General features: G+C 64.2%; 56 protein-coding genes (2 of these 56 cut by a window edge). 32 read left to right on the forward strand and 24 right to left on the reverse strand.

Features of this window, described 5'->3' with window-relative positions:
* Nucleotides 1-234 carry the 3' portion of a mechanosensitive ion channel family protein gene (locus AC2FL1_RS02300; RefSeq protein ID WP_496875853.1) on the forward strand. Its footprint begins 1,101 nt before the window's first position, so only the last 234 of its 1,335 coding nucleotides appear in the window; its start codon lies off the left edge, out of view; its stop codon occupies nt 232-234.
* A complete protein-coding gene (locus tag AC2FL1_RS02305; protein ID WP_496875854.1) occupies nt 231-1,430 on the forward strand; it encodes a TIGR03862 family flavoprotein in 1,200 nt (399 codons plus the stop codon). The genes AC2FL1_RS02300 and AC2FL1_RS02305 overlap by 4 nt, the downstream gene beginning before the upstream one ends.
* Here the strand turns inward: AC2FL1_RS02305 and AC2FL1_RS02310 are convergent.
* The 5 genes from AC2FL1_RS02310 to AC2FL1_RS02330 all read right to left on the reverse strand — a co-directional run bounded on the left by AC2FL1_RS02310 (nt 1,400) and on the right by AC2FL1_RS02330 (nt 6,719).
* Nucleotides 1,400-1,993, reverse strand: coding sequence for a glutathione S-transferase family protein (locus AC2FL1_RS02310; protein ID WP_496826654.1), 594 nt, complete (start codon nt 1,991-1,993; stop codon nt 1,400-1,402). The genes AC2FL1_RS02305 and AC2FL1_RS02310 overlap by 31 nt on opposite strands.
* An 81-nt stretch (nt 1,994-2,074) precedes the next feature.
* On the reverse strand, nt 2,075-3,103 hold the full coding sequence (holA, locus tag AC2FL1_RS02315) for a DNA polymerase III subunit delta (protein ID WP_496875855.1): 1,029 nt from the start codon (nt 3,101-3,103) through the stop codon (nt 2,075-2,077).
* A complete protein-coding gene (lptE, locus tag AC2FL1_RS02320) occupies nt 3,100-3,591 on the reverse strand; it encodes an LPS assembly lipoprotein LptE (RefSeq protein WP_234138389.1) in 492 nt (163 codons plus the stop codon). The genes holA and lptE overlap by 4 nt, the downstream gene beginning before the upstream one ends.
* Entirely contained in the window at nt 3,578-6,136 is a 2,559-nt protein-coding gene (gene leuS, locus AC2FL1_RS02325) for a leucine--tRNA ligase (protein WP_496875856.1), read from the reverse strand. The genes lptE and leuS overlap by 14 nt, the downstream gene beginning before the upstream one ends.
* A gap of 76 nt (nt 6,137-6,212) precedes the next feature.
* Nucleotides 6,213-6,719, reverse strand: a complete 507-nt coding sequence (locus AC2FL1_RS02330; RefSeq protein WP_496802546.1) for a DUF3576 domain-containing protein — start codon at nt 6,717-6,719, stop codon at nt 6,213-6,215.
* A 298-nt stretch (nt 6,720-7,017) separates the two neighbouring features.
* Between AC2FL1_RS02330 and AC2FL1_RS02335 the strand changes: the two genes are divergently transcribed.
* Together AC2FL1_RS02335 and AC2FL1_RS02340 are read left to right on the forward strand one after the other, a co-directional pair.
* On the forward strand, nt 7,018-8,010 hold the full coding sequence (locus AC2FL1_RS02335) for a porin (protein ID WP_496826648.1): 993 nt from the start codon (nt 7,018-7,020) through the stop codon (nt 8,008-8,010).
* Between the two features lie 106 nt (nt 8,011-8,116).
* Complete coding sequence (locus AC2FL1_RS02340; protein WP_496875857.1) at nt 8,117-8,776, forward strand: YggS family pyridoxal phosphate-dependent enzyme; 660 nt, start codon at nt 8,117-8,119, stop codon at nt 8,774-8,776.
* Here AC2FL1_RS02340 and AC2FL1_RS02345 read toward each other — a convergent pair.
* Nucleotides 8,760-9,260 carry a L,D-transpeptidase family protein gene (locus AC2FL1_RS02345; protein WP_496875858.1) on the reverse strand — a complete coding sequence of 167 codons (501 nt, stop codon included), beginning with the start codon at nt 9,258-9,260 and terminating at the stop codon, nt 8,760-8,762. The two genes, AC2FL1_RS02340 and AC2FL1_RS02345, sit on opposite strands and share 17 nt — an antisense overlap.
* Complete coding sequence (ribA, locus tag AC2FL1_RS02350; RefSeq protein ID WP_496875859.1) at nt 9,257-10,348, reverse strand: GTP cyclohydrolase II; 1,092 nt, start codon at nt 10,346-10,348, stop codon at nt 9,257-9,259. The genes AC2FL1_RS02345 and ribA overlap by 4 nt, the downstream gene beginning before the upstream one ends.
* 166 nt (nt 10,349-10,514) lie before the next feature.
* Between ribA and AC2FL1_RS02355 the strand changes: the two genes are divergently transcribed.
* The 6 genes from AC2FL1_RS02355 (at nt 10,515) to AC2FL1_RS02380 (ending at nt 14,820) form a co-directional block, all read left to right on the forward strand.
* The gene (locus AC2FL1_RS02355; RefSeq protein ID WP_496826640.1) at nt 10,515-11,201 is read left to right on the forward strand and encodes a response regulator transcription factor; all 687 of its coding nucleotides are present in this window, start codon (nt 10,515-10,517) and stop codon (nt 11,199-11,201) included.
* 199 nt (nt 11,202-11,400) lie between these two features.
* Nucleotides 11,401-12,189, forward strand: a complete 789-nt coding sequence (locus tag AC2FL1_RS02360; RefSeq protein ID WP_496826638.1) for an exodeoxyribonuclease III — start codon at nt 11,401-11,403, stop codon at nt 12,187-12,189.
* Nucleotides 12,190-12,285: 96 nt separating this feature from the next.
* The gene (gene trxA, locus AC2FL1_RS02365; RefSeq protein ID WP_496875860.1) at nt 12,286-13,203 is read left to right on the forward strand and encodes a thioredoxin; all 918 of its coding nucleotides are present in this window, start codon (nt 12,286-12,288) and stop codon (nt 13,201-13,203) included.
* Nucleotides 13,204-13,230: 27 nt separating this feature from the next.
* Entirely contained in the window at nt 13,231-13,875 is a 645-nt protein-coding gene (locus tag AC2FL1_RS02370; protein WP_496826634.1) for an LON peptidase substrate-binding domain-containing protein, read from the forward strand.
* A complete protein-coding gene (locus AC2FL1_RS02375; RefSeq protein WP_496826632.1) occupies nt 13,872-14,060 on the forward strand; it encodes a Trm112 family protein in 189 nt (62 codons plus the stop codon). Before AC2FL1_RS02370 ends, AC2FL1_RS02375 begins: the two co-directional genes overlap by 4 nt.
* On the forward strand, nt 14,053-14,820 hold the full coding sequence (locus AC2FL1_RS02380) for a Stf0 sulfotransferase family protein (protein ID WP_496875861.1): 768 nt from the start codon (nt 14,053-14,055) through the stop codon (nt 14,818-14,820). The genes AC2FL1_RS02375 and AC2FL1_RS02380 overlap by 8 nt, the downstream gene beginning before the upstream one ends.
* A gap of 34 nt (nt 14,821-14,854) precedes the next feature.
* On the opposite strand, the gene AC2FL1_RS02385 is transcribed toward AC2FL1_RS02380, so the two are convergent.
* Complete coding sequence (locus tag AC2FL1_RS02385; protein WP_496826628.1) at nt 14,855-16,117, reverse strand: FAD-dependent monooxygenase; 1,263 nt, start codon at nt 16,115-16,117, stop codon at nt 14,855-14,857.
* Between the two features lie 48 nt (nt 16,118-16,165).
* Between AC2FL1_RS02385 and AC2FL1_RS02390 the strand changes: the two genes are divergently transcribed.
* From AC2FL1_RS02390 to AC2FL1_RS02405, 4 genes are all read left to right on the forward strand, one after another.
* Nucleotides 16,166-17,494: an amidase gene (locus AC2FL1_RS02390; RefSeq protein ID WP_496875862.1), complete on the forward strand. Its 1,329-nt coding sequence runs from the start codon at nt 16,166-16,168 to the stop codon at nt 17,492-17,494.
* A gap of 108 nt (nt 17,495-17,602) precedes the next feature.
* On the forward strand, nt 17,603-18,784 hold the full coding sequence (locus AC2FL1_RS02395; protein ID WP_496875863.1) for an aminotransferase class I/II-fold pyridoxal phosphate-dependent enzyme: 1,182 nt from the start codon (nt 17,603-17,605) through the stop codon (nt 18,782-18,784).
* Between the two features lie 14 nt (nt 18,785-18,798).
* Nucleotides 18,799-21,819 carry a DNA translocase FtsK gene (locus tag AC2FL1_RS02400; RefSeq protein WP_496826622.1) on the forward strand — a complete coding sequence of 1,007 codons (3,021 nt, stop codon included), beginning with the start codon at nt 18,799-18,801 and terminating at the stop codon, nt 21,817-21,819.
* Nucleotides 21,820-21,857: 38 nt separating this feature from the next.
* Complete coding sequence (locus AC2FL1_RS02405; protein WP_496875864.1) at nt 21,858-22,454, forward strand: LolA family protein; 597 nt, start codon at nt 21,858-21,860, stop codon at nt 22,452-22,454.
* Between the two features lie 21 nt (nt 22,455-22,475).
* On the opposite strand, the gene AC2FL1_RS02410 is transcribed toward AC2FL1_RS02405, so the two are convergent.
* Together AC2FL1_RS02410 and AC2FL1_RS02415 are read right to left on the reverse strand one after the other, a co-directional pair.
* The gene (locus AC2FL1_RS02410; RefSeq protein WP_496826618.1) at nt 22,476-23,066 is read right to left on the reverse strand and encodes a transglycosylase SLT domain-containing protein; all 591 of its coding nucleotides are present in this window, start codon (nt 23,064-23,066) and stop codon (nt 22,476-22,478) included.
* 61 nt (nt 23,067-23,127) lie between these two features.
* Nucleotides 23,128-24,009: an AEC family transporter gene (locus AC2FL1_RS02415; protein ID WP_496875865.1), complete on the reverse strand. Its 882-nt coding sequence runs from the start codon at nt 24,007-24,009 to the stop codon at nt 23,128-23,130.
* Between the two features lie 84 nt (nt 24,010-24,093).
* Between AC2FL1_RS02415 and hspQ the strand changes: the two genes are divergently transcribed.
* Nucleotides 24,094-24,420 carry a heat shock protein HspQ gene (gene hspQ, locus AC2FL1_RS02420; protein ID WP_234144660.1) on the forward strand — a complete coding sequence of 109 codons (327 nt, stop codon included), beginning with the start codon at nt 24,094-24,096 and terminating at the stop codon, nt 24,418-24,420.
* 33 nt (nt 24,421-24,453) lie between these two features.
* Here the strand turns inward: hspQ and AC2FL1_RS02425 are convergent, their stop codons facing one another.
* The 3 genes from AC2FL1_RS02425 to AC2FL1_RS02435 all read right to left on the reverse strand — a co-directional run bounded on the left by AC2FL1_RS02425 (nt 24,454) and on the right by AC2FL1_RS02435 (nt 27,100).
* Nucleotides 24,454-26,031, reverse strand: coding sequence for a gamma-glutamyltransferase family protein (locus AC2FL1_RS02425; RefSeq protein WP_496875866.1), 1,578 nt, complete (start codon nt 26,029-26,031; stop codon nt 24,454-24,456).
* Nucleotides 26,032-26,290: 259 nt separating this feature from the next.
* On the reverse strand, nt 26,291-26,740 hold the full coding sequence (locus AC2FL1_RS02430) for an ATP-binding protein (RefSeq protein WP_496875867.1): 450 nt from the start codon (nt 26,738-26,740) through the stop codon (nt 26,291-26,293).
* Between the two features lie 21 nt (nt 26,741-26,761).
* Nucleotides 26,762-27,100, reverse strand: a complete 339-nt coding sequence (locus AC2FL1_RS02435; RefSeq protein ID WP_496875868.1) for an STAS domain-containing protein — start codon at nt 27,098-27,100, stop codon at nt 26,762-26,764.
* Between the two features lie 98 nt (nt 27,101-27,198).
* Between AC2FL1_RS02435 and AC2FL1_RS02440 the strand changes: the two genes are divergently transcribed.
* Entirely contained in the window at nt 27,199-28,371 is a 1,173-nt protein-coding gene (locus AC2FL1_RS02440; protein WP_496826609.1) for an acetyl-CoA C-acyltransferase, read from the forward strand.
* 42 nt (nt 28,372-28,413) lie between these two features.
* On the opposite strand, the gene AC2FL1_RS02445 is transcribed toward AC2FL1_RS02440, so the two are convergent.
* The gene (locus AC2FL1_RS02445; protein ID WP_496875869.1) at nt 28,414-29,034 is read right to left on the reverse strand and encodes a LysE family translocator; all 621 of its coding nucleotides are present in this window, start codon (nt 29,032-29,034) and stop codon (nt 28,414-28,416) included.
* Between the two features lie 4 nt (nt 29,035-29,038).
* Complete coding sequence (locus AC2FL1_RS02450) at nt 29,039-29,404, reverse strand: hypothetical protein (RefSeq protein ID WP_496826605.1); 366 nt, start codon at nt 29,402-29,404, stop codon at nt 29,039-29,041.
* Between the two features lie 102 nt (nt 29,405-29,506).
* Here AC2FL1_RS02450 and AC2FL1_RS02455 point away from each other — a divergent pair, with 102 nt between their 5' ends.
* Together AC2FL1_RS02455 and AC2FL1_RS02460 are read left to right on the forward strand one after the other, a co-directional pair.
* Complete coding sequence (locus AC2FL1_RS02455; protein ID WP_496826603.1) at nt 29,507-30,103, forward strand: TetR/AcrR family transcriptional regulator; 597 nt, start codon at nt 29,507-29,509, stop codon at nt 30,101-30,103.
* A gap of 70 nt (nt 30,104-30,173) precedes the next feature.
* A complete protein-coding gene (locus AC2FL1_RS02460) occupies nt 30,174-30,626 on the forward strand; it encodes a GAF domain-containing protein (protein ID WP_496875870.1) in 453 nt (150 codons plus the stop codon).
* On the opposite strand, the gene AC2FL1_RS02465 is transcribed toward AC2FL1_RS02460, so the two are convergent.
* Nucleotides 30,603-30,875, reverse strand: coding sequence for a DUF1294 domain-containing protein (locus AC2FL1_RS02465; protein WP_496875871.1), 273 nt, complete (start codon nt 30,873-30,875; stop codon nt 30,603-30,605). The two genes, AC2FL1_RS02460 and AC2FL1_RS02465, sit on opposite strands and share 24 nt — an antisense overlap.
* A gap of 180 nt (nt 30,876-31,055) precedes the next feature.
* On the opposite strand from AC2FL1_RS02465, the gene AC2FL1_RS02470 reads away from it, so the two are divergent.
* The 8 genes from AC2FL1_RS02470 to rarD all read left to right on the forward strand — a co-directional run bounded on the left by AC2FL1_RS02470 (nt 31,056) and on the right by rarD (nt 41,150).
* Nucleotides 31,056-31,658, forward strand: a complete 603-nt coding sequence (locus tag AC2FL1_RS02470; protein WP_496875872.1) for a helix-turn-helix domain-containing protein — start codon at nt 31,056-31,058, stop codon at nt 31,656-31,658.
* A gap of 10 nt (nt 31,659-31,668) precedes the next feature.
* A complete protein-coding gene (locus tag AC2FL1_RS02475; RefSeq protein WP_496875873.1) occupies nt 31,669-32,040 on the forward strand; it encodes a GFA family protein in 372 nt (123 codons plus the stop codon).
* 9 nt (nt 32,041-32,049) lie between these two features.
* Nucleotides 32,050-34,497, forward strand: a complete 2,448-nt coding sequence (locus AC2FL1_RS02480) for a GcvT family protein (protein WP_496875874.1) — start codon at nt 32,050-32,052, stop codon at nt 34,495-34,497.
* Entirely contained in the window at nt 34,494-35,561 is a 1,068-nt protein-coding gene (locus AC2FL1_RS02485) for an alcohol dehydrogenase family protein (protein WP_496875875.1), read from the forward strand. The genes AC2FL1_RS02480 and AC2FL1_RS02485 overlap by 4 nt, the downstream gene beginning before the upstream one ends.
* Nucleotides 35,558-36,454 carry a homocysteine S-methyltransferase family protein gene (locus AC2FL1_RS02490; RefSeq protein WP_496875876.1) on the forward strand — a complete coding sequence of 299 codons (897 nt, stop codon included), beginning with the start codon at nt 35,558-35,560 and terminating at the stop codon, nt 36,452-36,454. Before AC2FL1_RS02485 ends, AC2FL1_RS02490 begins: the two co-directional genes overlap by 4 nt.
* A gap of 11 nt (nt 36,455-36,465) precedes the next feature.
* Nucleotides 36,466-37,449, forward strand: coding sequence for a GlxA family transcriptional regulator (locus tag AC2FL1_RS02495; RefSeq protein WP_496826587.1), 984 nt, complete (start codon nt 36,466-36,468; stop codon nt 37,447-37,449).
* A gap of 87 nt (nt 37,450-37,536) precedes the next feature.
* Nucleotides 37,537-39,987: a GcvT family protein gene (locus AC2FL1_RS02500; protein ID WP_496875877.1), complete on the forward strand. Its 2,451-nt coding sequence runs from the start codon at nt 37,537-37,539 to the stop codon at nt 39,985-39,987.
* 269 nt (nt 39,988-40,256) lie between these two features.
* A complete protein-coding gene (gene rarD, locus AC2FL1_RS02505; RefSeq protein ID WP_496875878.1) occupies nt 40,257-41,150 on the forward strand; it encodes an EamA family transporter RarD in 894 nt (297 codons plus the stop codon).
* Here the strand turns inward: rarD and AC2FL1_RS02510 are convergent.
* Nucleotides 41,108-41,809 carry an SGNH/GDSL hydrolase family protein gene (locus tag AC2FL1_RS02510; protein ID WP_496875879.1) on the reverse strand — a complete coding sequence of 234 codons (702 nt, stop codon included), beginning with the start codon at nt 41,807-41,809 and terminating at the stop codon, nt 41,108-41,110. The two genes, rarD and AC2FL1_RS02510, sit on opposite strands and share 43 nt — an antisense overlap.
* Before the next feature lie 32 nt (nt 41,810-41,841).
* Nucleotides 41,842-42,252: a nuclear transport factor 2 family protein gene (locus tag AC2FL1_RS02515; protein WP_496826579.1), complete on the reverse strand. Its 411-nt coding sequence runs from the start codon at nt 42,250-42,252 to the stop codon at nt 41,842-41,844.
* A gap of 103 nt (nt 42,253-42,355) precedes the next feature.
* On the opposite strand from AC2FL1_RS02515, the gene AC2FL1_RS02520 reads away from it, so the two are divergent.
* The gene (locus AC2FL1_RS02520; protein WP_496875880.1) at nt 42,356-43,003 is read left to right on the forward strand and encodes an RluA family pseudouridine synthase; all 648 of its coding nucleotides are present in this window, start codon (nt 42,356-42,358) and stop codon (nt 43,001-43,003) included.
* Between the two features lie 82 nt (nt 43,004-43,085).
* Here the strand turns inward: AC2FL1_RS02520 and AC2FL1_RS02525 are convergent, their stop codons facing one another.
* Nucleotides 43,086-43,931, reverse strand: coding sequence for an alpha-1,2-fucosyltransferase (locus AC2FL1_RS02525; protein ID WP_496875881.1), 846 nt, complete (start codon nt 43,929-43,931; stop codon nt 43,086-43,088).
* A 257-nt stretch (nt 43,932-44,188) separates the two neighbouring features.
* On the opposite strand from AC2FL1_RS02525, the gene AC2FL1_RS02530 reads away from it, so the two are divergent.
* From AC2FL1_RS02530 to AC2FL1_RS02540, 3 genes are all read left to right on the forward strand, one after another.
* Nucleotides 44,189-44,623, forward strand: a complete 435-nt coding sequence (locus AC2FL1_RS02530) for a glyoxalase superfamily protein (protein WP_234169128.1) — start codon at nt 44,189-44,191, stop codon at nt 44,621-44,623.
* A 214-nt stretch (nt 44,624-44,837) separates the two neighbouring features.
* Nucleotides 44,838-46,982, forward strand: a complete 2,145-nt coding sequence (gene pnp / locus AC2FL1_RS02535; protein ID WP_238904620.1) for a polyribonucleotide nucleotidyltransferase — start codon at nt 44,838-44,840, stop codon at nt 46,980-46,982.
* A 97-nt stretch (nt 46,983-47,079) separates the two neighbouring features.
* Nucleotides 47,080-47,790: a glycosyltransferase family 25 protein gene (locus AC2FL1_RS02540; RefSeq protein WP_496826572.1), complete on the forward strand. Its 711-nt coding sequence runs from the start codon at nt 47,080-47,082 to the stop codon at nt 47,788-47,790.
* A 7-nt stretch (nt 47,791-47,797) separates the two neighbouring features.
* Here AC2FL1_RS02540 and AC2FL1_RS02545 read toward each other — a convergent pair whose 3' ends face one another.
* Both AC2FL1_RS02545 and AC2FL1_RS02550 read right to left on the reverse strand, forming a co-directional pair.
* A complete protein-coding gene (locus AC2FL1_RS02545; protein WP_496875882.1) occupies nt 47,798-48,454 on the reverse strand; it encodes an FkbM family methyltransferase in 657 nt (218 codons plus the stop codon).
* Between the two features lie 55 nt (nt 48,455-48,509).
* Entirely contained in the window at nt 48,510-49,163 is a 654-nt protein-coding gene (locus AC2FL1_RS02550; protein WP_496826568.1) for a peroxiredoxin, read from the reverse strand.
* A gap of 221 nt (nt 49,164-49,384) precedes the next feature.
* On the opposite strand from AC2FL1_RS02550, the gene AC2FL1_RS02555 reads away from it, so the two are divergent.
* Complete coding sequence (locus tag AC2FL1_RS02555) at nt 49,385-50,824, forward strand: aldehyde dehydrogenase family protein (RefSeq protein ID WP_496875883.1); 1,440 nt, start codon at nt 49,385-49,387, stop codon at nt 50,822-50,824.
* A 156-nt stretch (nt 50,825-50,980) separates the two neighbouring features.
* On the opposite strand, the gene tmpB is transcribed toward AC2FL1_RS02555, so the two are convergent.
* Both tmpB and tmpA read right to left on the reverse strand, forming a co-directional pair.
* The gene (tmpB, locus tag AC2FL1_RS02560) at nt 50,981-51,571 is read right to left on the reverse strand and encodes a (R)-1-hydroxy-2-trimethylaminoethylphosphonate oxygenase (protein ID WP_496875884.1); all 591 of its coding nucleotides are present in this window, start codon (nt 51,569-51,571) and stop codon (nt 50,981-50,983) included.
* Nucleotides 51,568-52,704, reverse strand: coding sequence for a 2-trimethylaminoethylphosphonate dioxygenase (tmpA, locus tag AC2FL1_RS02565; RefSeq protein WP_496875885.1), 1,137 nt, complete (start codon nt 52,702-52,704; stop codon nt 51,568-51,570). The genes tmpB and tmpA overlap by 4 nt, the downstream gene beginning before the upstream one ends.
* A 100-nt stretch (nt 52,705-52,804) precedes the next feature.
* Here tmpA and AC2FL1_RS02570 point away from each other — a divergent pair, with 100 nt between their 5' ends.
* Complete coding sequence (locus tag AC2FL1_RS02570; RefSeq protein ID WP_496875886.1) at nt 52,805-53,668, forward strand: LysR family transcriptional regulator; 864 nt, start codon at nt 52,805-52,807, stop codon at nt 53,666-53,668.
* Here the strand turns inward: AC2FL1_RS02570 and AC2FL1_RS02575 are convergent.
* Nucleotides 53,665-54,752: the 3' portion of a benzoate/H(+) symporter BenE family transporter gene (locus AC2FL1_RS02575; protein WP_496826558.1), read on the reverse strand. The gene runs 85 nt beyond the window's last position; 1,088 of the gene's 1,173 nt are visible here — the last part of the coding sequence; the start codon falls outside the window, past its right edge; the stop codon is at nt 53,665-53,667. The genes AC2FL1_RS02570 and AC2FL1_RS02575 overlap by 4 nt on opposite strands.

The following is a 54,752-nucleotide window of genomic DNA, read 5'->3' on the forward strand; positions in this document are numbered from 1 at the left end:
CCCGGCGTGCTGACAAACCCCTTTCCACCCGACTGCGAGCTGCGCGGTTTCGGCGATAGCGGGGTCGATTTCGCGGTCGAATTCTGGGTCGAAGGGATCGATGACGGCAAGAACAAGTTCATGTCAGATGTGCTTTTCCTGATCTGGAACGCACTCAAGGAGAACGGCATCGAAATCCCCTATCCGCATCGGGTGGTGGAACTTTCCGGCAGTATCGAGACGCGGCAGGCATGAAACCGGCGGTCGTGATAGGGGCAGGACCGGCGGGTCTGATGGCCGCGGGCGAGTTGGCCCGCGCCGGCCTGCCGGTGCTGGTGGCCGAGGCCAAGCCCTCGGTTGCGCGCAAGTTCCTGATGGCGGGCAAGTCGGGTCTGAACCTGACCAAGGACGAACCTCTTGAGCGGCTGCTTGCCGCCTATGGCGATGCGGCCGACTGGCTGCGCCCGATGCTGGCGGCCTTTGATGCCCATGCGGTTCAGGATTGGGCGCGCGACCTGGGGCAGGACCTGTTTACCGGTTCGACGGGGCGGGTGTTTCCGACCGCGATGAAGGCCTCTCCGCTGTTGCGGGCCTGGTTGGCGGAACTGGCGGGACACGGGGTCGAGATTCGTACCCGCTGGCGCTGGACCGGTTGGCAGGGTGGTGCGCTCCGCTTCGACACGCCCGAGGGGGCGCAACGGATCGAACCTTTGGTCACCGTGCTTGCGCTGGGCGGGGCCAGCTGGGCCCGGCTCGGCTCGGACGGGGCGTGGGCTGGGTTGCTCAAGGCGCGCGGGGTCGAGCTGACACCCTTTGCGCCTGCCAATGCCGGGCTGCTGGTCGACTGGTCCGCACATATGGCGCCGCTGGCCGGACACCCGGTCAAGGGTGTGGCCTGGCAGGCAGGCGCGCTCAACAGCCGGGGCGAGGCGGTGATTTCGACACGGGGGCTTGAGGGCGGCGGCATTTATGCGGTTTCGGCGGCGGTCCGGCAGGGCGCTCCCCTCTTTCTCGATCTGTTGCCCGACCTGCCGCTGGAAGAGGTGGCCGCTCGATTGGCGCGTCCGCGGGGTAAGGCCAGCCTGTCGTCGCATCTGCGCAAGATTTTGAAATTGAACCCTGAAAGCCGCTCACTGTTGATGGAGTTCGGCCGCCCGTTGCCGCAGGTGCCAGAGGGATTGGCGGCGCTACTCAAGCAACTGCCCGTCCAGCATGCGGGCCTGCGCCCGATGGACGAGGCGATTTCTACGGCGGGCGGAGTGGCGCGCGCGGCACTGAACGACGGGCTGATGCTCAATGAGATTCCCGGCACATTCTGTGCGGGCGAGATGCTGGATTGGGAGGCGCCGACCGGCGGCTACCTCCTGACCGGTTGCCTGGCGACCGGCCGCTGGGCCGGTCGCAGGGCGGTGGCCTGGGCTCAGGCAGGGGTCAATGCACCCATGCGCTGAAACGCGGGGCGCGCGCGTACCTTCTTGCCATAGGCCTTGATCCGGTCCGAGGTGATCGGGAAACCGGCACCAAAGGCCCAGTTGAGGCAATGCACCAACAGGATGTCGACGATCGTCATCTTGTCTCCCATTGCGAACGGGTCGCCCAGACGGGATTCCAGACGCGCCAGATTGCGCTCGAACTCCCATTTGGCACAGTCGATGACGGCGGGCACGCGCTTGTCCTCGGGCAGGATGAACCCGTGGCGGGCGGCGACCCATAGCACCCCGTCGATCTCGTCAAGGATCGTGTGGAACAGCGCGTCCTGCTTGGCGCGCTCGGGCGTTCCGGCGGGATAGGTCAGATCGCCATGCTTGTCGGTAAGATAGGTCATGATGGCAGAGCTGTCGGTGATCACGTGCTCTCCATCGACCAGCACCGGGATCTTGCCGCTGCCGTTCAGGGCCGCGACCTGCGGGTCATGCGGGCCGACATCGACGAATTCGTAGGGTTGCCCCAACTCTTCGAGCAGCCACAACACACGCGAAGCACGGCTTTTGACCCGCCCATAGACCTTGTACATGATCGTCTCCCATTCTGGTGATCCCGATGCAGGATGGGGCCGGCGGGCGCGGGGTCAAGCCCTGCGTGCGAGGCCGTAACGTCACCGTGACCGGGACAGCCACGCCAACCGGATCATCGCCCGCTCGACCAGCGCCATCTGGGGCGCCGATTGCCCGGCCGAGCGCAGGGCGAGGTCGGTATCGGTCAGCACCGTCAAAGCGGCCTCCAGCCGCCTTGCGCCCCATCGCTGCGCCTGGTTCAGAATGCGGTCACGGCGCGGACCAAAGACCGGCGGTCGCAATGTACCGATGCCCTGCGCCGGGCCACCGGGCGCCGACGCACAGGCATAGAGCGTGCGGAAATGTCGGGTTGCCCCGATACACAGGCTGACCGGCGTCGTGCCCTGGGCCTGTAGACGACGGATCAATGGTCCTATCTCACCCTCCTTGCCCTCGGCTACCACGTTCAGAACGTCATCCAGCGCCGCCTCGGTCGAGCGGGGGGCACAGGCCGCGATGTCCTCGAGCCCCAAAGGTGCCTCGTCCCCCAGCTTGTAAAGCGCAAGCTTTTCCATCGTCTGCGCGAAATCGCCGGGCCCCAGATCGCGCGCCAGATCGGACAGGACTGTCATCGGCTCGGGCGGGACGTCGCGGATGCCGGCGGCGGTCAGCATCCGTTCGATCTCGGCCCGCGAGGGCGGGTCGTCATAGATGCCGGCGGCATAGGCGTTGGGATGGGTTTCGAAGGCCTTGCGGATCTTGGAACTGGGCTTCAACTGACCGGCGGTCACCACGATCTGCGCATCGCCCGGCTGCCAGTCCTCAAGCGCCGCCAGAACTGCGGGGGCCGAGGTTTCGGGGCAATCCTCGACAAAGACAACGCGCGGGCCGGGAAAGAAACCGGCCGCTTTGACCGCGTCCAAGAGTTGTGCCGCGTCCTTGCGCAACTCGGCCCCGGGCATCCGGGTCAGGCGCATCTCTTCCTCGCCATTTGGGCCGAGGAGAGCCGCGATGATCTGCTGGCGTTTCAGGGCGATGCGCATAGCATCGGCCCCGTGGATCAGGATACCGGTCTTTCCCGCGTCGGGGCGGGCGAAATAGCCATCCGCCTCGCGCGGGGACAGCTTCATGCCGGCTGATCCAGCGTTGCGTAAAGCTGGGTGACCAGTTGATCCGAGAGAATCACCATCAGACGCTGGCGCGCGTCCCGTTCCCCTGCCAGCGTGTCGACGGTCGAGCCGGTGGCGGAATAGCCGGTGAAATTGCGGACCTCGCCCGAGGCCATCACCGCGCCGCTTTCCTTGTCGGTCAAGGTATAGGCGGCGGTGCCGACGATGGAATAGCGGGTTGTGTCGTTCGAGGCGGTGATTGCCTGCCCCTGCGAGGCGGTGCGCACCTTGACGTCCAGCAGATAGTCGGTGCCGGCGGCAGCGGTCCGGCCCAGGCTCTGTTCCAGATTCTGCACCAGCCAATAGCTTTCGACATCATCGGGGGCCGAAACCTCGACTCGGCCGCGCAGCGCATCGCCCGCGCCGCCAGGGCCATAGACCGGCTGAAAGCCGCAGGCGGCCAGCGCAAGCGGCAGCATCAGCAGGGTTCTGCGATTAAACGACCACATTGACGATCCGGCCCGGCACGACGATCACCTTTTTCGGTGCGGCGCCATTCAGCGCCTTTTGCACAGCATCGGTGGAGAGCGCCAGTTTTTCAACCTGCGTCTTGTCCATATCGGCGGGCACGCTGATTTCCGCGCGGCGCTTGCCGTTGATCTGCACCGGCAGGGTAACCAGCGCATCGACCAGCATCGCCTCGTCCGCGACCGGCCAGGGCGCCGCCGCGATCAGACCCTCGCCGCCCTGATGAGCCCAGATGTCCTCGGCCAGGTGCGGGGTCATCGGCGACATCAGTTGCGCCAGCGTCATGATTGCCTGCCTCTGCGCTGTTGCACCGGCCTTGGATTTCGCCAGGGTGTTAGTGAAGGCATAGAGCTTGGCAATCGAGGCGTTGAAGCCAAAGCTTTCGATCCCGTTGGTCACGTCGCGGATGCATTTGTGCATTTCGCGCAACAGGTCGTCGTCACCTTCACCGGGCGCGGTGGTGTCCATCGCGGCGATCCTGTCGCACAGGTTCCAGACCCGGTTCAGGTGCTTGTGCGCGGCCTCGGCACCGGCATCGGTCCATTCAACGTCGCGTTCCGGCGGGCTGTCGGACAGAACGAACCAGCGCGCGGTGTCGGCGCCGAAGCGGTCGATGATGGCCACCGGGTCGACCACGTTGTTCTTGGATTTCGACATCTTGGCCGAGGGGATGATCTCGACCTCGGTACCATCTTCCAGATAGCCCTTGCCACCTTCGAGACGCACAGCCTCGGGGTAGTGATAGACCGGGCGGCCATCGGCGCCGGTGGTCTTGAAAATCGCGTGAGTCACCATGCCTTGGGTAAAGAGCGCGTTGAACGGTTCTTTCGATTTCTCGGGCAGATGGCCGCAGATATGCATCGCGCGGGCGAAGAAACGCGAATAGAGCAGGTGCAGGATCGCGTGTTCGATGCCGCCAATATACTGGTCGACATTCATCCAGTACTCGGCCTCGGCCATATCGGTGGGCGTTTCGGCGCGCGGCGCGGTGAAACGCGCGAAATACCACGAGCTGTCAACAAACGTGTCCATCGTGTCGGTTTCGCGCCGGGCGGGCTGACCGCAGGACGGGCAGGCGCAGTCGCGCCAGGTCGGGTGCCGGTCCAGCGGGTTGCCGGGCACGTCAAAGGTGACATCGTCGGGCAGCCGAACGGGGAGGTTTTCCTTTTTCTCGGGCACCACGCCGCAGGCATCGCAATGCACAACGGGAATCGGGCAGCCCCAATAGCGCTGGCGCGACAGGCCCCAGTCACGCAGGCGGAACTTGGTCACGCCAGTGCCCAGCCCCTTGGCCTCCATCCAGTCGATGGTGGCGTCGATGGCCTCTTGTCCCGTGGCCACATCCAGCCCGGCGAAATGGTCGATCCATTTCACCTTTTCGGTCTTCAGGGGCACAAAGGCCTCGGTCTCGACCGGCCTTGGATCATCAAGCGCCACAAAGGTGTCGATCACTGGCAGGTCATATTTGCGGCAGAAATCGAGGTCGCGCTGGTCATGTGCCGGGCAGGCAAAGATGGCGCCGGTGCCGTAATCCATCAGGATGAAGTTTGCGACCCAGACCGGCAGCTCCCAGTCGGGGTTCAGCGGATGGCGCACGCGCAACCCGGTATCGGCCCCCAGCTTCTCGGCCTTTTCAATGGCTTCCTCGGTGGTGCCGCCCTTGCGCATCTCGGCTACCTTGGCGGCGAGGTCAGGGTTCTCGGCCTCCAGCGCCTTGGTCAGTGGGTGGTCGGGCGAGATGCCGAGGAACGAGGCCCCCATCAGCGTATCGGGACGAGTGGTATAGACGTCGAGCGTGTCAATGCCATGAGTGGATTCGGTCAGCGCCCACGAGAATTGCAGCCCGCGCGATTTACCGATCCAGTTGGCCTGCATCAGCTTCACCTTGGCGGGCCAGTCATCCAGCGTGTCGAGCGCGTCCAACAACTCGCCCGACATATCCGAGATCTTGAAGAACCATTGCGTCAGTTCGCGCCGTTCCACCAGCGCGCCCGAGCGCCAGCCGCGCCCGTCCTCGACCTGTTCATTGGCCAGAACGGTCATGTCGACCGGATCCCAGTTCACCACCGCGTTCTTGCGATAAACCAATCCCTTTTCGAGGAAATCGAGGAACAGCGCCTGTTGCTGACCGTAATATTCCGGGTCACAGGTGGCGAACATCCGCGACCAATCGAGGCCAAAGCCCAGTGGCTTCATCTGCGCGACCATCGTGTCGATGTTGGTGTAGGTCCAGTCCTTGGGATGGCCGCCGCTGGCCATGGCCGCGTTTTCGGCCGGCATGCCAAAGGCGTCGAACCCCATCGGGTGCAGCACATTGAACCCGTTCGACAGTTTGTAACGCGCGATCACGTCACCCATCGTGTAGTTGCGCACATGGCCGATATGGATGCGCCCCGACGGATAGGGAAACATCTCAAGCACGTAGTATTTCGGCTTGTCCGCGGTGCGCACGGCCTTGAAGATACCGGCCTTGTCCCAGGCCTCTTGCCATTTGGCTTCGATTTCGGTGGCGGAATAGCGCGACATGGCGGTTCTGGTCCTTGATGAATGCAAACGCCGGGCGTGAACCCGGCGTGGTGATAAAGCGAATTGGCGCGAGGTTCTAGAGTTTGTCGTCGCCGATGCGCAGCTGACGCGCGCGCGATAGAATCGCGTCCTCGACCGCGCGGGCGGTCGCAGCATTGACCGGAGCACCGCCACTGGTTTGCAGCGACACTTTCAGCGCGCGGGCTTCAAGCGCCGGATCCTTGATGTGCACGGTGGCCCTATAAGAGCGTCCGCCGCCCGGCGGCGTGCCATAGCCGGTGACGATCACGCCGGTGAACGGATCGACTGACTGAATCGGCAGAAAGCTGAGCACATCCAGCGATGCCGCCCAGAGATAGCGGTTCACCTGGACAGTCTGTTCAGCCTTGGACGGGCCGAAAACGTCCCAGATCGAGGATTTCTCGTAGTTGGTAGGCGCGCTTTCGCGGTTGTTGGTGATATAGGAATCGTCCGCTGGAGGCGCGTCGGCGATCCGCACGCCACCACCACGGTTGCCGCAAGCGGCCAGGCCCAGGCCCAAGGCAAGCACGAGGGTGGTTTTGAACGCGTTCTGCAAGGTCATTGGACGGTCCCACTGCTTTCTGTTGGGAAATGTCCTACCCAAGCCGCGTAAGGGGGGCAAGCCTCTATAGGGGGAACGCGCGCGTACGAGGCGGATTTGTCCGCTTTCTGATGGGCCGTGAGGGGGAAAATCCGCTGCCGGGTCACCGGACTGTGGCAAAGCTGCACCATCCGTGACGACTTTGCGCCGGGCTTGCCGCCAAGACTTGCAAACAGGGGGGCGAAAGAGCGAAACCCCTGTCCATACCCACGCCGGATTCACTGGTTTGGGCGTATGAATGAAAACCGAGGGAAACACGATGAAAAAAGTTCTCTTCGCAACGACTGCGCTGATCGCTACCGCAAGCGTCGCAGCAGCAGACGTTCGTCTCAGCGGTTACGGCCGCTTCGGTCTGGACTACAACGACGCCAACGACCGCGCCGTGAACGGTGTCTCGAAGACCACCATCACCAGCCGTCTGCGTCTGCAGTTCGACATGTCGGCAGAAACCGACGCCGGTGTTGCGTTCGACGCTCGCTTCCGTGCACAGGCCGAAAGCCGTGACAACACCCCCGGCGGTGCAATGTTCAACGGCGCTCGCTTTGGTGTGTCGTACCAGGGCTTCCGCGTGAACGTCGGCAACATCATCGGCGCGATTGAAAACATGCCCGGCACCTACCTCGAGACCCGTACCGCAGGTATCGGTATCGACGGCGCCAGCTTCTACTCGCACGTTGGTAACGTGAACAACGAGTTCTTCAACTGGGATGCATACTCGTCGGCAGGTACCGGTGTGAACGGCATCGAAGCTCTGTACTCGACCGGCGGCTTCACCGGCCACCTGTCGTACTCGACCCGTAACGGCGCCGTTGCTTCGGACCGTATCGGCGTGATGCTGGCCTACAACTTCGGTGACTGGACTGTCGCAGCTGCGCACCAGTCGTCGGACGCCATGTGGGAAGACAAGACCCTGGTGTCGGTCGCATGGGACGGTGGCCAGTTCGGCGCACGCGTCGCATATGCTGACAACGACGGCATCTCGAAGTTCGGCATCTATGGCAACATGGACATCGGCTCGGCTTCGAACCTGCTGGTCTTCTACACCGACGAAGACGCAGTCAGCGCAGCTGACGTTCTGGCCGGTCGTGGCGACAACCGCGACAACATCGCCGGTTCGAACCAGAACGAAGGTGGTTCCTATGGTATCCACTACTCGTACGACCTGGGCGGCGGCGCTTCCTTCGAAGCAGGCTACCGTCGTGCGTCGAACGACAACGACACCTTCCAGGCCGGTGTGTACTTCAGCTTCTAAGCTGTACACCGCTTGACGGTATCGAATGGGGGCAGGTCTTCGGACCTGCCCTTTTCTTTTGCGCCGACATGGTGTTTTTCTGCGGCAAGCCAGATCGGGGGACGACATGTCACTGCAAGAGATAACGAACCGCATCGCCAGGGCCGAACAGGCCGCGAACCGGCCAGAGGGGTCGGTCAAGCTGATCGCGGTGTCCAAGGTGCAACCCAACGAGCGCGTCGAGGCGGTGCTGGAGCAGGGGCATCGCATCTTCGGCGAGAATCGCGTGCAGGAGGCGGCAGGAAAATGGCCTGCCTTCATGGAGCGGTACGAGGGTGTGGAACTGCATTTGATCGGCCCGTTGCAGACCAACAAGGCACGTCAGGCGATGGAACTGGTGCACGCCATCCATTCGGTCGATCGCCCCAAGCTGGCCACGACACTTGCCCGGCTGGCGCAGGAAATGGGCAAATGTCCCGACCTGTTCATTCAGGTCAACACCGGCGAAGAGGATCAGAAGGCGGGTGTCCTGCCAATGGAAGCGGACGGGTTCATCGCCGAATGCCGCGCGCTTGACCTGCCGGTACACGGGTTGATGTGCATCCCCCCGGTCGAAGAGGAACCTGCTCTGCATTTCGCGTTGCTGGCCAAGATCGCGGCGCGCAATGGGTTGAGCGGTCTCAGCATGGGGATGAGCGGCGATTTCGAAAGCGCCATCGCGCTGGGGGCAACCCATGTCCGGGTTGGCTCTGCCATTTTCGGCGACCGGGTCAAAGCGGCGGGATGATCAACCGCGTTCCGGGCCGCACCCGCCGTGCAAGCCAGTGCAGATTGGGGCGCCTGAAGGCCACGCAGCCCTCGGTCGGATAGCCGGGCCGCCGCCATTGGTGGACAAAAATGGCTGAGCCGCGCCCAGGTTCCGCTTCGGGCCAGTTCCAGTCGGTCACCAGCACCAGATCATAAAGCGGATCCGCGCGGCGCAGCCGTTCGTGGCTGTGCCCGTAGGGCTTGCCTACAAGGTGGTTATAGGCCGCATCGCCCATATCATCCGACCACAGATCGCCCGGACCGATGGGCCGTGCCCATGGGGCAGGCGGCGCGATTCGGTCAGCGCGATACAGCATGCCGACGATGCGATGGATACCGACGGGGGTCGCCCCGTCGCCCTCGCGCTTGTCGGCCCGGATGCCGCCCTTGCCGATGGAGCAGGGAAGATAGCGGCCCCAGAACCGCACCCCGCGCGGAGTCAGGACCAAATCCTGCGGGTTCACAACATATGGCCCGATTTGGCCGCCTTGGTCGCCAGATAGCCCCGGTTATGCGCGGTCTCGCCTACCTTGAGTGGCACCCGTTCCGTCACCGCGATGCCGGTACGTTCCATCATGGCGATCTTGGCGGGGTTGTTGGTGAGCAGGCGAACCGATTTGAAGCCCAGCGACTTCAGGATGTCCGAGCCCAGCCGGAAATCGCGCTCGTCATCCTCGAACCCCAGCCTGTGGTTGGCTTCGACCGTATCAAATCCTTGATCTTGCAGGAAATAGGCGCGCATCTTGTTGGCAAGGCCAATGCCGCGCCCCTCTTGGTTGAGATAGAGCAGAACGCCCGCACCTTCTTCGCCCATCTGTGCCAGCGCGCCGCGCAACTGTGGGCCGCAATCGCATTTCAGGCTGCCCATCAGGTCGCCGGTGAAACAGGCCGAATGCAATCGCGCCAGAACCGGCTTGTCCCGGTCGGGCCGGCCGATTTCCACCGCGTAATGCTCTTCGCCACCATCCTCGGGACGGAACACATGCAGGCGCCCGGCCTCGGAGACCTCCATCGGCAAGCGCGCGGCCGAGACCACGTGCAGCGGGCTGCGTTCGGACAGGTGAGGCGCGGCTGAAGCGTGGTCGATCGTGGTCAGCCCGTGCGCGGCGGCGAAATCACGCCCCTCGGGCAAATTCACCAGCACCGCCGCAGGCAGCAGGCGCGCGGATTTCGTCAGGCTGATCGCCAGTCGGTGCAACCCGGCCTTGCCTTGCCGCAACGTGGTCAGCGGCCCCTTCATCGGCGTGTTCAGATCGTCCGATGGATCGGCCACCGCCTGGACCCAGCGCAGATCGGCCCCGGCGGGCAGGCTTACCCGCGCTAGATCGCCGTCATAGGCGCGCGCCTTGAGCGTTTCCGCGCGGCGCCCGGTGATGGCAATGACCGGATCGCCCAATTGCCGCATATCCGCCAGTCGCTCCGCAGTCAGCGTTTCGACCGCCAGCGCCAGAGTGCAATCCCCGTCCTCGTCCCGCAACACGACAGGCACCCCCATGCGCAGGTCGGCACGGGCGCGCGCCAGAAGCTCGGTGACATCCGGGATCAGACTCATCGGGTGTTATCCTATAACGTTCACGGCATTTACCTAGTCGCTGTCGGCGGAAATGTGAAATAAATCTCGCAAGTAAAACACGACCGCGTGAGAGATATGCAGCAAAACTTGCCGAATTCGTGCTGCGCCCTCACCTGTTGCGAAACGAAATCTGGAGGATGCGGGTATGGCGCAGCTGAAAAAAATCCTGCTGGTAGATGACGACGACGACCTGCGCGAGGCGCTGAGCGAACAGCTGGTCATGACCGAGGATTTCGATGTCTTCGAGGCCGAGACCGGTCATGCGGCATCGGAGCGGACCAAAGAGGCGATCTATGATCTGGTGATTCTGGATGTGGGTCTGCCCGATACCGATGGGCGCGAGTTGTGCCGCCTGATGCGCAAGCAGGGCGTCAAGAGCCCGATCATCATGCTGACCGGTCATGACAGCGATGCCGATACCATTCTTGGTCTTGATGCCGGTGCCAACGATTACGTGACCAAGCCGTTCAAGTTTCCGGTTCTTCTGGCTCGTATCCGTTCGCAATTGCGTCAGCACGAGCAATCCGAAGATGCCGTTTTTCAGTTGGGGCCATATACGTTCAAACCGGCGATGAAGATGCTGATCACCGAAGACGAGCGCAAGATTCGGCTGACCGAGAAAGAGACCAACATCCTCAAGTATCTCTACCGTTCGACCGATGGCGTGGTGCCGCGCGACGTGCTCCTGCACGAGGTCTGGGGGTATAACGCCGGGGTCACCACCCACACGCTGGAAACCCATATCTATCGCCTGCGCCAGAAGATCGAACCAGACCCGTCGAACGCGCGGCTTCTGGTTACCGAATCCGGCGGATACAGGCTCGTGGCGTAAATTGAGATATTGATTCAGGTCAAAGTGGAATCTTTGTGGTACCTTTAACCTGACCCCAACCCGCGCATGTCCGGGTCATGACATGCACCTCCCTGTTGGACTGGCCGGGCCTTGTGCCCGGCCCTTTTTTTATACAGGCCATGGACATCGCCGGGTCAGGCGATAGGTTTCGCCGGACTGGATGAAAGCGAGACGCGCCATGCCCTTTACCCTTGCCACCTGGAACATCAACTCGGTCCGCCTGCGCGAACCCATCGTGTGCAAGCTTTTGGCCGAGGAAGGGCCTGACATCCTGTGCCTGCAAGAGATCAAGTCGCCGGTCGACAAGATGCCAGTCGAAAGCTTTGCCGAACTGGGCTACCGGCACGTCGTTGCGCACGGGCAAAAGGGCTATAACGGAGTCGCCATCCTGTCGCGCCTGCCGATCGAGGAAGTCGCGCGCGAGGATTTCGCCACCCTCGGCCATGCCCGCCATGTCGCGGCGCGGCTGGAAAGCGGGGTCACCATCCACAATTTCTATGTCCCCGCCGGTGGTGATGTGCCCGACCGCGAGGTGAACGAGAAGTTCGGCCAGAAGCTAGACTACCTGACCGAAATGCGCGACTGGTTCCACGCAAACAGTCCCGAGAAATCCATTCTGGTGGGTGATCTCAACATCGCCCCGCGCGAGGATGACGTCTGGAGCCACAAGCAACTCCTCAAGATCGTGTCGCACACGCCGATCGAGGTCGATCACCTGGGCCAAGTGATGGATGCAGGCAAATGGGTCGACATCACTCGCCAGGACATCCCCGAGGGTCTTTTGTATTCCTGGTGGTCCTACCGGGCCAAGGATTGGGATGCCGCTGACAAGGGTCGCCGGTTGGATCATGTCTGGGCCACGCCGGATATCGCGAGTGCGGGCCATTCCAGCCGTATCCTGCGCGACGCGCGCGGGTGGGAGAAACCCAGCGACCACGCCCCGGTTTTTGCTAGTTTCGACCTTTGATCGAATAGAATCCGGCCCCAGGAGAGAACTGAGGCCTTGGTTTCCCTGCATGTCAGGCGCATATAGGGGCCAAATCCGAACCGGAGAAAAGAGACGATGGAACTTCTGAATGGCGCGGGCGCAGCCCCCGCAGGCGATCTGATCAAGGACACGAATGAAGCCACCTTCATGGCCGACGTGGTCGAGGCCAGCCAGACGGTTCCGGTGATCGTCGATTTCTGGGCGCCCTGGTGCGGCCCGTGCAAGACGCTGGGTCCCGCGCTTGAGGCCGCCGTGACCGCCGCCAAGGGCGCGGTGAAGATGGTCAAGGTCAATGTCGATGAAAACCAGATGATCGCAGGCCAGATGCGGATCCAGTCGATACCGACCGTCTATGCGTTCTATCAGGGCCAGCCGGTCGACGGGTTTCAGGGCGCGCTGCCCGCGTCTGAGATCAAGGGCTTCATCGACCGTGTGGTCGCCGCCGCCGGTGGAGAGGCCCCCGGCGCCCAGCTTGACGAGGCGGTTGCCGCCGCCGAAGAGATGCTGGAGCAGGGCGCCGCCGCCGATGCGGCAGAAACCTTTGCCGCGATCCTCGGCGAAGAGCCCGACCATGCCGCCGCCTATGGCGGGCTGGTGCGCGCCCATATCGCGCTGGGCGATCTGGATCAGGCCGAGGCAATCCTGAACGGCGCACCCGCGGCGATCTCGACCAAGCCCGAGCTTGAGGCCGCGCATGCCCAGCTGGAACTGGCGCGTCAGGCGTCGAATGCTGGTCCTGTCGCCGAACTTGCCGCTGCGGTTGAGGCCGATCCGAACAACCACCAGGCCCGGTTTGATCTGGCTCAGGCTTTGCATGCTGCTGGCCAGACCGAAGAGGCGGTTGCCGAACTGCTCGACCTGTTCCGCCGTGACCGCGAGTGGAACGAGGGCGCCGCCAAGGCGCAGCTGTTCACCATCTTCGATGCGCTCAAACCCAACGATCCGATCGTACTCAATGGCCGGCGCAAACTCAGCTCGATGATATTTGCCTAATCCCGCGATAGAGCTACAGTTGAAGGCATGATGCAATCCGCTGACCTTCCCGACACGTTGGCGGTTTTTCCGCTTCCCGGAGCGCTGCTGCTGCCCCGGTCGCGGCTGCCGCTGCATGTTTTCGAACCGCGCTACCTGCAGATGCTGGATGACGCATTGCGCACGCCGCAGAGGCTGATCGGTATGGTACAGCCCAATCCCTGTCGTCAGGATGGCGGCAAGTTGCACCAGATCGGTTGTGCCGGGCGGGTCACTCAGTTTTCGGAAACCGAGGACGGGCGGTACATGATCACCCTGACCGGTGTGTCGCGCTTTCGGATAAAGTCCGAGGTTGACGGGTTTGCACCCTATCGCCGCTGCACCGTCTGCTGGAAAAGCTTCGATCACGATCTGGCTTCTTCCTGCGCGCCCGATCCCCGGTTCGACCGGGATGCCTTCCTGCGACTGCTGCAAAGGTTTTTCGAGGCGCGCGACATGTGCACCGACTGGGACAGCCTGACCCAGGCCGATGATGAGCTGCTGGTCAATTCGCTGTCGATGCTGCTGGATTTCACGCCCGAGGACAAACAGGCCCTGCTCGAAGCACCCTGCCTCAAGACCCGGCGCGAAACGCTGGTCACCCTGATCGAATTCGCCCTCTGCGGTAACAGTGGCAAGGATCCCCTGCAATGAGTGAAACCGCCACTTCCTTTGACCGCCGTATGCTCGAGGCGCTGGTCTGTCCCGTCACTCATGCCACGTTGGAATACGATGCCGAGGCGCAGGAACTGGTGTCGAAGGGGGCCAAGCTGGCCTTTCCGATCCGCAACGGGATCCCGGTGATGCTGGTGGACGAGGCGCGCCCGCTGGATGACTGAACGGCCTGCGGCCTATATCCTCTGCGGGACGCCGCGCAGCGGCAGCACCCTCCTTTGCGGCTATCTGGCGGCCACCGGCGTGGCCGGAGCCCCCGATTCCTTCTTTCGCACACAATCCGTTGATTGGTGGGCCCAGGATTGGGGCCTGCCCGAGACGCTGCGCCCGGGCGCGGCCGGATTTGACCGTGCGTATCTGGATTCGGCGCTGGTCGAGGGGCGCGGCGGGACGCCGGTATTCGGGCTGCGCCTGATGCGCGAGAATCTGGGCGATATGCTGGGCATGCTGGACCATCTCTATCCCGGACTGCCCCGCGATACTGCCTTGATCGAGGCGGCATTCGGACTAACCCGCTATCTGCACCTGCGCCGCCGGGACAAGGTGGCGCAAGCAGTGTCGCGGGTGCGGGCCGAGCAATCGGGGCTCTGGCATATTGCGCCCGATGGGCGCGAGATCGAACGGCTCGCCCCCCATCGCGACCCGGTCTACGATTTCGACGCGATCGACGGCCATGTGCGCGCGCTTGAGACTTATGAAGCGGGCTGGACCGACTGGTTCCTCGCCCAGGGCATCACGCCGCTCGTCATCGACTACGAAGACCTCGCGGACACGCCGATAGAGGTGGTCTCGGCCATTCTTTCGCATCTGGGTCAGGACCCGGAGCGGGCGCAGGGCCTGACCCCGGCGGTTGCCAAACTCTCCGGCGAAGAAAGCCGGGACTGGGCGCACCGGTACCGGGCGCAACGCGAAGGACGCGCCTGAGGCGAGGACGCCTGCCAGGGCGGAGGAGCCGCACTCAGATCGCGCGGCCCTGCATCAGTTTCGGCAGGTCACCGGTCAGCCCGGCCGCCTCGCGCACGAAACCGCGCCGCAGGCCGGGGAAAGCGCCGATCACGCCCATGCCGACATCGCGGCCCAACCGCAAAAGCGGGTTGTCGTTGGAAAACAGCCGGTTGAAGGCATCGGTCGCCAGTGCCAGCGTCGCCGTGTCGAACCGGCGCCACTGCTGATAGCGCTCCAGCACTGGGGCTGCGCCGATATCCTCGCCCCGGCGTACGGCCAGGATCAGAACCTCGGCCAGCGCGCCCACGTCGCGCAGGCCCGCGTTCAGCCCCTGACCGGCAATCGGATGCATCCCGTGCGCCGCATCTCCCACCAGCGCCAGCCGTTCGCCGACAAAGGCATTGGCGACCGTCAGGTTCAGCGGATAGGTAAACCGGGCACCCTCCAGCCGGATCTCGCCCAGAAAATCGCCGAACCGGGGCCGCAGGATTTCCAGGTATTCCGCCTCGGGAAGGGCGTTGATGCGGGCGGCGGCCTCCGTCCGTTCGCTCCAGACGATCGAGCTGCGATTGCCGGGCAGCGGCAGGATCGCCAGCGGCCCCGGCGGCATGAAGAACTGATGCGCGATCCCATGATGGGGCCGCTCATGCGCGATGGCGCAGACCAGCGCGGTCTGGCCGTAATCCCAGCCGGTCCGCTTGATGCCCGCGCGCGCGGCGGTGCCGCTCTTGCGCCCGTCGCAGCCCACCACCAACCCGGCGCGCAGGTGCGAGCCGTCGGCCAGTGTCAGCGTAACGCCGGTTCCATCCGTCTGTTGGGCGATAACGGCGGTGCCGTTCAGCCGGGTGATGCCCGGCTCCGCCTCCATCGCGGCCAGCAGTGCACGCCGCAGATAGCGATCCTCGACCATATAGCCCATTGGCCCTTCTTCGATCTCGGCATGGTCGAAATGCAGGAAGAAGGGGGAGGGGCCGGCGCCGGCATGACCGTCGCTGACCTTGATCTCGAGCATCGGTTGGGCGGCACCCGCCACGTGATCCCAGACACCCACAGCGGCCAGCAGCCGTTGCGAGGCCAGCGCCAGCGCATAGGCGCGGCCATCGAATGCGGCGTCTGTGCGCAGCGGGTCGGGCAGGGCATCCACCAGGGTAACGCTTTGCCCGCTCTGGGCCAGTGCCAGGGCCAGCACCGGACCGTTCAGCCCGCCACCCACGATTGCGATATCGGCTCTATGTTCCATGAGTCGCAATATGCGCGCCGGTTCGGGATTGTCCATGCGCAGTCCTGTCGCTACCGTCGCGGCAAAAGCAAGCGGGAGGGTAAGATGAGCGATTGGCTGACCATGACGGCAAGCGATCTGGGGCGCGGTATCGCGGCGGGGCGGATCGACCCTGTCGAACTGACCGAATGCTATCTGAATGCAATCGATGCCCATCCCGACCGCGACCGCATCTATGCCCGCGTCACCGCCGACCGCGCCCGGGCCGAGGCGCGCGCCGCCGCCGAGCGCGCCAGGCTGGGCCTGCGCCGATCGTTGTTCGATGGCGTACCGCTCAGCTGGAAGGACCTGTTCGACAGCGCGGGCGTGGCCACCGAGTCCGGCTCGGCCCTGCTCAAGGGGCGGGTGCCCGAGGCGGATGCCCAGGTATTGCGCAATGCCACCGCCGCCGGCGCCGTCTGCCTGGGCAAGACCCATATGAGCGAGCTGGCCTTTTCCGGTCTGGGCCTCAACCCTGTCACCGCAACCCCGCCCAACCCGCATGATCCGGCCTGGGTGCCGGGCGGGTCCTCTTCGGGTGCGGCGGCCTCGGTCTCGTTTGGTCTTGCCGCCTGTGGCATCGGCTCGGATACCGGTGGGTCTGTTCGCATCCCCTCGGCCTGGCACGATCTGGTTGGGCTCAAGACCACTTCGGGGCGGCTCAGCCTCGAAGGGGTGGTGCCGCTCTGCCTGAAATTCGACACGGTCGGCCCGCTGGCCCGCTCGGTCGAGGATGCGGCCGAGGCGCTGGCTCTGCTTGAGGGAGGGCGCGCCGCCGACTTGCGCAGCGCCTCGCTCAATGGCTGTCGTCTGGCCGTGTTGCAAACCGTGGCGCTGGATGATCTGCGTGAGGCGCCGGGCGCGGGGTTCGAGTCGGCGCTGACGCGTCTGTCCGCCGCCGGGGCCGAGATCGTGCCGCTTGATGTGCCCGAACTGGTCGATGCGATGGCCTTGTCCGGTGTGCTCTACACTGCCGAGGCCTATGGCCTGTGGCGGGATGTGATCGAGGCCAATCCGGATGCCATGTATGACCAGATCCTGGAGCGGTTCCGCGCCGGTGCTGGTTTCTCCGGCCCTGATTACGTGGCCGCCTGGGCGCGGCTGGAAACCTGCCGCGCGGCCTGGGACAGCGCGGTTTCCGGGTTCGATGCGGTGCTGATGCCCACCGCGCCGATCCTGCCGCCCGACCGTGACCGGCTGCTCAGCGACCACGACTATTACGTGTCCGAAAACCTGCTGGCGCTGCGCAATACCCGCATCGGCAACCTGATGGGCCTGTGTGGGCTGAGCCTGCCCACGGGCATGCCGGCCTGCGGTCTGATGATGCTTGGGCGCCCGGACGGCGAAGAGGCGCTGTTGCGCGTGGGCGCGGCGGCAGAGCACGCGCTGACCTGAATGCCACAATTCCCTGCGCGGGCAACGCTTTGTCTGGACGCACGCGGGGATCGTCTGTACTTTGGTTCGCAAACGGGGCGTTGACGATCCCGACACGAGGCAGACCAGATGAAATTCCCCGAGCGGTTTTCGAACCTACCGGCATATGCATTCCCGCGCCTGCGTGCGTTGCTCGACCACCATCCGGCGGGCGGCGAAGTCGTGCATATGACCATCGGCGAGCCCAAGCACGATTTCCCGGCCTGGGTTACCGAAGTGATCGTCGAGAATGCCCATCTGTGCCAAAGTTATCCGCCGAACGAGGGCTCACCCGAGTTGCGCGGCGCGATCACGGACTGGATCGCGCGCCGCTATGGCGTGACGCTCGACCCCGAGAAAAACGTGATGGCGCTGAATGGCACGCGGGAGGGTCTATACAACTCCGCCATGGCGCTCTGCCCCGAGCAGAAGAACGGACAGCGACCAATCGTGCTGTGTCCGAACCCGTTCTATCAGGTCTATATGGTGGCTGCGATCTCGGTCGGTGCCGAGCCGCATTTCGTGCCCGCCACCGCCGCCACCGGACATCTGCCCGACTACGCCAGCCTGCCCACCGAGGTTCTGAACCGCACCGCCGTGGCCTATATCTGTTCTCCGGCCAACCCGCAGGGCGCAGTCGCCAGCCGTGCATATTGGGCCGAGTTGATCGGACTGGCCGAACAATACGATTTCCGCATTTTCGCCGACGAGTGTTACTCCGAGATCTACCGTGACACGGCGCCCACGGGCGCGCTGACCGTCGCCCAAGAGATGGGCGCCGATCCCGAACGGGTGGTGCTGTTCAACTCGCTTTCGAAACGTTCGAACCTGGCGGGCCTGCGCTCGGGCCTGATCGCGGGTGGGCCGGAAACGCTGAAACATGTCAAGCAGTTGCGCAACTATTCCGGAGCGCCACTGCCGGGGCCTTTGCAGGCAGCCGCCGCGCGGGTCTGGGCGGATGAGGCGCATGTCGCCGAAAATCGCGCGCTTTATCAGGAGAAATACGCGCTGGCCGATCAGGTCTTTGCCGGGGTGCAGGGCTATCAGCCGCCCGAGGCCGGGTTTTTCCTTTGGTTGCCGGTCGATGACGGCGAGGCGGCGGCGCTCAAGGCATGGCGCGAAACCGGCGTCCGGGTGCTCCCTGGCGCCTATCTGGCACAGGGAAAACCGGGGCAGAATCCCGGAGAGACATATATCAGGGTCGCAATGGTGGCCCCAAAACAAGACTTGCAGCGCGGGCTGATCGCCCTTCGCGACTGCATCTATCGCTGAGGTTCGAGGGTAGCATGGCATCATATCACGCACGCAATCGCGATCCGCTTCTGGACAGCAACATGCAGGCCGCCATCGAGCGGCGCGGGAAAGAGTTGCTGGGGCTGGCGCTGATCGTGCTGGGCCTGCTTGCTGCGGCGATGGTGGGCACCTATACGCCCGACGACCCCAACTGGATGGTATCGACCGATGCGCCAGTGCAGAACTGGACCGGGAGGATTGGTGCGTCGATCGCGGCGCCGCTGTTCATGATCGTCGGTGGCGGCGCCTGGGGCATCCCGCTGGTGCTGGTCGCCTGGGGGCTGCGCTTTGCCCTGCATTCGGGCGAGGATCGGGCGATGGGCCGGTTGGTCTTCATGCCGATCTGGATCGCGGTCGTGTCTGTCTATGCCGCCACTCTTGTTCCGGGCGAGGCCTGGCGCGCGACGCACAGTTTCGGACTGGGTGGTCTGTTTGGCGACACCGTGATGGGGGCGCTGCTGACGCTGGTTCCGCTGGGGTCACATCTGATGGTCAAGTTGACCTCGCTGGCAATGGCTGTGGTCATGCTTGCGATGGCGGCCTTTGTGCTGGGGTTCACCTGGCCCGAGATACGGCGCGGCTTGCGTCACGCGATGGTGGGGGCGATCATTGTCTACGGCGGCTTGATGACGCTGCTGGGTCGTGGCGCATCGGCCGGGGTCGCGGCGGCGCGGGCGCGTCAGGCGTTGCGGGCCGAACGGCGCGAGGCGGCGCGGTTGGCCGCCGAAGAGGCCAGGTTCGCCGAAGAGGCCGCCTATGCCGAGACTTTGGTAGAGGAAGAGACGGTTCCCGAACCGGCGCCGCAACCCAAGCCCAGCCTGCTGGCGCGGGTGCCGGGGCTGATCCGTCGACCCGAACCGATGCCGCAGCCGGAACTGGTCGAACCCGAACCGGTGCAGGGTTATGACAAGATGCCGGGGACCGAGCGTATCCAGTCCAAGATCGCCGCCGCCGTACGTAGCCGCAAGGAGGCCGCTGGCGTGGTTGCGCCGCCGCCCGATCCGCAGCGACCGCTGACCAAGGGACGCGGGCGCGGTCCCGACCCGCTTTTGCTGGACACCCGTCGCCGGGGTGATCTGCCGGCCGAGCCCCCGGTGACTGCCCCTCAGGCCCCGCAGGCAGCGCCGGTGTTCCCGCCGGTCAAGAGCCCGGCAACGCCCGAGTTGCGCGCTCCGGCGCCGGGTGCCGCGCCGCTGTCCACCCCGCTTTCGGTGGTCCCTGACATGGTCCGGGCCTCGGACTTTCAACATCTGACCGCGGAAGAGTTCGACCAGGATTGGGAACCCGTGGACAGTTTCGAAGCCGGACAGCCACCCGCGAACGATGCACCGGGGCAAGCGACAGCCAGGACCATTCAACCGCAACCGATACCCAACATTCCGGCAGCACAGCCACGCAAGCCGGTCGTGGCGCAGCCGGTGCGGCGCAACCCGGTACCTTCGCGCCGTGCGCAGGCCGAGGCGCAGCCGACGCTTGCCTTTGAAGAACCCGCCGTCGCCTTTGAACTGCCGCCCTTGAACCTGCTGGCCAGCCCCACCAGCATCCAGCGTCACCACCTCAGCGACGAGGCGCTCGAAGAAAACGCGCGCATGCTGGAAAACGTGCTGGACGATTATGGGGTGAAGGGCGAGATCGTCTCGGTCCGGCCCGGTCCCGTCGTCACCATGTACGAGCTGGAACCAGCGCCGGGTCTCAAGGCCAGCCGCGTCATCGGTCTGGCCGATGATATCGCGCGCTCGATGTCGGCGCTTTCGGCACGGGTCTCGACCGTGCCGGGCCGCTCGGTCATCGGTATCGAACTGCCCAATGAACACCGCGAAAAGGTGGTGCTGCGCGAAATCCTCGCCTCCCGCGATTTCGGCGATAGCAACATGAGCCTGCCGCTGGCGCTGGGCAAGGATATCGGTGGCGACTCGGTTGTGGCCAACCTTGCCAAGATGCCCCACCTGTTGATCGCGGGCACCACCGGTTCGGGTAAATCGGTGGCGATCAACACCATGATCCTCAGTCTGCTCTACAAGCTGACGCCCGCCGAATGCCGGCTGATCATGATCGATCCCAAGATGCTGGAACTCTCGGTTTATGACGGCATTCCGCATCTCCTCTCTCCCGTGGTGACCGACCCGAAAAAGGCCGTCGTTGCCCTGAAATGGGTGGTGGGCGAGATGGAGGACCGCTATCGCAAGATGTCCAAGATGGGCGTCCGCAACATCGAAGGCTTCAACGGCCGCGTCCGCGAGGCACTGGCCAAGGGCGAGATGTTCAGCCGCACGGTGCAGACCGGCTTTGACGACGAGACCGGCGAACCGGTGTTCGAGACCGAGGAATTCCAGCCCATCCCGCTGCCCTATATCGTCGTCATCGTCGACGAGATGGCCGACCTGATGATGGTCGCGGGCAAGGAGATCGAGGCCTGTATCCAGCGTCTGGCCCAGATGGCGCGGGCCTCGGGTATCCACCTGATCATGGCGACCCAGCGCCCCTCGGTCGATGTGATCACCGGTACCATCAAGGCCAACTTCCCCACCCGGATTTCCTTCCAGGTGACGTCAAAGATCGACAGCCGCACCATCCTGGGCGAGATGGGCGCCGAACAGCTCTTGGGCCAGGGCGACATGCTCTACATGGCGGGTGGCGCCAAGATCACCCGCTGCCACGGTCCCTTTGTCAGCGATGAAGAGGTCGAAGAAATCGTCAACCATCTGAAACAGTTCGGCCCGCCCGACTATATCGGTGGCGTGGTCGAAGGCCCGGACGATGACAAGGCAGACAATATCGACGCGGTGCTGGGGCTGAACACTGGCGGCAACACCGATGGTGAGGACGCGCTTTACGATCAGGCGGTGGCCATCGTCATCAAGGACCGCAAGTGCTCGACCTCCTACATTCAGCGGAAACTCGCCATCGGCTATAACAAGGCCGCCAGGCTGGTCGAGCAGATGGAGGACGAAGGCGTTGTTTCTTCGGCAAATCATGTGGGCAAACGCGAAATCCTGGTGCCGGAGCAGGGGTGATCTTCTCCGGCGCCGGGTGAATGCTTATCTGGGGTGACATGAAACGGATTGCACTCGCACTTGCGCTGACCCTGGTCGCGCCGGCAGCCTGGGCGGCGGACAAGCTGCCTTTGGCTGAAATATCGACCTATCTGAACGGTCTCAAAACCGTTCAGACCACGTTCACCCAGATCAACGATGACGGCTCGCTGAGTACCGGCAAACTGTGGCTGCAACGGCCTGGCCGAATGCGGTTCGAATACGACCCGCCCGACCGTTCGGTGGTGCTGGCCAAGGGCGGCACCGTGATCATCCACGACCCCAAGTCGAACCAGCCGCCCGAGCAATACCCGCTGAACCGCACGCCCTTGTCGATCGTGCTAGCGCGGACGGTGGACCTGGACCGAGCCAATATGGTGGTGGGGCATGCCTTTGACGGTACCGCCACCGTGGTCACCGCGCAGGACCCAGAGAACCCCGATTACGGGCGTATCGACCTCAGCTTTACCGGCGATCCGGTCGAATTGCGCAAATGGGTGGTCCATGATGGCGCCGGGTCGCGCACCACGGTGATCCTCGGGCAACTGACCAAGGGCAACAGCCTGAATCAGAACCTGTTCATCGACGGTCAGCCGGGCATCTCGGTCAACCGCTGAGCTTTGACAGAGACTGCCGGATCAATTCCGATAGCGGCGGCAGCTCGACAGCTGCCGCTGATACATGTTGGCCCGTGCCGCTACATCGTCGGCAGTGCGCAGCAACCAGGACTTTCCGTTATGGCTGCCACGGGCATATCCTGCATGCCCTTCGTGATAAGCCAAATACTGGTTGCGCGCATCTCCCAGCGAAATGCCGTTCTTCTCGCGCGTCTTGTTCATGTACCAGCCGATGAAATCCGAGGCGTCCTTGATCCGGTCGCGTTTGGCGCCGCGCCGCCCGGTTTCCTTGCGATACTGATCCCAGGTTCCGTCCAGCGCTTGGCTGTAGCCGAAAGCGCTGCTTTGCCGGCCAACCGGGATGACGCCCAGCACGAACTGGTGCGGCGTGCGCGCGTCGGATCGATACCGGCTTTCGTAATAAATGGTCGACATCTGGACATGCACGGGCACGCCCCATTTGCGTTCCGTCTGCTTGAACGCCTTCATGTATTCGGGGCGCTCGCCCGCGATACTGCATGCATCATCCAGATTGCGCGGCGGGTTTTTCGACCCACCGCTGCACGATACCAGCAACAGCACCGCAACCAGCGCGCAAAGAGATCTGCTCATCTGCCTCTTGCCTTTTTTCCGGCATTCTAGCGCATTCGGGTGGGCGATGGAATCACATTCGCTAGAGCACAGCAGCCAGAACCAGAGGCAAGGCCCCGACCGCCAGCAGGGTCGAGACCATTACCATCCCGGCCACCGCCTCGGCATCGGCGCCGAATCGTTCGGCTAGAAGATAGGCCGAAACCGCCGCGGGGACCGACATCTGAACCACCAGTACCCCAAGTGCAGGGCCGCTTAGCCCAAAGCCTTGCGCGACAAGCCAGCCGATCGGGAAACAGACCGCCAGTTTTAGCACCGAGAGTCCGACCGCCTGTCCGATCCGTCGGATCGACAGGCGGGCAATCGCCACACCCAGCGTAATCAGCATCAGCGGTACCGCCATCTGGCCGATCAGTTCCAGCGCGTTGGTCAGAAAGCGCGGGGTCTGCCAGCCCCGGGTCAGGAACAACGCCCCCAGCAGCGTTGCCCAGACCATCGGTTCGCGCGCGACCTTGGACAGCGATCCCTGACCCGCGACGACGTGGATGCCATAGGAAAAGGACCAGAGCGCACTGAGCGAAAAGAACACCACCGCATAACTCAACCCTTCGACTCCAAAGGCGAACATGCACAATGGCAGGCCCAGATTGCCGGTATTGCCGAACAGAAGCGGCGGCAGATAGGTACGCCGGTCCAGCCCGCTGGCCCGCACGATCAGTCCGAACACCATGGTCAGCGCCAGAATCGCCAGCGCCGAGGCCAGCGTGAAGCGGCTGAGGTCTCCGCCCGGTATGTCTGTCTTCATCAGCGCGACGAAGATCAGGCAGGGCACAGCCAGCATGGTGCCCAACCGGGTGACGAATTGCAGCCGGTACTCGAAGCCAAGCCGAACCCAGCCAAACCCGACCGCGGCGAGCAGAAAGACAGGGGCAACGATTTCAAGCACTGTCACGGCAAGGTTCACAGACTGTTTCCCTTAATTTTCGATCAATTGTTGGACACCGGGTGACGGTTGACGGTACTAATTGCACTAGGGGCTGAAATGACAATGATGAAATCACACGCCAAATATCATTTGGGGCAAGTGGTCCGTCATCGGAAACACCCGTTCCGGGGTGTCGTTTTCGATGTGGATCCGCAATTTGCCAACACCGAAGAGTGGTACCAGGCTATCCCCGAGGATAGCCGGCCGCTGAAAAACCAACCGTTCTACCATCTGCTCGCCGAGAACGATCAAAGCTACTATGTGGCTTATGTGTCCGAGCAGAACCTGATCGCCGACTATTCTGGCGAGCCGGTGGACCACCCGGATATTCCCGACATGTTCGGGCCATTTCAGGACGGAACCTATCCGTTACACTTCCAGTTAAATTGACGGCTTGTCCGATTGGGGCTGTGCGCGCGGGGGTCAATACCCCAGCGCGCAGCCATCCTTGCGTGGGTCGCTTGCGGCCTCCAGCACGCCGTCTGGGCGGATGCGAATAGCCTGTGCGCCGCCCAGCGGTACCTCGGGTGTCACGATCTTGTGCCCCTTGTCGGCCAGCGTCTGGCGCACCGCCGCTGCGTATCCGCGTTCCAGCTTCAACTCGCCTGCATCGGCAAAGGCGCGGGGCGCATCCATGGCGGTTTGCAGGTCCATCCCGAAGTCGACCAGGTTCGAGACGAAGCGCGCATGACCTGACGGTTGAAAGGCACCACCCATCACGCCGAACGGGGTCAAGATATCTGCCCCCTCGCGCAGCATGCCCGGAATGATGGTGTGCATGGGGCGCTTGCCGCCGGCCATCTCGTTCGGGTGCCCCGGCTCCAGCGAGAAACCCGCCCCGCGATTTTGCAGCAGAATTCCGAATTTCTCGGAGGCAATGCCAGACCCGAAACCGTGAAAGATGGAATAGATCAGCGACACCGCCATACGGTCGCGGTCAACGACGGTGATATAGATCGTGTCCTTGTGCACCGCCTCGGTCAGGGGTGCGGCAGCGGCCATGGCGCGGGTCGGGTCGATCAGTGCCGCCAGACGCGCTGCCGTTTCCGGGGCCAGCATGTGATCCAGCCGGTCGGTTTGGTCGGGATCGGCCAGGAACCGGTTGCGCGCGTCATAGGCCAGCTTGGCGGCCTCTGCCTCGATATGGATGCGGTCGGCGCCCAGCGGGTCCATCGCTGCGATGTCGAAATGCGACAGGATGTTGAGCAGCAGGATCGCCGTGGCGCCTTGGCCGTTGGGCGGATGCTCGACCAGTTCGGCCGATTTGTAGGGGCCGGAAACGGGTTTGGTCGGGGTGCAGGTCGTGGCCGAGAAATCTTCGGCCCGGTGCGGACCACCCAGGGCGTTCAGTGCCGCCAGCATGTCCTCGGCCACCTCGCCGGTATAGAACCCGTCGCGCCCGTGGCGGGCGATGCGGCGCAGCACCTCGGCCTGACCGGGGGCGGCAAAGATCTGGCCTGTCACCGGCGCGCGCCCGTCCACCAGATAGTGTTTGCGGGCCGCGCCCTGCAGGATGCCTGCATCCCGTGCCCAGTCGAACGCCACGCGCGGGGCCACCGGAACGCCGCGCTCGGCATATTCGATGGCGGGTTGCAAAAGGGTGTCGAGGCTCAGCTTGCCCTCGGTTTCGGCCAGATGGCAGAAGGCGTCGATGGCGCCGGGAATGGTGACCGCATGGGGGCTGCGAAGCGGTACCCGATCCAGTCCCTGATCGCGCAAGGCAGCGGCGTTGGCCCCGGCCGCAGCGCGACCCGAGCCGTTCAGGGCGCGGATCTGGTCCTCGCCAGGACGGGTATACAGCACGAAACAGTCGCCGCCGATGCCGGTCATCTGTGGTTCACAGATGCCCAGCACAAGACCCGCCGCCAGCGCCGCATCCATAGCATTGCCACCCCGTCGGAGCAGATCGACCGCCACCTGGGCGGCCAGTGGGTGCGATGTGGCGCACATTCCCTCGGTGGCGAAAACCTGGGATCGTCCCGGCATGTGAAAATCGCGCATTGCGGTGTCTCCCTCGTGTTTTCGCGACACTAGGCGGCGAGCACAGGAAATCAATCCGTTGTTCCGTATGAACGGGCGCGACAGGCTGAGAAACCGGCAATGTCCTGGGGGAGGGTAGTCCTCGGCGCCGCGCACTGGGTGGGGGCTGTAACGCGCAACGCCGAGGGAAGCCATATGCAGCTACAGGTTCGTTTCTGACCTGCCATTGCGGCATGAGTTCGGAGTCAATAAGGCAAGATTGTGTCGCGCCAGAGTTTGTTCACGAAATCTGCGGGAGGTCGAACCGCAGGGACAGCAGATTGCTGTTCTTGCGTCGTTCATATCGAATTTCGCTGACCAATTGGCGGATCAGAAACCAGCCAAAGCCCCCTTCGGGCAGATCGGCTAAGTCGGTCTCGACACTGGCGGGCTCACCCTTGGGCAACTGTCCGTCGGGTAGCGGGCGGCCGTGGTCCGAAATACGGATCAGCAGTTTGTCGTTGCGTATCTGGCACCGGATGCGGACCTGACCCGGTTCGACGTCGGCATAGGCATGTTCGACCACATTGTTGATCGCTTCGGCCAGCGCGATTTCCACATCCCCGGCCCGGTCCTCGGACAGGCCGCGCTGGCGCAGCTGGGTCGCAACCGCGCGAATCCCCTCTCGCGCCTCCATCTCGGTGGCTCGGAAATTCAGGGCAAACCCTTGCCGATCCGCGTTGAATTGCACGGTGCCAGCCTCCCCGGCGGGTTAATTCGGGTGTACCGCAAGCGCGTCGTCGAGCGTTGCGAACAGATTGAACACGGTATCCATGCGGGTCAGGCGAAACACCTTGTCCACGACCGGGGTAAGCCCGGCGAGGTCCAGCCGCCGGTTGCCGCCGAGTTGCTTCATCGAAGCGACAATCGCGCCCAGCCCGCTCGAATCGATGAACGTGACCTGCGACAGGTCGAGAATCACGCGATCGGGTCCCGCTTCGGTTTCGCTGCGCATGTCCTCCTTGAACTGGATCGCCATGGCGGCGTCTATTCGCTCCACATTCACGGTGATCACCCGTGTGTCACCGTCGACGGTGCTGGTCAGACTCATACTCCCACTCCTCGGGTGGCTACTTTTCGCCGCACGAGGGTAGACGGCAATTCTTACCATTCGGTATTCAGGCACAGAGCTTTCCTCAGGAGGACAGGATGAAAGAAGTTGTCATCGCCGGTGCCGCGCGCACACCGATGGGCGGGTTTCAGGGCATGTATGACGGTGTCAGTGCCGCCGAACTGGGCGGCGCCGCGATTCGCGCCGCGCTGGCCGGGGCAGGGGCCGCCACCGTGGACGAGGTGCTGATGGGCTGCGTCCTGCCCGCCGGTCAGGGACAGGCCCCCGCGCGCCAGGCAGGTTTTGCCGGCGGCCTGGGTGAAGAGGTGCCTGCCACCACGCTCAACAAGATGTGCGGCTCGGGCATGAAGGCGGCAATGATCGCCTTTGACCAGATCGCGCTGGGCCATACCGACACAATGATTGCGGGCGGGATGGAGAGCATGTCGAATGCGCCCTACCTGCTGCCCAAGATGCGCGGCGGCGCCCGCATCGGCCATGGTCAGGTGATCGACCACATGTTCCTCGACGGGTTGGAGGACGCCTATGATAAAGGCCGCCTGATGGGCACCTTTGCCGAGGATTGCGCCGAGCATTACCAGTTCACCCGCGAGGCGCAGGACGACTATGCGCTGCGCTCGCTGCAAAACGCGCTGGATGCGCAGGCCTCGGGCGCCTTCGACGGCGAGATTGCCGCCGTTACCGTCAAGACCCGCAAGGGCGAGGTGGTGACCGATGCCGACGAACAACCCAAAAGCGCCCGGCCCGACAAGATCCCGACGCTGAAACCCGCCTTCCGCAAGGATGGCACCGTGACCGCGGCCAATGCCTCGTCGATCTCGGACGGTGCCGCCGCCCTGGTGCTGGCCTCGGCCGAGGCCGCCGCCGCCCAGGGCCTGACCGTGCGCGCCCGCATCCTGGGGCATGCCAGCCATGCCCAGGCGCCGGGCTGGTTCACCACCGCCCCGGTTCCGGCCGCCAAGAAGCTGCTCGCCAATATCGGCTGGAGCGTCGAGGATGTGGACCTGTGGGAAGTGAACGAGGCCTTCGCCGTGGTGCCGATGGCCTTCATGCATGAAATGGGCCTGTCCCGCGACAAGGTGAACGTCAACGGCGGCGCCTGCGCGCTGGGTCACCCGATCGGCGCATCGGGCGCACGGATCATGGTGACGCTGCTCAATGCGTTGGAAAAGCGCGGGCTGAAGCGTGGCGTTGCCGCGATCTGCATCGGCGGCGGCGAAGGCACCGCCATCGCCATCGAGCGGGTCTGACCCTTTGGAAACGTGGCGCGCCGGAGCGATCCGGCGCGTTCCTCAGATCTCGGCGCGGCGCATCAACGCAAGCGACCCGGCAACCCCGATCATCGCCAGCCCGCAGAACCGGCCCAGCCGCTGCCCCGCCACGCGTCCGCCCTGGTGCCGCGAACAGGCGCCAACAGCGGCATAAAGGCTCATCACCAGCAGATCGGTCGCCACGAAGAGCGCCGCCAACACCAGATATTGCCGGGTCGCAGGCTGGCTGGGGTCAATGAACTGCGGCAGCAGAGCCGCAAAGAACAGATAGCCCTTGGGGTTGGTCACCGCGACCAGAAAGCTGCGGCGAAACACTGTTGCGGCCGGCTCCTGCGGGGCGCTCTCCGTCGCGCCGGGCGGCGGCGCCCCTCGTATCAGCCGGAACCCGAGATAGGCGAGATAGGCCACGCCCGCCCATTTCACCAAACCGAACAGCAGGGCCGAGGCACTCAGAACCGCCCCCAGGCCCAGCGCCGCCGCCGTGATCAGCAGGATGTCCGACAGGGCCGCTCCTGCGATCCCGGGCGCCGCGCCGCGCATGCCGCCCCGCGCCCCGTTGCCCAGTGCCAGCAAAACGGTCGGCCCGGGGGTGGCGATGGCGGCCAAGGCGGTCAGGACGAAACCGACAAGCATCAGGTCCATCAGCTCAGACCCCTTGCCGCGACATCGCAGGGAACAGGCGCACCAACACCGTGATCGCGGCCAGCTGCGCGGCGATCACGGCGGGCCAGATCAGCGGGAACTGCGGGTCGAGGTATTTCTGCGGCCCAAACGAGACCAGCGCACCCAAAACGGCGAGCAAGGCCATCACCCGCCCGGCGCGGCTCTCTCCCAGCACAATCGCCGCAACCGCCGCCGAGACCGAGACGCCGATGAACGGCCCGATGCCAAAGAGCGGCGTTGCAACGGGCGGGTGCGGCGGCACCCCGGCATAAAGCGAAAACAGCATGATCAGCTGCAACAGGATCAGTACCACAAGGGCAGCAAGGCGGGGGCGGTCGGTCTGGGTCATGTCTGTCTCCTGAACTCGGTGTCATCGAAAAGCGTAATCATGATTACGGTTGCCTGTATCCGTAATCATGATTACGGTCAGCGTCAAGCGAAAGGAAACCCGATGAAGGACGACAGCCGCGCGGAGCGCCAGCAGCAGATCGAGGAAGCGGCCTATGCCCTGCTCGAACAAAAGGGCTATGCGGGTACCTCGATGCAGGGCATCGCGCGGCTCGCGCGCGCCTCGAACGAGACGCTCTACAGCTGGTATGGCGACAAACAGGGCCTGTTTCGGGCGCTGGTGATCCGCAACGCGGCCGAGGTGCGCGCGCAGCTGGAGGCCGATCTGGCCGCCGCCCGCCCGCCCCGCGATACGTTGCATGCGCTCGGGCCACGGCTCTTGATGCTGTTGCTGGGCGACCGGGCGGTGGCGCTGAACCGTGCCGCTGCCGCCGACCCGAGCGGCGAGCTGGGCGCACTGATTGGCCAATCGGGGCGCGACAGCGTGATGCCGCTGATTGTGCAGGTGCTAAAGGCGGCGCGGGGCGAGGGCCTGCTGCGCTTCGACGATGCCGGGGCGGCGGCGGGTCTTTACCTCGATCTGCTGGTGGGCGACCAGCAGATCCGCCGAGTGATTGGCCGCCTGCCCGCCCCGTCCGATGCCGCGTGCCAGGCGCGCGGCGCGGCAGCGGTCACGCATCTGTGCCGCCTGCTGGGCTGACCCACGCCTTGCTTTTGTCCTTTGTCCGCGCGATAGGCTAGTTTCAAGCCAGACCCAGCGGAGCCTTGTCATGACCGTTGACTACAACACCCTCGCCAAGACCATCGCCGCCCTGACCGAGGGCGAGACCGATCCGGTGGCGCTGATGGCGACGGTTACCTGCGAGGTTCATCATGCGGACGACCGCTTCAACTGGACCGGCTTTTACCGGGTGACAGAGCCCGGTGTGCTCAAGATCGGCCCCTATCAGGGCGGTCACGGTTGTTTGCGCATCCCCTTTGACAAGGGCGTCTGCGGGGCCGCGGCGCGGACCGGAGAGGTGCAACTGGTCCCCGATGTGGATGCGTTTCCCGGCCATATCGCCTGCGCCTCTTCCACCCGGTCGGAACTGGTACTGCCGGTGTTTGACCGGTCCGGCGCGCTGATCTCGGTGTTCGATATCGACAGCGATCTGCCGGATGCTTTTACGGTCGCGGATGCCGAAGCGCTGGGGGCAATTCTAGAGCAGGTCTTTGCCCAGTAGGATCACCAGGGCGGTGATCTGAAACAGCACGATGGACCACAGCCAGCGGCCAAAAGGCTGCTTGTGGGTCTTGTGCCGAAACAGCCAACGCGACAACAGCGCCGCCGGGCTGCCGCCAAGGGCGGACAACCATAGCAGCAGATGCTCGGGCACCCGGCCACGGTTCCACCGCGCACAGAGCTTGTCCCAGGCGAACAGAGCCACCGTCAGCCCATTGAGGACCCAGAGATAGAGGATCGCGTTCCACATGCGCGGGTCATAGCGTTTGCCCGGTTAGAGATGCAAGAACCCGGGGCAAAAGGGGGCTCTGCCCCCGCCGCCGCAAGCGGCGACTCCCCCGGAGTATTTGCTGCAAAGTGAAGCGGTGTTCTGGTGGTTCGTGAAAATTGTGTTGAGAATTTCACGAGAATCGCGTCATCATGAAATTCGATGGAACTTTTTCACGAAGCGTGGGAGGCGCCGGTGAATACGCAAGCCCCGTCCAGCGCGACGCTTGGCGCCGATCTGCGCGCCCTGCGCAAGGCGCGCGGCCTGACGTTGAGCGAAATCGCGGCACGGCTGGGGCGGTCTGTCGGCTGGCTGAGCCAGGTGGAGCGCGACATGTCCGAACCTTCGATCTCGGACCTGCGCCAGATCGCAGGCTGTTTGGGCGTGCCGATGTCGATGCTGTTTGCGCACGCTGCCGCGCCCTCGGACGAGCTGGGCTATGTGGTTCGGGCAGGCGCGCGGCGACCCATGGGCTCGGGCGAGGAAGGTCTGATCGAAGAACTGCTGTCGCCGGATCTGACCGACGATTTCGAGATGGTGCATTCCACCTTTGCGCCGCACTCGCGGATGCAGACCCCGGCCAACCGCCCGACGCAAGAGGTGGGCTATGTGATGTCCGGGCGACTGGAGCTGACCATCGGCGGACGCCAGTTCTCGGTCGGGCCGGGCGACAGTTTCCGCATCCGCCACGAACCCTATCAATGGGCCAATCCCCATGACGAGCCCGCCGTGGCCGTCTGGGTGATTGCTCCGCCGGTCTATTAAGGAGATGACGATGATAACTGGCTCGTGCCTGTGCGGCGACATCCGCTACACGACCAAGGCCGAGCCCCAGGGCGCCTCGATGTGCCATTGCGGCCAGTGCCGACGGCAATCGGGTGGCGTCTGGTCCTCGGCCTTTGTGCCCGAGACAGCACTGGCCATCACCGGCCCGGTCAGCTGGTTTGCCGCCAGCGACAGCGCCAAGCGGGGGTTCTGCGCCTGTTGCGGCTCTTTCCTGTTCTGGAAAGCGCATGACGAAGACACGATCAGCTTTTCGCTTGGATCGGTCGATGGCCCCACCGGCCTGCGCCTGAGCAAGCACATCTTTGTCGCCGACAAGGGCGACTATTACGACATCGCGGACGATGCGCCGCACAAGGACTAGGGAGTGAACATGTCCGATTTTCCCAACAAGGCCCGCGTGGTCATCATCGGCGGCGGTGTGGTGGGGGTGTCCTCGCTCTATCACCTGGCCAAGAAGGGCTGGACCGACTGCGTTCTGCTGGAAAAGAACGAGCTGACCGCGGGCTCTACCTGGCATGCGGCCGGCAACGTGCCGACCTTTTCGACCTCGTGGTCGATCATGAACATGCAGCGCTATTCGACCGAGCTTTACAGCCGTCTGGGCGCCGAGGTCGATTATCCGATGAACTATCACCAGACCGGTTCGATCCGGCTGGCGCATACTCGCGAGCGGATGCAGGAGTTCGAGCGCGCCTGCGCCATGGGCCGCTATCAGGGCATCGGGATGGAGATTCTGACGCCCGAGCAGGCGAAGGAACGCTATCCGTTCCTGGAGACCCATGATCTGGAAGGCGCGCTCTATGATCCCTCCGACGGGGATATCGACCCCGCGCAGCTGACCCAGGCACTGGCCAAGGGTGCGCGCGACATGGGCGCCAGGATCCTCCGCTTCTGCCCTGCCACCGGCGTCACCCAGCAGGATGACGGCAGCTGGATCGTGCATACCGACAAGGGCGATATCGCCTGTGACTATGTGGTCAACGCCGCAGGTTATTATGCCCAGCGGGTGGGCGAATGGTTCAAACCCTATGGCGGCCGTACCGTGCCGATGATGGTGATGAGCCACCAGTATCTGCTGACCGAACAGATCCCGGAACTGGAGGCCTGGTCCAAGGAGAACGGTCGCAAGCTGCCGCTCTTGCGCGACGTGGACGTGTCCTATTACCTGCGGCAGGAAAAGAACGGCATCAATATCGGCCCCTACGAGCCCAACTGCCGCGCCCATTGGGATGTGGACAGCGACCCGATGCCCGACGATTTCAGCTTCCAGCTCTGGTCCGACGATCTGGACCGGATCGCGGATATCGTCGCCGACGCGATGGAACGCGTGCCGGTGACCGCCACCGCCGGTGTCAGCCGCATCATCAATGGCCCGATCCCCTATGCCCCCGATGGATTGCCGCTGATCGGCCCGATGCCGGGCGTGAAGAACGCCTTCGAGGCCTGCGTGTTCACCTTCGGCATCGCCCAGGGCGGCGGCGCGGGCAAGGTGCTGGCGGAATGGATCGTCGATGGCCAGACCGAATGGGACATGTGGTCCTGCGATCCGCGCCGCTATACCGATTACACCGATCACGACTACTGCGTGCAAAAGGGGATGGAGGTCTATGGCAACGAATATGCCATGCACTTCCCCTGGCATCGCTGGCCTGCCGCACCCGACAAGAAGGTGTCGCCGGTGCATGACCGGGTCAAGGCGCAGGGCGGCGTCATGGGTGTCTATAACGGCTGGGAACGCGCCAACTGGTTCGCGCAGCCGGGTGATGACACCTCCGAGGGCAGCACCCACACCTGGGGCCGCTCCGGCCCGTGGGAGCAGCGGATCAAGGAGGAATGCGAGGCCGTGCGCGACCATTGCGGCGTGCTCGACCTGCCCGGCTTCTCGCGCTTTCTAGTCAAGGGGGCAGGTGCCGCCGAGGCGCTGCGCGGCCTGATCACCGGCGGCCTGCCCAAGGTCGGGCGGATGAACCTCGTCTACATCTCCGAAAGCCGCGGCCGCATCCTGACCGAAATGTCCTGCATCCGTCTGGGTGAGGACGAGTTCGTGATGATCACGGCGGCCACCGCGCAATGGCACGACCGAGACATCCTCTTGGGCGCCATGCCCGCCGGAGTCACGGTCGAGGATGTGACCACCACCCGCGACACGCTGATCGTCACCGGCCCGAAATCGCGCGAGATCCTCGCCGGGCTGTCCGATGCCGACCTGTCGCAGGGCTGGCTGACGCATCAGGCCGCCACCGTCGCTGGCCAGCCCGCCTTCCTGATCCGGGTCTCTTTTGCCGGGGAACTGGGATGGGAGGTGCACGCGCTCAACGAACACATGCCCGCGATCTACGACGCGATCCTTGCCGCCGGGGCAAAACCCTTCGGCATGTGGGCGCTCAATTCCCTGCGCGTGGAAAAAGGCTATCGCGCGTGGAAGGGCGATCTTTCCACCGACTACTCCCTGCTCGAAGGCGGGTTGGAGCGTTTCGTCAAGCTCGACAAGCCGCAGGATTTCCCGGGCAAGGCCGCGATCCTGGCCGAGAAACAGCGCGGGGTGAAGAAAAGCTTTGTCACCCTGCTGGTCGAGGCCCGGGATTGCGACGCGCCCTATATGTCCTGCCTCTGGCATGACGGGCAAATCGTGGGCGAGACCACCTCGGGCGCCTGGGGTTATCGCATCAACGCCAGCGTGGCGCTGGGCATGGTGCGCGCCGATCTGGCGGTGCCGGGCACCGAACTGGAGGTCGAGATCTACGGTGAGAAATGCCGCGCCGTGGTGCAGCCCGACGCACCGCTCTGGGATCCGGAGAACGAGCGGCTGCGCGCATGACGATCCCCGCCACCATGTCCGGCGTCTTGCTGACCCGCCACGGCGGGCCAGAGGCGCTGGCGTGGTGCGATGACATTCCGGTCCCGGCCCCCGGGCCGGGGCAGGTGCTGGTCCGGGTGCTGGCCGCCGGGGTCAACAACACCGATATCAACACGCGGATCGGCTGGTACTCCTCGGATGTGACCGGCGCCACCGACAGCGGCGAGACGGGCGAGGCGGGCGGCTGGGCCGGGGCGCTCAGCTTCCCCCGCATCCAGGGCGGCGACCTCTGCGGGCGCATCGTGGCGCTGGGCGCGGGCGTGACCGGCTGGACCACCGGCCAGCGCGTCACCTGCCAGATCAATCTGCCGCGTCCGGCACCCGACAACCCGTTTGGCTTCGTGGCCCTCGGCTCGGAACTGGACGGCGCCTTTGCCGAATACTGCCTGCTTGATGCGGATGACCTCTTCGACGTCACCGCCTCCCCCCTCTCGGACATCGAAATCGCCGCCATGCCCTGTGCCTATGGCACCGCGTGGAACCTGCTGGCGCGCTGCGGCGTGGGGCCAGGCGATACGGTGCTGATCACCGGCGCCTCGGGCGGCGTCGGGCTCGCCGCCGTGCAACTGGCCGCGCATCTGGGGGCCACCGTTACCGCGATGACCGCGCCCGCCAAGGCCGAGGCCGTCACCGCCGCCGGGGCAGCCGCTATCCTGAACCGCGACGAAACCCCTCCACCCGCCCAATTCGACCGGGTGATCGACGTGGTCGGCGGCCCGATCTGGCCCGACCTGATCCGCGCCCTGAAACCCGGTGGGCACTACGCTGTCTCGGGCGCCATCGCCGGGCCGATGGTCAGTGCCGACCTGCGCCAGATCTACCTGCCCGACATCACCATCCACGGCGCCACCTACCAGCCGCGCGAGATCTTTGCGGACCTGATCGCCCTGATCAACGCAGGCGCCATCCGCCCGCTGGTATCTGCCACCTACCCCCTCCACCAGATCGCCGAGGCACAGGCCGAATTCATGACCAAACGCCTGCCCGGCAAGATCGTCCTCATCCCCCCACAGGAGCACCCATGACCGACATCACCCTGCTTGATGGCTCCATCGGCCAGGAACTTGTCAAACGCGCGGGCAAGCGCCCGACGCCGCTCTGGTCCACCTCTGTCATGCTCGAGGCGCCCGATCACGTCGGCGCCGTGCATCGCGACTATTTCGACGCGGGCGCCACCATCGCCACCACCAACACCTATGCGGTGCTGCGCGACCGGCTGGAACCCGCCGGGATCGGCGACCAGTTCGAGACGTTGATCGACACCGCGCTGAGACAGGCCGAAACCGCCCGCGCCGCGCATGGATCGGGCCGCATCGCGGGCGCGCTGGGGCCGCTCGGCGCCTCTTACCGCCCCGACATCTGCCCCCCGCCAGAAGAGGCCGAGGCGCTCTATGCCGACAGCGTGCGCGCGATGAACGACCGGGTCGACCTGTTCCTGATTGAAACCGCCGCCTCGGTCGCCCAGGCCGAGGGCGCGTTGAGGGGTGCATCCCTTGGCACCAAACCCGTCTGGCTCTCGGTCACCGTGATGGACGACGACGGCAGCCGCCTGCGCTCTGGCGAAGGGGTGGGCGAGCTGGCCGCCATCATCGCCCAGTACCAGCCGCAGGCGGTGCTGGTGAACTGCTCCCGCCCCGAAGCGGTGGCTGCCGCGCTCGACATCATCGCAGGCTTTGGCCTGCCCTTTGGCGCCTATGCCAACGGTTTCACCCGCATCACCGAGGCCTTCCTCGAATCCCGTCCCACGGTCGAGGCGCTGACCGCCCGCGTCGACCTGACGCCCGAGGCCTATGCCGATTTCGCCATGCGCTGGGTCGATCAGGGCGCGACCATCGTCGGCGGCTGTTGCGAGGTCGGCCCCGCCCATATCGCGCATCTGGCCCAGCGGCTCCGCGCCGCCGGGCACAGCATCGTCTGAGGACCCCCGCCATGACGGCCAAACGCAACCTGCGTCTGGTGAACCCGGACAAGAAGACCTGGCAATTCGATGTGCTCGTCGCCCCCGGCTTTGTGCTGACCGAACTGGCGGGCCTTGTCGATGTGCTGCGCATCGCCAACCGGGTCTGCCCCAATCCGCCCTTTGCCTTCACCTACCGTTCCCTGCGCGGCGGCCTGATCGAAAGCAGCAGCGGCGCCGTGGTCGCGACCGAGCGGGTGCCAAGCCAACCGCAGGCCGACTACCTCTTTGTCATCGGCAACACCGACCCCGACCAGCCCGACCTGTCGCTGGGCCGGGTGGTGCAGGACTATACCTTTCGCGGCGCACAGGTGTTCCTGCTGGCCGAGGCCGCGAGCCGCTATATCAACGAACGCGGCAGCGCTGATCTGGCTACCCATTGGGAGAACGCGGCCTTTCTGCGCGAACGCGGCGCGCGTTTCGACGCGCGCTTTTCCATCGCCACACAGCGGGGTCCGGTGATCACCTGCGCCGGTATGGGGGCCACGGTCGACGTGGCGCTTTCGGTCATCGGACGGCACATCTCGGGTCCGGCCAAGATGACCGTGGCCGACATCATGCTGCACGAACACATCCGCGATTTTGGCGCGATGCAGCCGGTTTCCGGCCTCAAGACCAGCGCCACCGGCGACGATGCGCTCGACCAGTGTGTCAAGATCATGCAGGCCAATATCGAAGAGCCCCTGCCGATCAACGAGATCGTCGCCGCCCTGGCCCTCTCGAACCGCTCGCTGGAACGCAAGTTCAAGACCTATCTCGGCACCACGCCCAACAATTTCTACCGCGAGATGCGGCTGGCCAAGGCCAATACCCTGCTTCTCAACACCACGCTCAGCGTCCGCGAGATTGGCCTCGCCTGCGGTTTCCCCAACGGCTTCTCGGCGGTCTACAAAAGCTTCTACGGCATTACTCCCTTTGCCCTCAGGCGACAGAAACGAGCCGTCGCGCAGCGGTGATTTTTGCAAGTCGCGTGACGTTTTTGATGGATTTCCTGTCGCCCTCCCGTGGCATTCTCGGGCAAATTCCAAGATCCGGAGACATACATGGCTGATCTTCCCACAAAGGCCCGCGTGGTCATCATCGGCGGCGGCGTCGTCGGCTGCTCGGTCGCCTATCACCTGACCAAGCTCGGCTGGAAAGACGTGGTGCTGCTGGAGCGCAAGCAGTTGACCTCGGGCACCACCTGGCATGCGGCGGGCCTGATCGGCCAGCTCCGTGCCAGCTCCAACATGACCAAGCTTGCCCGCTACTCGGCCGAGCTCTATATGGGGCTCGAGGCCGAGACCGGCGTTGCCACCGGCATGCGTCAGGTCGGTTCGGTCTCGGTCGCGCTGACGGGTGAGCGGCTGGAAGAGCTCTATCGCAACGCCGCCATGGCCCGCGCCTTTGGCGTCCCGGTGGAGGAACTGTCACCGGCCGAGGTCAAGGAGCGCTATCAGCACATCAACCTCGACGGTGTCACCGGCGGTGTCTGGCTGCCGACCGATGGTCAGGCCGACCCGGCCAATATCGCATTGGCGCTGGCCAAGGGCGCCCGCCAGCGCGGCGCCGTGGTCAAGGAACGGATCAAGGTCACCAACATCGCCAGACAGGGCCGCCGGGTCACCGGCGTCGACTGGATCAGCGATGATGGCAGCGAACAGGGCCATATCGCCTGCGAGATGATCGTGAACTGCGCCGGCATGTGGGGCCATCAGGTGGGCCGCATGGCGGGCATCAATGTGCCGCTGCAAGCCTGCGAACATTTCTACATCGTCTCGGAACCCATCCAGGGCCTGACCCAGATGCCGGTTCTGCGCGTCCCCGACGAATGCGCCTATTACAAGGAAGACGCGGGCAAGATGATGCTGGGCGCGTTCGAGCCGAAATCGAAACCCTGGGGCATGGACGGCATCCCCGATACATTCGAATTCGACCAGCTGCCCGAGGATTTCGACCATTTCGAACCCATCCTCGAGGCCGCCGTGAACCGCATGCCGATGCTGGGCAGCGCGGGCATTCACACCTTCTTCAACGGACCCGAAAGCTTTACCCCCGACGACGCCTATCACCTTGGTCTCGCGCCCGAGATGGACAACGTCTGGGTCGCCGCCGGGTTCAACTCGATCGGGATCCAGTCGGCGGGCGGCGCGGGCCATGCGCTCAGCCAGTGGATGGACAGCGGCGAGAAACCCTTTGACCTGGGCGATGTCGATATCGCCCGCATGCAGCCCTTCCAGGGCAACAAGCGCTATCTGGTCGAACGCTCGACCGAGACGCTGGGCCTGCTCTATGCCGATCACTTCCCCTATCGGCAGAAAGCCACCTCGCGCGGGGTGCGCCGCACCCCGTTCCACGAACATCTCAAGGCACAAGGTGCCGTGTTCGGCGAACTGGCGGGCTGGGAACGCGCCAACTGGTATGCGCGCCCGGATCAGGAGCGCGAATACCGATACAGCTGGCGGCGGCAGAATTTCTTCGACAACGTGGCCGAGGAACACAGGGCGATCCGCACCGGGCTGGGCATGTATGACATGTCCTCCTTTGGAAAGATCCGGGTCGAGGGGCCGGACGCCACCGCCTATCTCAACCATATCGCGGGCGGTCAGTTCGACGTGCCGGTGGGCCGCATCGTCTATACCCAGTTCCTGAACGCGCGCGGCGGGATCGAGGCCGACGTAACCGTCACCCGCCTGAGCGAGACCGCCTATCTGGTCGTCACCCCTGCTGCCACCCGCTATGCCGACCAGACCCGGATGATGCGCCTTGTGGGCGATTTCCGCGTGGTGGTCACCGACGTGACCGCGGGCGAAGGCGTGCTGGCGGTGATGGGACCCAAGGCGCGCGAGTTGATGGCGCGGGTCAGCCCGAACGACTTCTCCAACGACGTGAACCCCTTTGGTACCGCGCAGGAAATCGAACTGGGTATGGGCCTCGCCCGCGTCCATCGCGTGACTTATGTGGGTGAACTCGGGTGGGAAATCTACGTCTCTTCCGACATGGCGGGCCACGCGTTTGAAACCCTGTTCGAGGCGGGCCAGGATCTGGGCCTGAAACTCTGCGGGATGCATGTGATGGATTGCTGCCGGATCGAAAAGGCGTTCCGCCATTTCGGCCATGACATCACGCCCGAGGATCACGTGCTGGAGGCGGGTCTGGGTTTTGCCGTCAAGACCGACAAGCCCGATTTCATTGGCCGTGACGCGGTGCTGCGGAAAAAGGACGAGGGGCTGAAAAACCGCATGGTCCAGTTCCGCCTGACCGACGCCGAACCGCTGCTCTATCACAACGAGCCGCTGCTCAGGGACGGTCAGATCGTCGGCTATCTCAGCTCGGGCGCCTATGGTCACCACCTGGGCGGCGCCATCGGTATGGGCTATGTCCCCTGCACAGGCGAAAGCGCGGCGGATGTTCTGGCCTCGACCTATGAGATCGACGTGATGGGTACCCGTGTCCGTGCAGAGGCTTCGCTTGCCCCGATGTATGATCCGAAATCCGAGAGGGTGAAGGTCTGACCCGACCCTGACCAGGGCAGGAGCGCGCGGCGCCGCCGCGCGATCCTTCGGTTTCGATGCTCCGTTGCGGTTTGACCTCCTCTGTACAAAACGGTCAATCAGGGGTCTAGGCCGCGTACAAAACGGTCAATTCGCGGTACAAATCCGGTTCGAATGCTGCGCCCCGATCCGCGACCCATCACGGGTCTTGATGACCCCCACTCAGTTTTGTCGCTTTCCTTTTCCGGCCTGCACCTGCAATACACCTGCACAAGTGAAGGAGATCGCGGATGACCCAGACCCAGAACGTGGATACCCCGCGCGGCTTGGCACTGGCCATCACGGCCTATCTCCTCTGGGGATTTTTACCCTTGTATATGAAGGCGTTATCTCACATCCCCCCGGTCGAGGTGGTGGCCCATCGCATCGTCTGGTCGGTGCCCGTGGCGGGTATCCTGCTGATCGCGCTGGGCCGGACACGCGATTTGCGCGCCGCGCTGCGCAACCCGCGCATGCTGGGCATGGCCTGTGTCACGGCGGCGCTGATCTCGGTCAACTGGGCCATCTATGTCTGGGCTATCACTAGCGGTCATGCGCTAGATGCAGCGTTGGGCTACTACATAAACCCGCTCTTCAGCATCGCCCTCGCAGCCCTTATCTTGGGGGAGAGGCTGACCCGGATACAAGTTCTTGCGATCATGCTGGCGGCCGCAGGGGTGGCCGTGCTGGTCTTCGAGGCCGGGAAACTGCCCTGGGCCGCTCTCAGCCTGACTGTCAGCTGGGGGTTTTACGCGCTGTTCAAGCGGTCTCTGCCCATCGGTCCGAACCAGGGTTTCCTGCTCGAAGTGCTGATCCTGATGCCCTTTGCGCTGGCCTATGTCCTCTGGCTGATGGCGCAGGGGCAGGGGCATTTCGGCGGCTTCGGGGCCGACAGTCTGTTGTTGGCCGGCGCAGGGGTGGTGACGGCGGTGCCGCTGTTGTTCTATGCCAACGGGGCCAAACTGGTGCGCCTGTCGACCATGGGTATCCTGCAATACATCGCGCCCACGATGATCTTCATCAGCGCCGTAGCGCTGTTTGGTGAAGAGATCGACCGGGGTCGCATGATCGCCTTTCCGATGATCTGGGCCGCGCTGGTGATCTATTCGGTGCCGATGCTGCGGCAGATGCGGCGCGCGGCCTGAGCGCGGATCAGCGCAGCCAGCCCCTCGGCCCAGCGGTCATAGGCCAGCGGGCTGGGGTGATATCCATCACGGGCTGCCATTGCCGGGTCGGGTGGGATGATCGGATGGTGGTGCAGCGCAGACGGGTTGCGTTGCACGACCTGCTGCAAGGCTCGGTCGAGCCGCCGGGTCTGTGCACCCAGCACCCAGGCCAGCGGCTGCGGCAGGGCCGGAAACAAGGCCATGTCGGGCACCGCCGTCACGATGACCATCCGCGCACCAAGTGGCCCTGTCAGATGATCGAGCAGTGCGGCTTGGCGCCGGGCGAACCCGCGCGCGCTGGTGCCGCGCGTGGTATCGTTGACCCCCAGCGCCGTGACTGCGATGTCGAACGATCCGGTTAGACGGACCAACCGGTCCAGCGTGTCGCGGGTGGTGTGGCCGGTCGTCGCCTCGATCCGCCAGTCGAGCGTATATTCCTCGGCCAGCCGCGCCACCAGCCGGCCGCTCAGCGCCTCGTCCTGGGTCGCGGCGCCGACCCCGGCGGCCGAGCTGTCGCCCGCGATCAGCAACCTCAGTAGCGGGCCGCTGCCCGCCCTGCCGGCGCGCGGACCTGCGGGTTCGGGCAAGAGCTGTGCCTTGCGCCGAACCGCCAGCCCCTGTGCGGCCAGAACCGGCAACAGGGGCAGGCGCAGAATCTGGTCGATCCCGATCAGCTGAGCGCCTCGCGATACTTGAGGAAACGTGCATCGGTCATCACCCGCGCGTTCATTGCGTCGCGCAGGGCGCCCACGGTCTTGTAGGGGCGCATGACCACCTCGAAGTCCTGGATCAGCCCGTCCTCGTTGAGGGTGATCAGGTCGACGCCGACCGCATCCAGATCGCCGACCTTGCACTGGAATTCCAGCGCCCAATCCTTGCCCTCGCCCATGACGCGGCGATAGCGGAACTCGGAAAACACCTGTCCGACATGGCCCAGAACCGCGGCGACCGGGTCGCGACCGGTCCAGGTTTTGTAATAGGTCGGCGGCAGGAAGCGGACATCCTCGGCCAGCAGGGCGTGGATCAGGCTTTCGTCGCCCTTGGCCACCACCTCTTGCATCCGTGCGATCGTGGGGTGCATCTGCGTTCTCCTCTCGATGGTTTGAGCGCAGCCTTGCGCCGCCCGCCCACCGGCGCAAGCGCGACGTTGCGAGAACCCGTCGTCTGCGCTAGGGCATGCGGCCATGAGTGACGATTACAATCCGCCCCAAGACCCGCTGGACGTGCTCCACGAGGATGCCGAACTGATCGTGGTGAACAAGCCCGCCGGCCTGTTGTCGGTGCCGGGGCGCGGCGCGCATCTGGCCGATTGCCTGCTGTCACGGGTGCAGGCTGCTTTTCCCGGCGCGCTGCTGGTGCATCGGCTGGACCGGGACACATCCGGGGTGATGGTCTTTGCCCAGACGCCCCATGCGCAGCGCAACCTCGGCCGCCAGTTCGAGGAGCGCAAGACCCGCAAGACCTATGTCGCGCGGCTTTGGGGGCGGCTGGAGCCAAAGACGGGCACCGTCGATCTGCCACTGATCGTCGACTGGCCCAATCGGCCGCGCCAGATGGTCTGTCACGAGACCGGCAAGCCCGCCGTCACCGATTGGCGGGTGCTGCGATACGAAGGGGATACCACCCGCGTGCGCCTGTTGCCGCGCACAGGGCGGTCGCATCAGTTGCGGGTGCATTGTCAGGCGCTGGGTCACCCTATCCTGGGCGATCCGTTCTATGCCACCGGCGCTGCAAAGGCCTTTCCGCGCCTGATGCTGCATTCCGAGGAACTGCGCCTCAAACATCCTGAAAGCGGTCGTTCGATGACCTTTCGTGCGCCCGCGCCCTTCTGAAGCGCCGTTACCCCCTACAGTTTGCCGCAAATACTCCGGGGGACATGGGGGCAGCGCCCCCCGCCGCGAATGTGCGGCGCGCTCAGACCTCGATCTTCAGCCAGTCGGGCGGCAAGAGGTCGGGATTGTGCAACTTCGCATCGCCGAACCAGCGGGCGGGGCCGGCTACCCGCTTGTCGGGGTTTTCGTTCAGCCATGCCGCCCACCACGAGAACGAGGAATTGCCGATGATATTGTGGCGGCACAGACTCATCAGGCGCATGTCCTCGAAATCGGTCTCGGGCCCGTTGAAATCCACCACCACCTTTTGCACCGGCAGTGGCAAGTTGTCTTGCGCCCAGCCGGGATCGTCCGAAAAGACAAAGACAACCGGATTGCCAGCGACCCGCTCGAGTACCCGGGCCAGCGCGGCCTCATAGTAGCGCTGGTCGCACAGGGTATGGGCGGCCAGCGCCACGTAGTCCCCCCGCCGCACATGCAGCGAGATTGCAGGGCATTCGCCGATCCGCGCGGCCATTTCCGCGTTTTGACTGTTGGAAAAAGCGGGAAAGGTGAAATCGGCGCGGATGCGGTCGGCGATATGGGCGAAATAGCGTTCCGACTGCCAATATCCGTGCAGATAGCTGCCGTCGCCCCAACCCTCGATCGCAGGGTTGTAGCCCAACCCGCGCTCGCGCCGGAACTGCGGCGCCAGACCCAGCAGCCGCCAGGCGCTATAACGAAGGAAGCCGTCGCCTTTGAGCGGCGGCAGACGGTCCGGGCGGGCTAGGTCGAGTTCGAAGACGCGGGTCAACGCCCCTTCGCTACGGGCCTCGGCCAGCCGGGTGTCCAGCGCGACTTGCGTGCCCAATCGGGCGGCCAGGCCGCGCGCGGCGGCATATTGGAACATCTGGTTGCCAAGGCGGCCGTGCAGGCGGGTGGTGATCATGATGCAAACTTCTTGGTTTCGGCACTTAGTAAAGAAACCGTGATGAATTGTGTAGGATCAAACGCCGTTCAATGGGGGCTTGTTGACAGCTCGTGCTCCCTTACCTATCTAACCGCCAGGTTCGGGTTCCCTGCCGCTCGCGGCCTTTTGGCCTTGGTGAAACCCGCTTGATCACGATCCTTGCCCTTTTCCGGCGCTTGGATGGCAATGCGAGCCCCGTCCGTTTTGATGCGCCCGTTCTGGAAAACGAGGCAAAGATGACACATAGAATTCCCACCGCGCCCATCGAGGCGTACAAGGCGCAAGCCCGTCGCCTGCGCGACGATCTGCACGCTGCGGGCACCCCGATCAGCCATTCGCGCGCGCTTGAACTCGTGGCACACCAACACGGTGTCCGCGACTGGAACACGCTGGTGGCCGAGGCTGGCAACCGGCTGCATTTCAGCGTCGGTGACCGGGTGTCCGGCGAGTATCTGGGCCAGCCCTTCACCGCCGAAGTCCGGGGCCTTTCCGTGCTGGGAGATGGTGGTCACCGCCGCATCACGTTGCATTTCGACCAACCGGTCGATGTGGTCCGGTTCGACAGTTTCTCGGCCCTGCGCCAACGGGTCAGTGGCGAGATCGGATGGGATGGCCGCTCCAGCCGGCGTACCTCGGACGGCCAGCCGCAACTGATCGTGCGCCCGGCCTGACCTTGACGACACCGAAGGCGCGCGCCGCATCCCGTGGCGCGCGCCATTCCTCTTTCAATCCGGTCCAAACTCCTGTATGGGCGCAAAATCTGAGACGTGGTGCCCCGACCCCGGCACCGTGAAGGAAATGATAACGGGGTCGGCGGCAATGGGGCCGCCATTGAAACGGGAGACCCGGGATACGCCTGGGAGTGCTCCCATCTAGGATACGCACATGTTTGATGTAACGACGAAATCGATGCAGTGGGGCGAGGAAACGCTGACACTGGAATCGGGCAAGATTGCCCGTCAGGCCGACGGTTCGGTGGTTGCCACCCTGGGCGAGACCCGCGTGATGGCCAACGTGACCTTTGCCCGTGAGCAAAAACCGGGCCAGGACTTCTTTCCCCTGACGGTCCACTATCAGGAAAAATACTACGCCGCGGGTAAGGTGCCGGGCGGTTTCTTCAAGCGCGAGGCGCGCCCGACCGAAAAGGAAACGCTGACCGCGCGCCTGATCGACCGGCCGATCCGCCCGCTGTTCGTGCCCGGCTTCAAGAACGAAGTGCTGGTGATGTGCACCGTGCTGAGCCACGATCTCGTCAACGATCCCGATATCGTTGCGATGATCGCCGCTTCGGCCGCGCTCACCATCTCGGGCGTGCCGTTCATGGGCCCGATCGCAGGCTGCCGCGTCGGCTATGTCGATGGCGAATATGTCCTGAACCCGACCGTCGACGACATGCAGGACCTGCGCCTGAACCCCGAACAGCGTCTGGACCTGGTTGTTGCCGGGACCAAGGACGCCGTGATGATGGTGGAATCCGAGGCCTATGAGCTGACCGAGGCCGAGATGCTGGGCGCCGTGACCTTTGCGCATGAGCAGATCCAGCCGGTCGTGGACCTGATCATCGGCTTTGCAGAACAGTGCGCCAAGGAACCGTTCGACTTTACTCCGCCGGACTATTCCGACCTCTACGCCGCGGTCAAAGCCGCGGGTGAAGAGCAGATGCGCGCTGCATTCGCGATCACCGACAAACAGGAGCGCACCGCAGCCGTTGCCGCCGCGCGCGAGGCCATCAAGGCCGCCCTGACCGAGGAGCAGCTGGCAGACGGCAATCTCGGCTCGGCCCTGAAGAAACTCGAAGCCGGCATCCTGCGCGGCGACGTGGTCAAGGGTGGCAAGCGGATCGACGGCCGTGACACCACCACCGTGCGCCCGATCGTGGCCGAAACCGGCCTGCTGCCGCGGACCCACGGGTCTGCCCTGTTCACCCGGGGCGAGACCCAGGGTCTGGTCGTGACCACGCTGGGCACCGGCGACGATGAACAGTTCATCGACGCGCTGCACGGCAATTTCAAATCGAACTTCCTGCTGCATTACAACTTCCCCCCCTATTCGGTGGGCGAGGTTGGCCGCGTGGGTTCGCCCGGCCGTCGTGAGATCGGTCATGGCAAACTGGCTTGGCGTGCGCTTCAGGCGGTGCTGCCGGCGCCGACCGACTTCCCCTATACCATCCGCGTGGTGTCCGAGATCACCGAGTCCAACGGTTCGTCCTCGATGGCATCGGTCTGCGGCGGGTCGCTGTCGATGATGGATGCGGGCGTGCCGCTGAAATCCGCCGTTGCCGGTGTGGCCATGGGCCTGATCCTGGAAGACGACGGATCCTATGCGGTTCTGACCGACATCCTGGGTGACGAGGACCACCTGGGCGACATGGACTTCAAGGTGGCAGGTACCGAAAACGGCATCACCTCGCTGCAGATGGACATCAAGGTTGCGGGCATCACGCCCGAGATCATGGAGAAAGCCCTGTCGCAGGCCAAGGATGGGCGGATGCACATCCTGGGCGAGATGAACAAGGCGCTGTCGGGCGCTGCCGACTTCTCGGTCCATGCACCGCGCATCGAGACCATGCAGATCCCCACCGACAAGATCCGCGAAGTGATCGGTTCGGGCGGCAAGGTGATCCGCGAGATCGTCGAAGTGTCGGGCGCCAAGGTCGATATCAACGACGATGGCATCATCAAGATCGCCTCGCCCAACGGCGACTCGATCAAGAAGGCCTATGACATGATCTGGTCCATCGTGGCCGAGCCCGAAGAGGGTCAGATCTATACCGGTAAAGTCGTGAAGATCGTCGATTTTGGCGCCTTCGTGAACTTCTTTGGCAAGCGTGACGGCCTGGTGCACGTGTCCCAGATCGAAAACCGCCGCCTGAACCATCCCTCGGACGTTCTGAAGGAAGGTCAGGAAGTGAAGGTCAAGCTCTTGGGCTTTGACGATCGCGGCAAGGTGCGCCTGTCGATGAAGGTTGTCGATCAGGAAACCGGCGAAGAGATCGTTCCGGAAAAGAAAGAGGCCTCTGAGGCGGAATAAGCCTCTGGTCTTGCACAGACGGAAAGGCCCGGACATTCCGTCTGGGCCTTTTCCATTCGGGCCGCGCGTTGGACAGGCGGCGACAGGGAGGTCCGGCATGGATCTGATCGGTTTCGTCATTCATCTGGAACGCGCCAAGGACCGGCGCGCGCAGGCCGAGGCGCTGGTGGCGCAACTGCCCTACGCTTCGCTGCTGCCTGCGGTCGATGGTGCGGCACTGGCGCCAGAGGCGCGGGGCCGGGCCTTTCGGCCCGGGATCCTGCAACCCGCTTATCCCTTTGACCTGCGTCCGGGCGAGATCGGTTGTTTCCTTAGCCACCGCGCCGCCTGGTCTCGGCTGGTTGAGAGCGAAGCGGAGGCCGCGCTGATCATCGAGGATGACATGGCGTTGGAGTCGGGCTTTGCCGATGCGCTGGCGCTGGCGCAGCGCCATGTGGCGCAGATGGGCTATATCCAGTTTCAAACTCGTCCGGTGACCGCGCCCGCGATAGATCAGCAAGGGCAATCCGTGTTGATGCAGCCCGAATTGACACCGCTGCGCACCTCGGGCCAGCTGGTGGCGCGCTGGGCGGCGGAACGGCTGCTGGCCCTGACTGAACCATTTGACCGGCCGGTCGACACGTTCCTGCAAATGCACTGGCATACCGGGCTGCGGCTGGGAGTGGTCAGCCCTTCGGGCCTCACAGACCGCACCGGAGCCATCGGAGGCAGCACTATCGGTGCGAAAAAGAGCCTGGGTGAGCGGTTGACCCGCGAATGGCATCGCGCGCGCTATCGTGCGGCGGTGCGGCGGCGGTCACGCGGCTGAAGGCGCCTTAGCGCAGGCGCCATTCCTCCCAGATGAACGGGTAACACCAGGCGCAGTCATGGGTTTCCCCCAGCCGCGCGCAGATCGCCGCGCGGGTGTCGATCAGCGCCGGTTCGAACAGGTGAAACTGGACTTGCAGCCGCGCGATGCGGGGCATCAGCCCGCTGTCCAGCAGGGCAGGCAGCAGATCGTATTCGCCGCCTTCGATATTGATCTTCATCAGATCGATCCGGTCCAGCCCCAGCTCGGCAAAGACTGCGCCGACTGGGTGCACCGGCGCCGTGAGCGCGCCGCCCTGACCGCCAAAGGCCGAGGAGGCATCGCCATCGTCGCTGAGCGTCAGGGTACCCTCGGCCCCGCCCATGGCGAAATCATGCACCGAAACATTCGGCATGTCGGCGTATTTCGCCCTCAGCGCATTGGCAAATCGGGGGTGAGGTTCGAACACATGTACCCGCGCCTGGGGTTGAACGGACAGGATCAGATCGGCCCAGCCACCCTCGAACCCGCCCACATCCAGAACCACAGCCCCGGGGGCAAGATCGTCATAGGTATGAAACCGCGTCTTCAGCGCATTGTCGGTGCGCCAGGCCTTGAGCCCGGCATAATGCTCGGCCTTCCAGGGGTTGCGGCGCAGGTCGAGCCAGCGTTTCAAAGAGGCCATGGCAAAGGTCTTTCTATCGTTGACGGGCGCAGGTCACCCCGCGCCCGCGATGGGCTTAGCCCGGGTTCTTTGCAAACCGCAGATAAGGCAGTTTGATGTCCAGCGCACCGTATTTTTCTTCGGCGGCGGCATTGTCCAGCGCTAGCGAGACAATCACGTCCTGCCCGATTTCCCAGTTGGCTGGCGTGGCCAGCGGCTGCTGATAGGTGCGCTGCAGCCCGTCAAGTGCGCGCAGCACCTCTGCAAAGTTGCGCCCGACCGACATCGGGTAGGTCATCGACAGTTGCAGTTTCTTGTCGGGGCTGATGATAAAGACCGAGCGTACCGTGGCGCTGTCGGCAGGGGTGCGACCGTCGGGCAGATAGGCGTCGGCGGGAAGCATGTCAAAGGCCTTGGAGACCGCCAGACCTTCGTCGGCGATGATCGGAAAGCCGGCGGTGGCGCCGGCAAAGCTTTCGATGTCACCCTTCCATTTCTTGTGATCTTCGACGCCGTCGACCGAAACGCCGATCACCTTGGTGTTGCGTTTGGTCCATTCATCGGCCAGTTGCGCCACGGCGCCGAACTCGGTGGTGCACACCGGGGTGAAATCCTTGGGATGCGAGAAGAGGATGGCCCAGCTGTCGCCGATCCAGTCATGGAACGCGATACGCCCCTTGTCGGTATCGGCCTCGAAATTGGGAACGATATCGTTGATGCGCAAACCCATGGGGATCTCCTTTGCTGTGAGTGCGAGTCAGTCGCGTCCAATCTAGCGACTGGTCCACCCGGTTACATCACCCGCGACAAGGTGCCGCCACTAGAATTCTGTGCGGCGACAAAATTTGATCAAATTTTGCGGCCGCCCCTTGCCGCGCGCTGTCATGGGTGACACAGTTGCCCCGATTCTCGACCGTCCGGTCGAAAACCGTCTGATCAGGAGAGGCAGACATGATCGAAAAGCGTGATTTCTATATCAACGGCGCCTGGGTTGCGCCTGCCGTCAGCAACGATTTCCAAGTCATCAACCCGTCGACCGAAGAACCCTGTGCCGTCATCTCCCTCGGCTCCGAGGCAGATACCAATGCCGCCGTCGCCGCCGCCAAGGCAGCACTGCCGGGATGGATGGCAACCCCCGTCGCCGAGCGCATCGCCCTGGTCGAAAAGCTGATCGAGATCTACCAGACCCGTGGCGAGGATCTGGCACAGGCGATGTCGCTGGAAATGGGCGCGCCCATCGACATGTCGCGCAGCCAACAGGTGGGCGCGGGCACGTGGCACCTGAAGAACTTCATCCGCGCTGCCAAGGCGTTTCAGTTCGAGCGCCCGTTGGGCGATCATGCCCCCAATGACCGCATCATCTACGAGGCGGTGGGCGTCGCGGCGCTGATCACGCCCTGGAACTGGCCGATGAATCAGATCACGCTCAAGGTCGGCGCCGCCGCCATCGCGGGCTGCACCATGGTCCTGAAACCCTCCGAGCAAAGCCCGCTAAACGCGATGATCTTTGCAGAGATGATGGACGAGGCGGGCTTCCCGCCGGGTGTGTTCAACCTGGTGAATGGCGATGGCGCGGGCGTGGGTTCGCAGCTTTCATCGCATCCCGATATCGACATGGTCAGCTTCACCGGCTCGACCCGAGCGGGCACCGCGATCTCCAAGGCGGCTGCCGATACGCTCAAGAAAGTGCATCTGGAACTGGGCGGCAAGGGCGCCAACGTGATCTTTGCCGATGCCGATGACAAGGCGGTCAAGCGCGGCGTGCTGCACATGATGAACAATACCGGCCAGAGCTGTAACGCGCCCAGCCGTATGCTGGTGCAACGTCCGATCTACGATCAGGCGGTCGAAACCGCCGCCGAAGTGGCCAGCAAGGTCACCGTGGGCAACGCACTGGACGAAGGCCGCCATATCGGCCCGGTGGTGAACGAACTGCAATGGTCCAAGATCCAAGACCTGATCCAGAAGGGCATCGACGAAGGCGCCCGCCTGGTCGCGGGTGGCACCGGCCGGCCCGAGGGGTTGAACAAGGGCTATTATGTGCGCCCCACCGTGTTTGCGGATGCCAACAACCAGATGACCATCGCGCGCGAAGAGATCTTTGGCCCGGTCCTGACCATGATCCCCTTCGATACCGAGGAAGAGGCGATCGAGATCGCAAATGACACGCCCTACGGGTTGACCAACTATGTGCAGACGCAGGACGCCGCCCGCGCAAACCGTATGGCGCGCGCGCTGCGCTCTGGCATGGTCGAGATGAACGGCCAATCCCGTTCCGCCGGGTCGCCCTTTGGCGGCATGAAACAGTCCGGCAACGGGCGCGAGGGCGGCGTCTGGGGCTTGGAAGACTTCCTTGAGGTCAAGGCTGTCGGCGGCTGGGCTGCCGAGTAGATCGCAGCAGAACATGCCTTCGTCCGCGCGGGTCTTTGTCGTGCGGGCGGGAGCCTCCGGCGGGAGTATTTGCAAACCAGAAAGAAGCAGCAGCGAAATAGCTTCTTTCTGGTTGAAAATACTCCGGGGGTCTGGGGGCTGGCCCCCAGTTCCATCCTATGACCCCAGCAAGTGCCGGTCGACCATGCGCTGAACCATCGGCGCGAAATGGTCGAAATCTGGGGTTTCCATATCGGCTCGCTTGCCGGCCTCGTCCAGATAACGGACCTGAATGATTGCCTCGATGTTCGGGTTTCTTTCGAACTCGGCCACCTCTTCGGTACTCATCGGGCCACCCTGCAACTCCAGCGTATGGACCGAGGCGGGTGACAGGCGCGCGAAATATGCTGGCTTGGTGGCACAGAGATAGCGTTTCGCGGCCACGTGATATTTCACGCAATCGGTGATCACTGGCGGGAAGAACGGCGCCAGCACCGCCTCGCCCGCATCCTCGTGGTGGCGGTCTTCGGTGTCATCGGGGTGATAGGTGCCGAATTCCGAGGTGAAATGCCCGATATCATGCAAGAGAGCACCGACGATGATTTCCTCGGGCAGGCCGTTTTGCTCGGCAATGGTGGCGCCTTGCAGCATGTGCTGGGCCATGGTCACCGGCTCTCCCAGATATTCCTCGCCTCCCCGTCGGGCGAAGATGTCGGCAAGGAACGCGACGATGTTGTCGCGGTTTAGAGCCGTGAAATCAGGGTTCATTCCGCGGCCTCCAGCCCGGCGGCCTCCATTGCGGCTAGGGTCGAGAGGAGCCCGTCCTTGTCGGCGTAACACCCTTGCAGCCAGCGCGAGCCAGCACCGGAATAGCCGGTGCGTGCATGCAGGACACGGGTGTTGTCGACGATGAAGCTCTCGCCCGGTTCCAGCTTGAACGTGACCCCCATCTCCGGGTCGTCGATGAGCTCGGCCAGTTGGCGATAGGCGGCGTAATAGGCCTCCATCTTGTCAAAGGGGATATCCACGAAGGGGGCCGACGAGCGGTTGTTGAAACGGATGGCCATCAGTTGACCGTCGGGTGACAGTTCGATCATCGGACGCCGCGCGCGCAGGCAGACGCCGCCAGATCCCCGGTATTCGAAGCGCGCTGGATAGCCTGCAAGCAGCGCGAACCCTTCGGGATTGGCGTCCCGCAACCGCTCTGCTGCGCGAAAGCCGTCGACGACGATACTGTCGCCGCCCTCGGCGCTGTTTTCCAGGCAGTAGAGGATTTGCAGCGTCGGCACCGGATCGCGATAGGGGTTGTCAGTATGGGCCTGAAGGCCCAGCCCGGTATAGGCAAGGTTGGTGGGGTTCACCTCGGTTCGCACCTCGAAATAGCGGCCATAATTGGTTTCGCGCACATAGCCGAAAAGGTCGGCCACCTTGAGCAAGGCGCCCGGTTCGGCGGGGCCGCCTGTCAGTCGGGCAAAGCCGAATTCGGCCACTGCCGCCAGCCAGTCGCGCTTGACCGCCGGATTGGCGTGCACGGCGGTCCAGTCGGCGCCGGGCGCGGCGATGCCGCCTTGCCATGTGGTGATGCCGGGGGCGGTCCATCCGATCGGATGAACCTGATTCCGGTCATAGGCATGCGCGACCAGCCAGTCGGCGGGATAGACGACGGTCTTGTTCTCAGGTTGAAAGGTCACCGAAAGCGCTCCATCAGCCAACGAGGCCGCGCCGATACTCAGATTGGCGGGAATGTCGCCGATGGTGATCAGGCGCTGGCCATTGTCGGGCGCGCGGGTCTCCGGGTCCAGCGCATTGTCGCGCAGCCAGATCGCGTGAAACCGGGTGATGGTGCTATCGGCAAGTTCAAGGGTGACGATCTGGTCAGAATGGGTGACCTGGCGCAGCATGAGGTCTCTCCTTTGTCGCGTATTTGCTGGCTTGAGAGATAGCGTGCCAAATGGCATCAAGACAGCTATCCCTTCTTTTGGCTTAGGGTTAGAAAAATCTATGGGAAAAACACCAATCGGCTTACCGCCACTTGATTGGCTGCGGGTATTCGAAGCTGCTGGCAGGCTGGGCGGATTCTCGGCCGCGGCGCGGGAATTCGGGTTGACCCAGGCGGCGGTCAGCCAGCGGATCGGCAATCTCGAGGCGTGGCTGGGAAGGGCGCTGTTCGTGCGTGGACCGCGCGGGGTGACTCTGACGGTCGAAGGAGAGAGTTATCTGCCGCTGGTGCAGGAAAGCTTGTCGGCACTGGCACGCAGCACCGAGGACCTATTTGGCACCGTTCCGACCGAGTTACGGGTGGCGGGCCTTGCCTCGCATGTCGAGGCGTTGGTGGTGCCGCGCGCGGCGGCCTTTCTGGAAGCTCATCCTGGGGTGCGATTGATGACCGACTCCGCCGCCCGCCGCATCGGGCTGGACGCAGAACGGACCTGGCTGCAAATCCGGTTCGGGCGTGGTGTCTGGCCCGGGCGCGAGGCGCTGCTGATCGCGCCCGAGATACTGGCGCCGATGGCGGCGCCGGGGCAGGGGTGGGATGCGGGTATCATCGATCTGCGCGGAGAGCGGCCCGGCTGGAGCGACTGGGCGCGGCTGACAGGCGCGATGCCCCGAGGCCCGGCCTGGCTGAGTGTCGATTCGATGGGCCACGCGCTGGCGGCCGCCGAACAAGGGATCGGGGTGGCTTTGGGCTCGCTGCCGCTGGCGCGCGCGGCGCTGGACGCGGGTCGGCTCTGCCAGTTGAAAGCGCCTCGGATGCCGACGCGGGACGGGTATTGGCTGACCTGGCCCAGCGATCGTCTGACTGCGCGGCGTCAGCGCGCCCTCATCGAGGGGCTTCTTGCTGTTCTGACCGGAGAGGGCGCCTAGCCACGCATGCGCCGCAACCGGTCCGATATCGCCTGCATCAAGCCACCGATCACCAAGCCCCAGACGGCGGCGTTGAGCCCAAGGATGGTGATGCCCGACGCGGTGATCAGAAAGGTGGCGGCGGCGGCTTGGCGATAATCGGGCTCTTCCAGTGCCGCCAGCGTCGAGCCGGCAAAGACACCCAGCAGCGCCACGCCCGCAACGGTTCCCAGAACCAGCGCGGGGGCCAGTGCCGCAAATCCGGCGATGACCCCGGCAAAGAGGCCCAGTACGCAATAGAACAGCCCGCCCATGACAGCCGACCAATAACGTTGTGCGCTGTCCGGGTGGCTCTCTTCGTTGGCGCACATGGCGGCGGTGATTGCTGCCAGACAGGTGGCCGGAGACCCGAAGGGTGCGGATAGTACGCTGGCGAGACCGACCCCGCTCACCAGCGGAGCCGGGCGCGGCTGATAGCCATAGGCACGCAGCACCGCCAGACCGGGCACGTTCTGGGTCGCCATGGTGACGATGAAAAGCGGCAGCGCGATATTGGTCAGCGCCTCCAGCGAAAAGACCGGGGTGACCCAGACCGGCGCGGCAATCAGTGTTTCGGGCGCCGGAATGTCAAAGCCCGCATTGACGGTGACGACCAGCGCCCCGGCGACCACAGCGGCGGGTACTGCAAAGGGGCGGCTGACCTGGCTGACGATGAACCAGGTCAGGAGGATCGGCAGGGCGAGAAAAGGTATCTCTGCCAGCGCCTGAAACGGGCGCAGGCAAAGCGAGAACAGCACCCCCGCCAGCATTGCCTGGGCGATCGGTCCGGGGATTGCGGCGGTCAACCGGCTGAGCGGACGCCACCAGGCCGCGATCACGGTCATTGCACCCGCCAATATGAACCCGGCCACAGCTCCGCCGAACCCATCCTCGGGTATCGACGACACCGCCAGCAACGCGGCGCCCGGCGTAGACCACGCGACAGAGACGGGCGTCTTCGTCCAGAGGCTCAGCACTATCCCGGTGAGGCCCATCGAGAGCGCCGCGAACATCAGACCCGAGGCTGCTTGCGCAGTATCCGCGCCAACCCCTGCCAGACCCTGCA

It is taken from the genome of Ruegeria sp. YKSF070 (genome assembly GCF_059612725.1).

What these genes read in the sequence shown, in the direction of transcription:
- AC2FL1_RS02405 (WP_496875864.1), top strand. Translation starts at nt 21,858, where the DNA reads ATGAAACGGATTGCACTCGCACTTGCGCTGACCCTGGTCGCGCCGGCA.
- pnp (WP_238904620.1), top strand. Translation starts at nt 44,838, where the DNA reads ATGTTTGATGTAACGACGAAATCGATGCAGTGGGGCGAGGAAACGCTG.
- AC2FL1_RS02370 (WP_496826634.1), top strand. Translation starts at nt 13,231, where the DNA reads ATGATGCAATCCGCTGACCTTCCCGACACGTTGGCGGTTTTTCCGCTT.
- AC2FL1_RS02360 (WP_496826638.1), top strand. Translation starts at nt 11,401, where the DNA reads ATGCCCTTTACCCTTGCCACCTGGAACATCAACTCGGTCCGCCTGCGC.
- AC2FL1_RS02305 (WP_496875854.1), top strand. Translation starts at nt 231, where the DNA reads ATGAAACCGGCGGTCGTGATAGGGGCAGGACCGGCGGGTCTGATGGCC.
- AC2FL1_RS02385 (WP_496826628.1), bottom strand. Translation starts at nt 16,117, where the DNA reads ATGGACAATCCCGAACCGGCGCGCATATTGCGACTCATGGAACATAGA.
- AC2FL1_RS02550 (WP_496826568.1), bottom strand. Translation starts at nt 49,163, where the DNA reads ATGGGTTTGCGCATCAACGATATCGTTCCCAATTTCGAGGCCGATACC.
- AC2FL1_RS02460 (WP_496875870.1), top strand. Translation starts at nt 30,174, where the DNA reads ATGACCGTTGACTACAACACCCTCGCCAAGACCATCGCCGCCCTGACC.
- ribA (WP_496875859.1), bottom strand. Translation starts at nt 10,348, where the DNA reads ATGAGTCTGATCCCGGATGTCACCGAGCTTCTGGCGCGCGCCCGTGCC.
- AC2FL1_RS02530 (WP_234169128.1), top strand. Translation starts at nt 44,189, where the DNA reads ATGACACATAGAATTCCCACCGCGCCCATCGAGGCGTACAAGGCGCAA.
- AC2FL1_RS02480 (WP_496875874.1), top strand. Translation starts at nt 32,050, where the DNA reads ATGTCCGATTTTCCCAACAAGGCCCGCGTGGTCATCATCGGCGGCGGT.
- tmpB (WP_496875884.1), bottom strand. Translation starts at nt 51,571, where the DNA reads ATGAACCCTGATTTCACGGCTCTAAACCGCGACAACATCGTCGCGTTC.
- AC2FL1_RS02555 (WP_496875883.1), top strand. Translation starts at nt 49,385, where the DNA reads ATGATCGAAAAGCGTGATTTCTATATCAACGGCGCCTGGGTTGCGCCT.
- AC2FL1_RS02520 (WP_496875880.1), top strand. Translation starts at nt 42,356, where the DNA reads ATGAGTGACGATTACAATCCGCCCCAAGACCCGCTGGACGTGCTCCAC.
- AC2FL1_RS02525 (WP_496875881.1), bottom strand. Translation starts at nt 43,931, where the DNA reads ATGATCACCACCCGCCTGCACGGCCGCCTTGGCAACCAGATGTTCCAA.
- leuS (WP_496875856.1), bottom strand. Translation starts at nt 6,136, where the DNA reads ATGTCGCGCTATTCCGCCACCGAAATCGAAGCCAAATGGCAAGAGGCC.
- AC2FL1_RS02450 (WP_496826605.1), bottom strand. Translation starts at nt 29,404, where the DNA reads ATGACCCAGACCGACCGCCCCCGCCTTGCTGCCCTTGTGGTACTGATC.
- AC2FL1_RS02470 (WP_496875872.1), top strand. Translation starts at nt 31,056, where the DNA reads ATGGAACTTTTTCACGAAGCGTGGGAGGCGCCGGTGAATACGCAAGCC.
- AC2FL1_RS02445 (WP_496875869.1), bottom strand. Translation starts at nt 29,034, where the DNA reads ATGGACCTGATGCTTGTCGGTTTCGTCCTGACCGCCTTGGCCGCCATC.
- hspQ (WP_234144660.1), top strand. Translation starts at nt 24,094, where the DNA reads ATGATGAAATCACACGCCAAATATCATTTGGGGCAAGTGGTCCGTCAT.
- AC2FL1_RS02540 (WP_496826572.1), top strand. Translation starts at nt 47,080, where the DNA reads ATGGATCTGATCGGTTTCGTCATTCATCTGGAACGCGCCAAGGACCGG.
- AC2FL1_RS02435 (WP_496875868.1), bottom strand. Translation starts at nt 27,100, where the DNA reads ATGAGTCTGACCAGCACCGTCGACGGTGACACACGGGTGATCACCGTG.
- AC2FL1_RS02310 (WP_496826654.1), bottom strand. Translation starts at nt 1,993, where the DNA reads ATGTACAAGGTCTATGGGCGGGTCAAAAGCCGTGCTTCGCGTGTGTTG.
- tmpA (WP_496875885.1), bottom strand. Translation starts at nt 52,704, where the DNA reads ATGCTGCGCCAGGTCACCCATTCTGACCAGATCGTCACCCTTGAACTT.
- lptE (WP_234138389.1), bottom strand. Translation starts at nt 3,591, where the DNA reads ATGTGGTCGTTTAATCGCAGAACCCTGCTGATGCTGCCGCTTGCGCTG.
- AC2FL1_RS02455 (WP_496826603.1), top strand. Translation starts at nt 29,507, where the DNA reads ATGAAGGACGACAGCCGCGCGGAGCGCCAGCAGCAGATCGAGGAAGCG.
- AC2FL1_RS02490 (WP_496875876.1), top strand. Translation starts at nt 35,558, where the DNA reads ATGACCGACATCACCCTGCTTGATGGCTCCATCGGCCAGGAACTTGTC.
- AC2FL1_RS02515 (WP_496826579.1), bottom strand. Translation starts at nt 42,252, where the DNA reads ATGCACCCCACGATCGCACGGATGCAAGAGGTGGTGGCCAAGGGCGAC.
- AC2FL1_RS02500 (WP_496875877.1), top strand. Translation starts at nt 37,537, where the DNA reads ATGGCTGATCTTCCCACAAAGGCCCGCGTGGTCATCATCGGCGGCGGC.
- AC2FL1_RS02425 (WP_496875866.1), bottom strand. Translation starts at nt 26,031, where the DNA reads ATGCGCGATTTTCACATGCCGGGACGATCCCAGGTTTTCGCCACCGAG.
- AC2FL1_RS02475 (WP_496875873.1), top strand. Translation starts at nt 31,669, where the DNA reads ATGATAACTGGCTCGTGCCTGTGCGGCGACATCCGCTACACGACCAAG.
- AC2FL1_RS02395 (WP_496875863.1), top strand. Translation starts at nt 17,603, where the DNA reads ATGAAATTCCCCGAGCGGTTTTCGAACCTACCGGCATATGCATTCCCG.
- trxA (WP_496875860.1), top strand. Translation starts at nt 12,286, where the DNA reads ATGGAACTTCTGAATGGCGCGGGCGCAGCCCCCGCAGGCGATCTGATC.
- AC2FL1_RS02495 (WP_496826587.1), top strand. Translation starts at nt 36,466, where the DNA reads ATGACGGCCAAACGCAACCTGCGTCTGGTGAACCCGGACAAGAAGACC.
- AC2FL1_RS02545 (WP_496875882.1), bottom strand. Translation starts at nt 48,454, where the DNA reads ATGGCCTCTTTGAAACGCTGGCTCGACCTGCGCCGCAACCCCTGGAAG.
- holA (WP_496875855.1), bottom strand. Translation starts at nt 3,103, where the DNA reads ATGAAGCTGTCCCCGCGCGAGGCGGATGGCTATTTCGCCCGCCCCGAC.
- AC2FL1_RS02340 (WP_496875857.1), top strand. Translation starts at nt 8,117, where the DNA reads ATGTCACTGCAAGAGATAACGAACCGCATCGCCAGGGCCGAACAGGCC.
- AC2FL1_RS02570 (WP_496875886.1), top strand. Translation starts at nt 52,805, where the DNA reads ATGGGAAAAACACCAATCGGCTTACCGCCACTTGATTGGCTGCGGGTA.
- AC2FL1_RS02485 (WP_496875875.1), top strand. Translation starts at nt 34,494, where the DNA reads ATGACGATCCCCGCCACCATGTCCGGCGTCTTGCTGACCCGCCACGGC.
- AC2FL1_RS02335 (WP_496826648.1), top strand. Translation starts at nt 7,018, where the DNA reads ATGAAAAAAGTTCTCTTCGCAACGACTGCGCTGATCGCTACCGCAAGC.
- rarD (WP_496875878.1), top strand. Translation starts at nt 40,257, where the DNA reads ATGACCCAGACCCAGAACGTGGATACCCCGCGCGGCTTGGCACTGGCC.
- AC2FL1_RS02330 (WP_496802546.1), bottom strand. Translation starts at nt 6,719, where the DNA reads ATGACCTTGCAGAACGCGTTCAAAACCACCCTCGTGCTTGCCTTGGGC.
- AC2FL1_RS02410 (WP_496826618.1), bottom strand. Translation starts at nt 23,066, where the DNA reads ATGAGCAGATCTCTTTGCGCGCTGGTTGCGGTGCTGTTGCTGGTATCG.
- AC2FL1_RS02355 (WP_496826640.1), top strand. Translation starts at nt 10,515, where the DNA reads ATGGCGCAGCTGAAAAAAATCCTGCTGGTAGATGACGACGACGACCTG.
- AC2FL1_RS02400 (WP_496826622.1), top strand. Translation starts at nt 18,799, where the DNA reads ATGGCATCATATCACGCACGCAATCGCGATCCGCTTCTGGACAGCAAC.
- AC2FL1_RS02390 (WP_496875862.1), top strand. Translation starts at nt 16,166, where the DNA reads ATGAGCGATTGGCTGACCATGACGGCAAGCGATCTGGGGCGCGGTATC.
- AC2FL1_RS02440 (WP_496826609.1), top strand. Translation starts at nt 27,199, where the DNA reads ATGAAAGAAGTTGTCATCGCCGGTGCCGCGCGCACACCGATGGGCGGG.
- AC2FL1_RS02375 (WP_496826632.1), top strand. Translation starts at nt 13,872, where the DNA reads ATGAGTGAAACCGCCACTTCCTTTGACCGCCGTATGCTCGAGGCGCTG.
- AC2FL1_RS02465 (WP_496875871.1), bottom strand. Translation starts at nt 30,875, where the DNA reads ATGTGGAACGCGATCCTCTATCTCTGGGTCCTCAATGGGCTGACGGTG.
- AC2FL1_RS02380 (WP_496875861.1), top strand. Translation starts at nt 14,053, where the DNA reads ATGACTGAACGGCCTGCGGCCTATATCCTCTGCGGGACGCCGCGCAGC.